Source organism: Ruegeria marisflavi, assembly GCF_025673445.1.
GTDB classification, from domain to species: Bacteria; Pseudomonadota; Alphaproteobacteria; order Rhodobacterales; family Rhodobacteraceae; genus Ruegeria_B; species Ruegeria_B marisflavi.
Map to the genome: position 1 here is coordinate 1 of NZ_JAOVQN010000001.1, position 54,495 is coordinate 54,495.

The following is a 54,495-nucleotide window of genomic DNA, read 5'->3' on the forward strand; positions in this document are numbered from 1 at the left end:
GGGCAGCGTGTTCACATGGGTCAAATCTCGGTGGAAAATTATGGGGCTACCGGGTCACTTCTCAGCAAAAATCAACAGCGTAAGGCGATCCGGTGCTTCGAGTTCCCACCAGTGGACGTGCTGCGTCGCGCGGTAGTGGACCGCTATGATCTAAATGGGACTGGCGATGTCGAATAGTATCGACATCGACGCCCTAGGCGCGGGGGGCTTTGCCCCCCAGCCCCTTCCCAAGCTCATGACAGTGGAAGAGGCCGCCATGAGTATTCATGAGACGGTGCGGCCCAGCGCCATACGTGCCGCAATACGACGCAAAGACCTGAGCGCCACTAAGATTGGTCGGCGCTTCTACATCGAACAAGGCGAACTCAAAAGGTACATATCATGCCACGTAAAAGAAAACCGGCAAGGCTCTTTCAACGAAAGGACGACGGAGCTTGGGTCATCATCGATGGCGGCAAACACATCCGGACAGGATTTGGTGAAGGGCTTCGTGAGCAGGCAGAAGAAGCACTAGCCCAATACATTCGGGAGAAAACGACCAAAGAGATCGTCACGGTCGGGCTCGACAAGATCACGATCGGTGAAATTCTCGTTCGCTACGGCGAAGAGAGAATGGATGACGTGAAAGACCCAGAACGCCTTCTCAATGCTATAAAAGCCCTCGCCCCGTACTGGGCGGATAAGAGCGTTGCCGAAGTCAATGTCGCGACCTGCAAGGGCTATCTTCGTTGGCGCGGTATGTCTACGTGGACGATGCGGCGAGAAATGGGAACTCTGAATGCAGCACTTAGACTAGCGGCAGAACGTAGACGTATTCCATATGCACCGCCGGTAAAACTGCCGCCCAAAGGCGCCGCCAAGGATCTCTGGCTGAGAGATCAGGAGCTTTCGGAACTCCTCTCCCACTCCGCTCCCCACGTTCAACGCTTCATCCGCATCGCAGTCGCGACTGGTCGCCGAAAAGGCGCCATACTGGGCTTAAGATGGATGCCATCTCTAACGCATGGCTGGATCGATCTAGAACGTGGCGTGATCCACTTCTTGGGCAAGGCAGAGGAAGAGACGAAAAAGAAGAAGGGTGTGGTGAGAGTCCCGGAGAAACTTCTCGAGGAGATGAAGACTTGGGATCAGGACTCCCCCGCTGTCATAAGCTATGAAGGTAATCCAGTTGCAGATATCAAGAAGGCTTTCGCCGCTGCGGCGCGGCGTGCAGGCCTTACTGAGGTGACGCCCCACACGCTTAAACATACCGCAGTCACATGGGCGTTCATGGCGGGTATGACACTGGAGCAGGCTACGGACTACTTCGCCACCTCAAGGGATACTCTGGAGGATGTGTACCGATCCTACAGCCCGCATGCGCAGAAAGAGGCAGCGGCAATCATGGATCGGGTCCTCTAGACGCTTGAGTGATACCGCCTCCGCGCCGAAACGAAGCCCATCTGTCTCCGTGGCGTTGAGAACAAAGAACGGACAGAACCGCCCTGAAACGTTGCGGATATCATTGCGCCATATAGCATAGAAAACAAAAGGCCCCGTCAGGGGCCTTGTTTTATTGGTCGGAGTGAGAGGATTCGAACCTCCGGCCCCTGCCTCCCGAAGACAGTGCTCTACCAGGCTGAGCTACACTCCGACCGTGGCGGGTGATCTATACCCGACATTTCGCACATGCAAGAGGTATTCTGTTCGATTGCGAGGAATCAGAGCCGCTTGCCCGCCACGGGGAGTTGCGGGAAACTGGCCTTAAGCGAGCGGTGAAAAATGGACGGAAACTTCTTCTTACTGGTTGGCGGAATAGGCATGTTTCTCCTGGGGATGGAGATCATGACAGCCGCATTGCGCGATGCAGCCGGCAGCAACCTGCGAACGATCTTGACCCGATTTACGACCACGCCGATGCGGGGCGTCTTGACCGGTGCCGCGACGACGGCGGTGGTACAATCCTCTAGCGCGACAACCGTGATGACGGTCGGGTTTGTCGGCGCTGGGCTGTTGTCCATGCCTCAGGCGTTGGGTGTGTTGTTCGGGGCCAACATCGGAACAACAGCCACGGGCTGGCTGGTCTCCATCCTGGGCTTCAAACTCAAGCTCGGCAATATCGCCATGGCGCTGCTTTTGCCGGCGGCGCTGGCCGATCTTCTAGGCAGGGGCGCAATCGCACGGGCTGGACGTGTGCTCGCGGGGCTGTGTCTGTTGCTGATCGGCCTAGACCTTATGCAGTCCGGGGCAGGTGACCTGACCACCCATGTCACTCCGGACGTATTGCCCAGCGGGGGGCCGCTGGGGCTCTTGGCCATTGTTGGGCTTGGCGCGGGCATCACGATTGTGATGCAATCCTCCAGTGCGGCCATGGCTTTGTCACTGGTCATGCTGTCGGCGGGAGCGATTTCGCTGTTGCAGGCGGCGGCGATTGTCATAGGAATGAACATCGGCACGACATTTACCGCGGTGCTTGCCTCGACCGGCGGATCGGTCCCGATGCGGCAGACGGCCCTGGCCAATCTCTTGTTCAACATTGTGACATCCGTCATCGCCTTTCCCACTCTGCTGCTGATACGTCCGTTTCTGGAGCATATGGCCGATAACAGAGACGCAATGACCGCGCTGTTGGTGTTTCATACCGGGTTCAACCTGATGGGAACCGCGTTGTTCCTCCCCTGGACCGCCCTGTTCGCCGATTGGGTTGCGCGTATCATGCCGGACAAGAAACCCGACCGCCTGTTCATTCTGGACCGAGGAATACTGAGCGATGCAAACACTGCCCTGCTGACGGCGCAATCGGCGACGGCCCTGGTCGCCGCGCGGCTGTTTTCAGCGCTCGCCTCTGCAATGGCAGAACGACCGGATTATCGGCCACTGTCTGCGGTCGGACTATGTAGAGACGCCCTGGAGGATCTGCGCGGTTTCCTGTCTGAGGTCAGCCTTTCCAAGGAGCGCCGCACCGAGATGCAGGTCTATTCCGACCTGTTGCACCAGATCGACCATCTGTCACGATTGCTGGAGCGGACGACCCAGACCGAGAACATCGACAAGCTGTTGAACGACCGGCTGTTGCGCAGGCCAACCCTTGCCACTGGTGCCGCGCTTGGGCAAGCCAGTGGAGCTTTGGCTGCCAGTGGGACGGTCAAGAGGCTGGAACGCCTAGGCGGGATCGTTCACGCCCGGCGCAATCGTCACCGGCGCGCGATGCTGCTCGGGGAACATGCCGGATTATTCAAGTTGACCGAGGTCTTTTCGCACACCGATGCAATGCGCTGGCTGGATCGAGTGCTGCACCATGCCGAGCGCGTCGCGCATTATCATCGGTCGGCGGCCGGTGGATTGCCTGCGGCGGACGGGTCCACCGCAGGCTGAAAGGTTTTACAGGCTGGCGTCGAGCGCGGCCACCACGGCATCGCCCATCTGGGTAGTCGAGACGGGCGTTACCCCTTCTTCACCCAACAGGTCCGCTGTGCGTACGCCATCGGCCAACACCTTCTCGACTGCGGCTTCCAGGCGGTCCGCCTCGGCGCCCTGGTCAAAGCTGTAACGCAGCGCCATGGCAAAGCTGAGGATACAGGCGATCGGGTTCGCCTTGCCCTGGCCCGCGATGTCGGGGGCAGAGCCGTGTACCGGTTCATACAACGCCTTGGGGCGGCCATTGGCCATCGGGGCGCCCAGCGACGCCGACGGCAGCATGCCCAGAGACCCGGTCAGCATGGCCGCACAGTCAGACAGGATGTCGCCGAACAGGTTGTCGGTCACGATCACGTCGAACTGCTTGGGTGCGCGAACTAGCTGCATGGCGCCGTTGTCGGCGTACATGTGGCTCAGTTCCACTTCGGGATAGTCCTTGCCCACCCGGGTCACCACCTCGCGCCAGAGCACGCCGGATTCCATCACGTTGGCCTTTTCCATCGAGCAGAGCTTCTTGTTCCGGCGCATTGCCAGTTCAAAGGCGGAACGCGCGGCGCGTTCGATCTCGCTTTCGGTATAGCGCTGGGTGTTGATACCCACACGTTCGTTGCCTTCTTCGAAGATGCCGCGCGGTTCGCCGAAATAGACGCCCGAAGTCAGTTCGCGCACGATCATGATATCGAGCCCGGCCACCACGTCCTTTTTTAGCGACGAGAAGTCCGCCAGGGCATCGAAGCACTGGGCCGGACGCAGGTTCGAGAAAAGGTCCATCTCCTTGCGCAGGCGCAACAGGCCGCGTTCGGGCTTCAGGCTGAAATCGAGGTCGTCGTATTTCGGGCCACCAACGGCGCCCAACAGGACCGCGTCTACCTCTTGGGCCTTGGCCATGGTTTCATCGGCCAGCGGCACACCGTGCACGTCATAGGCCGCACCGCCGACCAGGTCTTCGCTCACGTCGAATTTCAGGCCTCGATTGGCACCGAACCAGTCGATGATCTTGCGCACTTCGGCCATGACTTCCGGGCCGATACCGTCACCGGGAAGGATGAGGAGCGAAGGGTTGGGCATGGGGCGTCTCCTAGCGTTACGTCGCACTCGCCCTAGCGTGGCGCGCGCATCCGGTCAATGCGGCGCAGGACCCAAAATCAACGGAAAACACCAGAAAACGGGCGGTTTGGGGCCTGGGAGGCTTTGTCTTATATCCGGGCTGTGCGCAATCCGTCGGCCAGCAGGTCCCAGACCCGTCGGATGCGTGGCGTTTGACGCATCGCCTGGGGTGCGGCCAGCCAGACTTCGAGCCGCGGGATCTGCAAGTCGAACGGAAGGATTTCGACCAGCGGGTCGTGTTCAGCGATGGCGCGCTGCGAAAATCCGATGCCGCAACCGGCGCGGATCAACTGCCAATAGGCGCTTTGATTGTCGCAGCGCACGGCGAAGTCATGCCGGGTGGCGGGCCAGTCCAGGGATTGCATTGTATTGATAATCAACGGGTTTTCATCGAACCCAACAAGGTCGTGGCTCAGAAGGTCCTGTGCGGTGGCGGGGCGGCCGGCGCGGTCCAAGTAAGAGGTCGCGGCGCAGGCGCACATTTCGATGTCGCGGATGTGGCGTGCGACGATGTCCACCTGCCGTGGCCGATACATGCGCACGGCGATGTCAGCGGCGCGGAACAGCAGGTTTTCCGAGGCGTCCGTGGGCACGAGTTCCAGCTTGATCGAAGGCTCAAGTGCCCGTATTTGCGAGATAATTTCCGGCAGAATGTAATGGGACGCAAACACCGAGGCGGTGAGGCGAACAGTGCCCGCGAGGGTTTGGGACTGGCCCTCGGCCGCCAGTGCAATAGCGCTCAACGCTTCTTGGGCCTGTTGCGCCAGCGGCAGGATACGCGTGCCCGCCTCGCTAAGCTTCAAACCCCTTGGGTGCCGTTCGAACAGGGAGAGATTCAGGGCTTTTTCAAAGGCTTGGATGTGACGACCCAGGGTTGGTTGGCTGAGCGCAAGGCGCCGTGCGGCAGCGGAAAGAGAGCCGGTTTCGGCCACCGCAAGAAAGCTTTGAACATACGACCAATCTGTATGGGCGGGAAGTCTATCCATTCACAGATGAATACACGAAATACGAATTTGTGCAATTTATACATGCCGGACAGACGACTATGTCCATTTTGTACCATGATGTACACGACAGGAGACCAGCCATGACCCAGACAGTTCTGATCCTCGGCGCCTCGGGTCGGTTCGGCCGCAATGCGGCAATCGCCTTCCGCCGGGCGGGTTGGGCCGTGGTAGCGTTCGATCGCAAGCGCGACGATCTGCACAGCGCCGCGCGCGGGGCGGATGTGATCGTGAATGCCTGGAACCCGCCATACCCGGACTGGGCGCGGCAGGTGCCCGGGCTGCACGCGCATGTGATCGAGGCCGCGAAAGCCGCAGGGGCGACCGTCATCGTGCCCGGCAATGTCTATGTGTTCGGCGCACAGACGCCAGAGCCCTGGGGGCCCGATACGCCGCACCGCGCGACCAACCCGCTGGGCCGGATACGGATCGAGATGGAAGCCGCCTATCGCGCCTCGGGTGTACGCACAATCATTCTAAGGGCGGGCGATTATCTGGATACCGAAGCCTCGGGCAATTGGTTCGACCAGATCATGATCAAGCCTCTGGAGCGGGGGCGGTTCACCTATCCCGGCAATCCCGACATTGCCCATGCCTGGGCGTTCCTGCCCGACCTGACCCGCGCCACTGTCGAACTGGCGGAACGGCGGGAGGCGCTGCCGATATTCTGCGATGTGACATATGCTGGATACACGGCGAGCGGGCGGGACATCGCGCAGGCCCTGACAGAGGTGACAGGCCGTCCGGTGACGCTGAAACAGATGAGCTGGCTGCCATTGCATTTGGCGCGGCCATTCTGGCCGTTGGCGGGGTGCCTGCTGGAAATGCGGTACCTGTGGAACACGCCGCATCGGCTGGATGGTGCGGTGTTTGATGCGCTGCTGCCGGAGTTCCGGCAAACGTCGCTGATACAGGCGGTGGCACAGGCGATACCACCCGGGTTACGGCAGGGCGATATCCACCCAGACCAGCCGGTGGCGGCTGGCGTCTGAGGTTTCTCGTGCACCGGGTTCCCCGGCTGCGGGCCAGAACACGCCGGTGTCGATGACCTGCCAGTGGGCCGAGGGCAGGACATAATCCACCCGGTAGCGGCCTATGCCGGGCCAGTCGACCGTGTCCTGCGTATCCGGCCCCCGGTGTCCCTGCGCGCCCACCGTGGCGGCACCAGTGCTGGTGGGGGCGGGGTCTTGCAGGCGGGGGTCTGCCAGCAAATCGCGTAGGGTCTGGTTGAACCCCTCGCCATCCCATGGGTCGAGATTGCTGCCGCCGAGCAGCACGAAGGGGGCGCCGGGCAACGGCCCGAGCCCACCGTCCAACAGCACTTGCCAGATCCGGTTTTCGTCGCGGTTTCGCAGGCCATTGCGGTCTTCGGGACCGTCGAACACGGGCGGACCTGCCTGATAGGTCAGGAGCGAGACCTGCCCCGCGGGCGTGTCGATCGGTACCAGCCAATGGCCGGTCGATGACAGGCGCTGCGCGGCCTGTGCCGCGACCGAGGGAAAGGGTTTGCCGTTCCGGGTGGGCAGGGTCGCGCCCGGCAGGTCGCGCCACAAGAGCGCGGAGAAATCGCGCGCCTGCTCCGCCAGGATGGGAAAGCGCGACAGGATGGCGATGCCGTTCTGGCCGGTGAACCGACCATAGCCCTGCGAATCTGCGGCGTCGCCGGTGTACCCGTCGCCGTCGAGATCCAGATCGCTGGCAAGACCGCTATTGGGGCGGTTAGCAAAGAGATGCGGCATGAACCAGCCCGCTTCGGCCAAACGGGCCGAAAATGCCGCCAGCGCGCGCGCCTCCAGGTCCCAATCGACACCCTGCAAGGCGAGGATGTCGGGCTTGTTTCTGGCGATGACAGCAACGACGGCGGCAACCTGTTTGTCCCGCCCGCTTTGGATATCGCGCAGCATCAGGCCGGGGCCATCGCGACCCAGCTCGGCGTTGAATGTAGCGATACGTAGCGGTTCGGCGTCGGCGCACGTGGTTAACAGCGCCCAGAGCAGTACCGCCCGGCGGATCATGTCGTTGGTATTGCCTCGGCGTTCAGATAGGCGCGGCGACGCTTTTCCTCGATCATCTCGGAAATCCGCATCATGGCCAATCCGCGCATGATCATCGACGCCGGAAGGAAGGCCCAGGCGCTCATCGTCCAGATCAGGGTTTGGGGGCTCTGCAAGCTGACCGGGTTGATCAAGTCGGCGGCCATCTTGACGATAGCGGGAATGAAGAACGGCAGCAGGACACCAAGGATCATGTTGAACCGGCCGTCCCGTTGCATCCGAGCGACGACATCGCCGCCGGTCGTCGGGTCAAACAGCGGTAGATTGATCCAGACGTTGAAAGCCCCATTGCCGGTTGGCCATCCGCGGACCCGCACAGCGAACCAGAAGGCCAGAACGGTAACAAGCGCGATAATATAGGTCACGGCGGCCGCGATGCGGACGTTCTGTATCAGTTCGGGTGCGGCACCTGCCGGTAGCATCAGAACAACCAGACGGACCGGCGAATATGGAAAATCCGCGAGACGTGCGATCGTCAGCCCAAGACCGGAGAAAAGAGCGGTGATGTTGGTCGGCTCATAACTGTGTTTCACGATCAGTGTCAGGCAGGTGATCATGGTCATCAGTGCGATGAACCGCATCCGGTTCAGCGGCGGCGCATCCCGGAATTCGATAAAGCTGGGAAAGGCCGAGCTATATTCGGAGAATGTCATTACAAAGCCGAGGATCGCCAAAAGAACGACGATCTCGGTCGATGTAGCAGCGGTGCTGGGCAGATACAGTGCAGGAATGACGACGACCAGCGCCACCAATATTCCACGCAGAGCTGCGCCCGTGATGCGTCCTATCACTGTCCGATCCCTTCAAACTGGACAGGCCGATGCGTTGCCGAGCCTTTGTTCCAACTTGATCCCGCCTGCGGCGAGTGCCTCATTTTGGCCTCATTTGTGCCGCCATTTGGTCACGCGCTCAAGCTGTTGAGTCACGAGACCCGCCATTTGGGGCGAAATCATGGCGAAACTGGTGCCTTCTTGCATCAGAAAGGGTGAATTTTTGGGTCGGGTGGACGAATAAAACCACATTTAGTGGTTGTGACGTTGCCCGTGCATATTCCACTTATGATTGCGTGTTTGAACCGCGTAAAAAAAGCAACGCCGCACCTTAAGGGTGCAGCATTGCCAGGTATCTTGATCCGGTCAGGTCAGACCCAGGGGCGCGACTGGGCGGACTGAGATTCGAACGTGTCGATGGCGGCGGCCTTTTCCATGGTCAGGCCGATATCGTCGAGTCCGTTGAGCAGGCAGTGCTTCTTGAAGGCGTCGACCTCGAACGGGATAGTTTCGCCGTCAGAAGTGGTGATCTCCTGCGCTTCGAGATCGATGGTCATCCGGGCGTTTGCGCCCTTCTCGGCGTCTTTCATCAGGGTGTCGATCTGTTCCTGCGGCAAAACGATGGGCAGGATGCCGTTCTTGAAGCAGTTGTTGAAGAAGATGTCGGCGAACGAGGTCGAGATCACGCATTTGATGCCAAAATCCTTGATCGCCCATGGCGCGTGCTCGCGCGACGAGCCGCAGCCGAAGTTGTCGCCGGCCACCAGGATCTCGGCGTCGCGGTACTGAGGCTTGTTCAGCACGAAATCGGGGTTCTCGGACCCGTCGTCGTTGTACCGCATCTCGTCGAACAGGTTCACGCCAAGGCCAGACCGCTTGATGGTCTTGAGAAACACCTTGGGGATGATCATGTCGGTGTCGATGTTGATAAGCGGCATCGGCGCGGCGATACCCTGCAATTTTTCGAACTTGTCCATATCCAGGCTCCTGGTTCGGGCCCGCGTTTCATGCGGGCGCTAATCTCTGATAGGGATCGGGTTTGCGCATTCAGGCAACCCGATCCAGTTTCAAAGAGTCACAGGCGCGGACGGACTGTCCCCGGTCCCGTGACCCGGTTACGCGTGTTTTCCCGCGCTGCGCACGAAGAGCGCGGCGAAGATCAGGCCGAAGCCGTTGAAGAGCATCTCGATACCCATGAGGATACCCAGAAGGCTGAACGCCAGGCCAACCCCCGCATTCGCCATGACATAGGCGGCAAGGCCCAGCGACAGGATGCCGGAAATGAGTGTCGGCAAGAACAGACCGGTGCCGCGCATCTGGAACGACAGGATGATCCGGGCGATGCCACCAGCGGCAAACAGGATCATCACCACCGTGGCGAGCGTCAGCGTGCCTTCGAGCGGGTTCTTCAGGAACGACCAGCCGAGGAACACCATGATCAGACCCATGATGATCGACAGAATCTTGTTGCCCGCCCCTTCGACGGTGAACCCGCCCACAACCTGAAGTCCGCCGCCGATCAGCAGCATGATTCCTGTCAGGGTGGTAATTGCCACCGATGCCACCACCGGTGCTCCGAGGACGATAACCCCGAATACGACCGATAGCAGGCCCAGCAGCATCAATTTCAGCCAGTCACTCATTTCCGTATCCCTCAAAAAGTTAATTTGTGAGGGTAGTTTACATCAGTTCGCGCACATCTGTCAGCTTTCCCGTGATTGCCGCAGCGGCAGCCATCGCGGGGCTGAGCAGGTGGGTGCGTCCGCCGCGGCCCTGACGGCCCTCGAAGTTGCGGTTCGAGGTCGCGGCACAGCGCTCGCCCGGCTGCAACTGGTCGGGGTTCATAGCCAGGCACATCGAGCAACCGGCAAGGCGCCATTCGAAACCGGCCTCCTTGAAGATGTCGGCGATGCCTTCTTCCTCGGCCTGGGCGCGGACAAGGCCCGAGCCGGGCACGACCATGGCGCGAATGCCGTCCTTGATCTTTTTGCCTTTCAGGATCGCGGCGGCGGCGCGCAGATCCTCGATCCGGCCGTTGGTGCAGGAGCCGATAAAGACGGTGTCGATCTCGATATCCGACAGTTTCTGGCCGGGAGTCAGACCCATGTATTCGATCGAGCGGCGCGCGGCCTCGACCTTGCCACCCGTGAAATCCTCGGGGTTGGGGACGGTCGCGGTGATCGGCAGCACGTCCTCGGGCGAGGTGCCCCAGGTCACGACGGGGGCGATATCCTCGCCCTTGATCGTCACCACCTTGTCCCAATGGGCGTCGTCATCGGAATAGAGCGTTTTCCACCAGGCCAGCGCGGCTTCCCACTGGGCGCCCTTGGGCGCGTGCGGGCGGCCCTGGACGTAATCGAACGTCTTCTGGTCGGGCGCGATCAGGCCAGCGCGGGCGCCGCCTTCGATGGCCATGTTGCAGACGGTCATGCGGCCTTCCATCGAGAGATCGCGGATCGCCTCGCCACAGTATTCGATGACATAGCCGGTGCCGCCGGCGGTGCCGGTCTTGCCGATCACGGCCAGCGTGATGTCCTTGGCGGTGACGCCCGGGTTCAGCTTGCCGGTGATCTCCACCTTCATGTTCTTGGATTTCTTCTGGATCAGCGTCTGGGTGGCCAGAACATGTTCGACCTCGGAGGTGCCGATGCCATGGGCGAGCGCGCCAAAGGCGCCATGGGTGGCGGTGTGGCTGTCACCGCAGACCACGGTCATGCCCGGCAGGGTCCAACCCTGTTCGGGGCCGACGATATGCACGATACCCTGACGGATGTCCGAGACTGGGTAATAGTGGATGCCGAAATCGCGCGCGTTCTTGTCGAGCGCCTGCACCTGGATGCGGCTTTCCTCGGTCATCTGCGCGGGATCTTCGCGGCCCTCGGTCGTGGGCACGTTGTGGTCCGGCACGGCGATGGTCTTTTCCGGCGCGCGCACCTTGCGACCCGCCATGCGCAGCCCTTCGAAGGCCTGCGGGCTGGTCACCTCGTGTACGAGGTGGCGGTCGATGTAAAGCAGGCAGGTGCCGTCTTCGGCCTGGTGCGCGACATGCGCATCCCAGATCTTGTCATAGAGTGTCTTGGGGGACATCTGTCCTCTCCCGTGTTTTGATGGAATTAGCTGTGATCATGGCTTGGACCACCTTATAGGCGGGCCAGCACCGACCGGGTCGCGCCGAAGAACCGCTCGCGCAGGCGGGCGCGGTCCTGAAGGTTCATGTTCGGTGCGTTATAGGGTTTCATGAATGTCCAGATACAGGTGTCCCCTGAGTCTCGCAAGGTCTTGCGAAACAGGGTGTGGGACTGTCAAGCTGGGGGCGGGAGCGACCGAATGAACAATGACATCCTGCCCGCCACGCTGGAAGAGCTGTTGGCGGCGATCCTGACCACCGGCCAGAAACTGCTGGAGCTGTTCACGACACCGGGTTGGCGGCAATACCAGATGCTGGTCATCGTGGCGCTGGTCGCCGTGTCGATGCTGTTGTCGCTGATCACCCGGCGGTACTGGGAAGACTGGGCGCGGACGCGCGAGGGCTGGCCGAAATGGAAGCTACGCACGCTGGTGCTGCTGATGCGGCGGCTGTCGCTGTTGTATTTCGTGGTGCTGAGCTGGATCGTCTACCTGGTGATGCAGCAGGCCACATGGCCGTCGCGCAGCTATCTCATCGGGGTGGTGGCAACGCTGGCGACCGCGCTTTTGGTGATTGCGCTGGTCGCGCGGGCGGTGCGCAACCGCACGCTGCGGCTGATCTTTCGCTGGTCGATGTGGGTCTATGCCACGCTTGTCGCGCTGAACCTGACCGATACGGTTGCCTCGTTCCTCGACGGTGTTGCCATCGAGGTGGGGGCGCTGCATATCTCGGTGCTGGGGATCCTCAAGGCGGCGTTGCTGATCGGGGCGCTGATCACGCTGGCGCGGCTGGCCTCGCACGGGGCGTCGAATGCGCTGAAGCGCAACGACGATATCTCGCCCTCGATGCAGGTGCTGCTGGGCAAGGCGGTGCAGGTGTTGCTGTATGGCTGGGTGCTGATCGTGTCGATCCGCACGCTGGGGTTCGACCTGACCGGGCTGGCGTTCCTGTCCGGTGCTATTGGTGTCGGCATCGGCTTTGGCCTGCAAAAGGTGGTGTCGAACCTGATTTCGGGCGTGATCATCCTGATGGACCGGTCGATCAAGCCCGGTGACGTGATCTCGCTGGGCGAGACCTTCGGCTGGATCAACGCGCTGGGCGCGCGATATGTGTCGGTGGTGACCCGCGACGGGCGCGAGTACCTGATCCCGAACGAGGATCTGATCACCGGGCAGGTGGTCAACTGGTCCCATTCGGACCAGTTCGTGCGGCTGGACCTGACATTCGGCACCAGCTATGCCGACGACCCGCATGTGGTGCGTGCGGTGGCGATCGGGGCGGCCAAATCGGTCAAGCGGGTACTGAGCGGGCCGGGCCACGACCCGGTGTGCCATATCACCGGTTTCGGCGACAGCAGCGTCGATTACATTCTGCGCATCTGGATCAGCGATCCCACCGCCGGGCTGACCAACATCCGCGGCAACGTGTTCCTGGCACTGTGGGATGCGTTCCAGGCCGAGGGAATCTCGATTCCCTTCCCGCAGCGCGAGGTGCGCCTGCTGGGAGATGCGCCCGAAACAGGGGCGGATGCGCAACAAATCGGGGCAGAGTGAACCGACGTTGCGCTCATGGCGCCAAGGTTCATTGAATTGTCGTCACCGGATTGCTAAATTTACCGAACCCCAGCGTCGGGGGAACTGTCGACGCGTTGTATAGGAGGACGATGTCCTGTTACCTCATTCCGTGGCGGCCGAGGCCGTCCAGTCCGGGGCCGCGCTGATGGCTTCAACTGACACCACCAGCGAATTGCTGCTGGAGCGAATTCTTTCTTCCCTCGATGATGACAAGGCCGAAGACGTTGTGCAGATCGATCTGCGCGGCAGGTCCTCGATGGGCGATTACATGGTGATCGCGTCGGGGCGTTCGACCCGTCAGGTCTCGGCCATGGCCGAAAAGCTGGCGCAGCGCATCAAGGATGAATTCGGCTTCACGGCCAAGATCGAAGGCAAGGACGCCGGCGACTGGGTGTTGATCGACACCGGTGACGTGATCGTTCACATTTTTCGTCCCGAGGTTCGCGAATTCTATCAGCTGGAAAAGATGTGGCTGCCGCAGGGCGCCAGGGCATCGGCCAACTAAGGCGGTCCGCCGGTCCCGATTGAGGGGCCGGAGAGACGAAAGAGCATGCGTGTCAGCATATGTGCGGTCGGCCGAATGCGCGCCGGACCGGAGAAAACCCTGATTGACGACTACATGACCCGGTTCGAGCGCACTGGCCGTGCGCTGGGCCTTGGTCCTGCGCGCGTGGTCGAGGTCGACGACCGCAAGGGTGGCGGCATGGGCGCCGAGGCGTTGTTGTTGCGCAAGGCGGTCCCGGCGGGTGCGGTGCTGTGCACGTTGGACGAGCGGGGCAAGGTGATCTCATCGCCCGATTTTGCCGATCGGCTAGCGGGCTGGCGCGATGCCGGGCGGCAGGATCTGGCGCTGGTGATCGGCGGGGCGGATGGCATCGACCCCGACCTGCGGGCCGAGGCTGATTTCTCGATTTCCTTTGGGGCGATGGTCTGGCCGCATATGCTGGTGCGGGTGATGCTGGCCGAGCAACTCTACCGGGCGGCCACCATTCTGGCCGGCAGCCCCTATCACCGGGTCTGACGGGCATGGCGGGCCTGCTGATCGTCTATCATTCCAGAACCGGCGGCAGCCGTCAGATGGCCGAGACCTGTGCCGACGGAGCCCGGACCGAAGGGCCGGTTCTGCTCCTCGGCGCCGAAGAGGCCGGGCCAGATCACCTGTTGGCGGCGGGCGGCTATGTGTTCTGCTGTCCCGAGAACCTGGCGGCGATCTCGGGCGCGATGAAGGAATTCTTTGATCGCTGTTATTACCCGGTCTTGGGCCGGATCGAAGGCCGGGCCTATGCGCAGATGATCTGCGCTGGGTCCGACGGGCAGAACGCCGCCCGGCAGGTGGCGCGCATCGCCACCGGCTGGCGCCTGAAAGAGGCGCAGCCGCCCCTGATCGTCTGCACCCATGCGCAGACGCCCGAGGCCATTCTGGCCCCCAAGACCATCTCTGCCCCGGATCTGGAGACCTGCCGCGATCTGGGCCAGGCGCTGGGCGCCGGGCTGGCGATGGGGATTTTCTGAGAAAGGCACGTTTTCCTTGCCGCCTTGTGCCGGGCAACGGTACCCTTCCTTTCTGTCGAAGGTGAAAGGAGACCGGGCAATGCTGGCCGATGTCTGGCTTGCTATCCGGAATTGGGCGACCGAGCGACCAGAAGGTGTGGACGACCGGTTGGCCCGTATCAACGTTCTGGCGCGGGTCGGGTTTCCGAATGCGTTGATGGTTCACGCCGCCTTTGTGTTCCTCTTCTGGTATCTGGAAATCTGGCCGCTGATGATCTTCAACATCTTCAGTGTCCTGCTTTGGGCTGGCGCGACCTGGTGGATCACGATTCACAATATCCTGCACAGACCGCTGTTCTATCTGTGCCAGTTCGTCGAGGTCCCGCTGCACGGTGTTGTGGCAACGGTCTATCTCGGGCTTGCGCCGGGGTTCTTCTTTTACCCGCTGCTGACGATGCTGATCACCTCAATCCTGACCTTTGTCAGTCGTCCGATGCGGGCCGCGCTGTGCGTTATCTTTATCGTGTCGCTGGCGGCCAGCGGCGCCTATGTCATTTCCGCCGAACCGATTGCACCGCAGTCGGCCACATTCGACGCGGTTCTTTTCGCGATAAATTCGGTCATGTTCGCCAGCATGCTGGCCATGCTGTTGGGGGTGTTCGAATGGCTGGAGGAAGTGTCCGAGACCGAACTTGTCGAGTCGCGCCGGCGTTTGGAGGCGGTCTCGGCGCATCTGGCCAAATATGTCTCGCCGCAGCTGTACCAGGCCATTCTGAGCGGGAAACAGGAAAGCCGCGTGGTGTCGCGCCGTCGCAAGCTGACCGTGTTCTTTTCCGATGTCGTGGGGTTCACCGAAACCGCCGAGCGGATGGAATCGGAAGAGCTGACGGCGCTGCTGAACGAATACCTGACCGAGATGTCGAAGATCGCGCAGGCGCATGGCGCGAATTTCGACAAGTTCATCGGTGATGCGATCGTGCTCTATTTCGGTGATCCCGACACGCTGGGTCCCGAAGGGGACGCGCTGCGATGCGTCGAGATGGCCTGTGCCATGCAGGAACGAATGGAAGAGTTGCAGCAGCGCTGGAAGGCGAAAGGGCTGGAGCATCCGTTCCGCATCCGCATCGGCATCAACACCGGCTATTGCACGGTGGGCAATTTTGGCAGTGACGAGCGGATGGATTACACCATTATCGGGCGTCAGGTGAACCTGACCGCGCGGCTTCAGGCGGCGGCCGAGCCGGGGCAGATCCTTTTGGCGCACGAGACCTGGGCGCTGGTGAGCGACCGGGTGGACGTCGAGCCCGGCGAGACGGTCACGATGAAGGGGATCGCACATCCGGTACGCACCTATCGGGTGGTGGCAGGTGTGCCGCCTCGGAACCCGGTGGTGAGGGTGGACACGCCGGGGATCAGCCTGCGGCTTGATCCGGCTGGCATGGACGAGGCCGCGCGGGCCGAGGCCGCAGCGACGCTGCGGGCGGCACTGGGCGCGTTGGAAAAACAGTAAACAGCGGGTTATTGCGCCTGCCGCAGCCGTTCGAGCACCCGCAGCGAGGCATAGCCGTCGGGCATGATCCCAAGCGACAGCTGATAGTCGCGCACCGCGTTGATGGTAAGCGGGCCGATCTTGGCGTCGATCTTTTGCGTGTCGAACCCGGCGACGGTCAGGCGCTCCTGCAACTCGATCCGTTCGTCGAATGTGAGCGCGCGGTCCTGGCGTGGCCAGTCGCCGCGGATCGGGCCGCGACCGGCGATGCGGTCACCCAGGTGACCGACCCCGATCACATAGGCATCGGCGGTGTTATAAGTCTCTAACACAGCGAAATTGTCAAAGATCATGAAGATCGGGCCGGTGCCGCCGCCCGGCAGCAGGATCGAGGCCGGACCATGGTCGGGGACTGGTTTTCCGTCTGTGTCCCGAATGCCAAGCGCCGCCCATTCGGACGGCATCCGCGTCAGTTCCCGCCGCGCAGTGGCAAGGTCGAAACCCTGCGGCAGGGTCACTTCGACCCCCCAGGGTTGGCCGGTGACCCAGCCGTTGGCCTTGAGATAGGCGGCAGTCGAGGCCAGCGCGTCGGCCGGGTTGTCCGACCAGATGTTGCGCCGTCCGTCGCCATCGAAATCGACCGCGTGATCGCGATACGAGGTGGGCATGAACTGGGTATGCCCCATTGCGCCCGCCCAGCTGCCGCGCATGTCGGCGAGCCGGACCTCGCCCGCATCGAGGATTTGCAGCGCCGTCAGGAACTGTTCGCCAAAGAATTCGGGCCGTCGCGTGTCGAAAGCCAGCGAGGCCAGCGATTTCAGCGTACTGTCATTGCCGCGCACCAGCCCATAGGCGCTTTCCAGCCCCCAGATGGCGGCGATGACATGGCGGTCGACACCCCATTGCGCCTCGATCCGGTCGAACAGGGCGGCATGGCGGGCGACCGCCTTTATCCCGGCGTCAATGCGGGCAGAGGAGACCGCGGTGTCAAGATAGTCCCAGACGGTCTTGGTGAACTCGGCCTGGTTGCGGTCGCGGCGCACCACCTCGGCGTCATAGGTGAGGCCGGGCAGGGCGGCATCGAGCGTTTTTGCGGACACGCCTTGGGCCAGGGCCTGGGTCCGGAACTCGGTCAGCCAGAGCTGGAATCTGGCTTCGATGTCGGCTGTCACGGGTGTTGTCATCGCGGGTCGGCTGACAGGGCGGGCAGAGCTGGCCACGGCCAGTACCAGAGGAGCTTCGGCCAGTGCCGGAGCGCCAAGGCAAATCGCCAGCGTGAGGGTGAGTGGTTTCATGCTCTGTCCAGTCCTGCTGCCCGTGTCTTTATTTAGCGGCAAACCGGGGCTCGACAAAGGGGTCAGGCCGGTTGCGCGCGGATCTGTGCCAGCGCATCGCGCAGCATTGGCACCCGGCGGGGGCGAAAGCTGTCACCTGTCACCACAAGGTCGCGCATCCGGTCGAGCCGGAACACCCGCACATCCGCACGCAAGAGGCACCAGGCGATCAGCACGCTGGAGCGATCCATGTAGACGATGGACAGCGGATAGACTGTGCGCTGGGTCTGCGCCCCATGCATGTCGGTATAGCCGAATGCAACGGCAAGCTCGTCCCAGGTTGCGGCGCGCAGGGTGGCGACCGGGATCGTCGGCGGTTCGGGTCGGTCGAACCGGGTTGCGGTCAGCACCGCGTGGGTCAGCCGGTGCGACTGGCGCGGCGGCAGGCGGCCCTGCAACTTGCGCAGGGCCTGGCTAGCGGCCTGGCTAAGGTCGGGGTCGCCGATCAGCTCGGCCTCGCGCAGGCCAAGCACCAGCGCCTCAAGCTCGTCATCGGTAAACCCCAGCGGCGGCAGGGTCGCGTCCTCGATCAGGGTAAAGCCGAACCCCGCCTCACCATCGATCACGGCGCCAAGGCCACGCAGGGCATCGATGTCACGGTGGATCGTGCGAGGCGAGACGCCAAGATCCTGCGCCAGCGCGGCGGAGGTATGCGGCGGCGGGCCGGAGCGCAGCGCCTGCATGAGCTGGAACAATCGGGCAGTTCTGGACATGGGTTATGTTGACCCGGATCTGATGACAGAAATTGTCATCTGACTATCCTATCCCTCTGGACATCATACAAGGATGAACCCGATGCTGACCCTCTTGACCTTTCCTTCGGCCTTTGGCCTCTATTCCGGCAGCCCGTTCTGCGTGAAGGCGGCCTATATGCTGCATCTCTCTAGGCTGGATTGGCGTCGGTCCGACCTGCTCGATGCCCGCAAAATGCCCCATGGTAAATTGCCGGTCTTACGTACGCCTGAACGGCTGTTGGCCGATAGCGACGCTATCCGCAACTGGCTTGAGGCGGAGGGGGCGGAATTCGATCAGGGTCTGAGCGATCTGCAACGGGCGCAATCGCGGTCGATGATCCGGATGGCCGAGGATCATTTGTACTTCCAACTTCTCATGGATCGTTGGAGCGAAGACGAGGTCTGGCACCTTCTGCGCGATCGCTTCTTTGGTGAGGTGCCGCGCCTGATCCGCAATCCGGTCGCCAATGGCGTGCGGCGGTCGGTGTTGCGGGGCCTGAGGGCGCAGGGCATGGGGCGGTTCAGCACGGCAGAGCGGATGGACCGGGCAGAACGGGATTTAGAGGCGATTACCGCCTGTCTGTGGCATGGGTCGTTTTTGCTGGGTGATCGGCTTAGCGCCGCCGACCTGTCGGTTGCGCCTATGCTGGCGGCGATGCGGGCGACGCCGGTATCCACGACTTTGCAAAGGCGCGTCGCGGGGGACCGGATATTGTCGGATTACATCGATCAGGTGGATGATGCCGTGGGGATTTCATAGGTTCTAGTGCAAGCTGTCGGCCGCCGGGCCAGCGGTTAGCCCACGCCGCAGAATCTGGTCGAACTCGGCGCAAAAACTGCGGCTCAAACTATCGTACTGATCGTCGCCATACATACCTGCAAGCGTCGCCTGGGACGTCGCGAAGTAGCTGATGGCACCGAGCAGGTTATAGACAAAGGCCAGTGTCTGCGCCCGGTTGGCGACCCGCCAAGCTGGGCATTTCAGGATGTCATCGGTCAGCGCGTCGAGGAAGGGCTTCAGGTACCATCGACCCGCTTGTTCGGCGCGCTGAAGGTTGTCCAGCAGCTCGCGCTGGATCAGCCGGATATCCTGTGGGGCAGCAAGGGCGTCACGCAGAAAATTGTGGAAATAGATGGCGACCCTGACCTGGGGATCGGAATGGTCCGATTCGATATCGTGCATCCGGGTCATGAACCGAACCGATAGCGCCTGAAACACCTCGCCATAAAGCTTCTCCTTAGTGCCGAAATGGTGGATTAGCGCCTGTTTGGTCAGCCCTAGTTCGGCTGTTATCTGTGCAAGGCTGACACCGTAAAAACCCCGTTCGGCAAAGAGTTGCGTCGCCGCAGAGATGAATTGTTCAGGCGTTTTGGACATGGTTTCCCCCTTCTGTCGGGGTCAGAATAACAACTCTCTTGACGACTTACCATTCGGTAAGCATTTTACCTACCAACCGGTAAGTTTGTTGGAAGGAGACACTGATGGACAGGCAAACAGAGCTTGGGCTTCTGGGTGAATTGCTGGGGCTTGAAGGTGAGACCAGTGCATTCCTTGCGCCCACAGTCACCACATTCGATGTGAGCATTTATGAGGACCCGGCGCATTTTGCACGCGAGCGGCGCGCGATCCTCAGAGCCTTTCCCCAGATTGCGCTGCATGCCAGAGAATTGCCAGAGGCAGGATCTTTTCGGGTCATGGATATTGCCTGGTTGCCCGTGCTGTTGACCCGTGATCGTGAGGGTGAGGTTCATGCCATGCTGAACGTGTGCCGGCATCGGGGAGCGCGGCTGGTCGACGCGGCAGAAGGCTGCAAACATAGCTTTTCCTGCCCCTATCATGCCTGGAGCTACGGCAGTGACGGAACCCTGCGCGGGGTGCCGCATCAAAACCTGGTCTCGACAAGTCGGCAATGGGCTTGCAGCGGTTACCGGTGACGGAGCGGTTCGGCTGGATCTGGGTCGTGCCTAGGCCCGGCGAGTACTACGATTTCGAAAGTTTTCTTGACCCGATTGCGCCAGACCTGTCATGGGTGGGGGCCGAGCATATGCAGGTCATGCAGTCGGACGAGATCCTATGCCGGGCAAACTGGAAAACCATCGTCGAAGGAGGCATTGAGGCTTATCACTTCAAGGTCGCCCATGCGGACACGATCGGCCCACATTTCCTGGACAACCTGTCGACCTACCAGATGTTCGGGCCGCATATGCGGTCGGTTCTCGCCCGGTCCAGCCTGCCGCGATTGCGGGAGTTGCCACAGGACGAATGGGACATCCGGGCGGATACCAATATCCTCTACTCTTTGTTCCCGATTGATCAGTTGCTGTTGACGGAGGACCATCTGGCCTGGGTTCACCTGGCGCCGCTATCTGCCGGTGAAACGCTTATCCGGCTATCGACGGTGGCGCCCCGCGACGGGATGCCGGGGAGAGAGGCGCATTGGGCGCGAAATCACCGGATCACCTGTACCACACTGACCGAGGATTTCGTGATCGCCGAAGGGGTTCAGGCGGGCATTTCCTCGGGCGCCAATGACGTTCTGACATTTGGGCGGTACGAGGGCGCGTTGCATAGTTTCGCGCAACAGGTCGCTGCAGCGCTGAACGCCGCTTGAGCAACAACGCGCGCCATGCCTGGAGGAACACGGCGCGCGCCTGAAGTGCGAAAACCGAGGGAGGTACGGTTTGTCGCAAGAGATCCGCCAGCCCGGTAAACCGCAGGGGCGGGCGGATCCGAGGTCAGTTAACCGCCTTGGCTTCGAAGAGATCGGACTCGTCGGTAGGTTTGACCGAGGCAATCTCGATCCGGCGGGGCTTCAGCGCTTCGGGCACTTCGCGCTTGAGGTCGATGTGCAGCATGCCGTTCTCATGGCTGGCGCCGGTGACGCGCACATGATCGGCCAGGGTGAACCGGCGTTCAAATGCGCGGGTGGCGATGCCGCGATGCAGATAGGTCCGGGCGGTGTCGTCGGCCGCTTTGCGGGCCGCTACCACCAGAGCGTTTTCCTTGACTTCGACCGACAGGTCGCTGTCGGCGAAACCGGCCACGGCGATCGAGATACGGTAGGCGTCGGGAGCGGTTTTTTCGATGTTGTACGGCGGATAGCTCGGCTGGGTCACGTCGCTGGTCATCACACGGTCCATCAGATCGGCGATCTGGTCGAAACCGATGGTGGCACGGTGCAGCGGAGCAAAGTCGAAAGTACGCATGGGTCAATCCTCTTCTTCGAGCGATTTGTGATCAGTGCCCTCCTGTGCGGACGGGCGGTTTTCCACACCGGACCCCGCCCTGCGGCGATCCGGTGCACTCGAGATGGGAAAGGCCGGTCCGGGTTTCAAGACCCGCCGGGGCGGACGAATTTGGGGCCGGTGCCAGAGCTGCCGGACAAGCCGCCGCCGACCTTGAGCCGTTTGATCTCGGCCTGCGGGGCGGGGGCGTCGCGGCGCATCTGGCGCTTGAGGGTCTCGACCGTGCCGGACAGTTCCATGCCAAAGCCTATCGGGCGGCCTTCGGCCACGGTTCCGGCCGAAACCAGCGACAGGATGCGGCCCCGGCTGCCCTCGTGCGCCAGAATGGCCGCGCCGGACGAGCCAAAGGTCACGTCGCAATCGAAGGACATCAGCCCGGCCTGCCGCCACAGCAACTGGCAGGAGCGTTGGCGCGAGATCGCCTCGGCCCGGCCGCGCCCGTAGGACGAGACGCTGATTTCGCTACCGCTGACGTCGCCGGAATGCAGGGCAAAGGGGTCGGCCAGAGCGGTGGGGATCGGATCGGCCAGTCGCATCAGCGCCACATCGGCGCGGATACGGTCGGCCGACGGGGCGGCATTGGGGATGAAGCCATCAGGCGTGGCGATCTGAACCACGTTGCGTTCGGCGACCGACTTGCCATCGCGGAACCCGGCGCGAAAAGTGATCTCGCCAGGCTGGTAATGGGCCCGTGTACGGGCGTCGAAGGCGCAGTGCGCTGCGGTCAGCACCAGGTCCGGGGCGATCAGGGTGCCGGTGCAGAACCCGGTACCGGTGATGTCGAGCCGCCCGACCGCCTCCCATCCAAAGAGGTCATCGCGCTCGGTCAGGCGGCGCAGACCCGAGTTCTGCGCCGCCGCCGGCAGGGTGAGGCAAAGGCCAAGGAGAAGGGCGAGCAGAGCCCTCATGGCTTTACGAACTTTGCCCCGGAAACGGTGCCGGTGCCGCCGGGCGTGCTGCGGTTGACGCGCGGCAGGGCGCCGGGCGCGGCGGGGGCTGGGTTATCCAGCCCCGCCTTGAGCAACACGAGCGTTTCCCCCAGGGACGAGCCCAGCGCGACGCGCGCCCCTTCGACCTCGGCCTTGGCCGAGACAACGGACACGATGCGGGGATGATCGCCGTCAAAGCTGAAGACAGGTGCGCCCGACGAGCCGAAATCGACATCGCAGGACATCACCAGCACCCCTTGCTGACGGGCCATCACCGGGCAGAGCCGTTGCAGCGACGGTGCCTCGGCCCGGTCGTGGGCATAAGACACGACGCCGACCGACTCGCCGGTCCGGGGCTGCTTGCCGGTTTCGAACGGGATCACGGTGGTGTTGCGGATCGGCTGCTGCAATTGCAGCAGGGCAACATCGTTGCGGACGCGGTCGGCCGAGACATCGCCATCAAACCGATAGTCCGGGTGTTCGACGGCGCGGCGCACCGGGCGATAGGCCGAAGCTGCACCCCGCCGCCAACCGGCCAGAAACTCGATCCGGGTCGGGTCGATCCGCTGTTTCGTGCGTTTGTCGTAAAGGCAATGCGCGGCGGTCAGAACCAGGTCGGGCGCGATCAGCGCGCCGGTACAGAACCCGGTGCCATCGACATCAAGCCGCCCGACCGCCAGCCATTCGCGGCCCGCGTGGGTGGTTTCCAGGCTTTGCAGCCTTGTCGACTGGGCCTGTGCAACAACCGGCAGCGCGGCCAGCGCAAGTGTGATGATCCATTTGTACACGTGGCCCTCCTGCAACGGCTGCTGTTCGGGGTACGGGATGCGTTGGGCGAAAATGGGGCGCAGTCGGGGCATCTTGGCGCGCCGCGTGCTCTGCCGTGGCTTGCGCCGCGTGGCCAAGCTTGGCAGGGTCGCGTCAGGCTTGCGCATGGCGCGACGCCGCAGTCAGAACGAGGGTTCCCAATTGCAATCTTGTCGAGCGGTCAGGCCATGACGCTGTCTGCATCCCGGTCGTGGCTGGTTCTGGCGGGGTTGGCGCTGGGCGTGACGGTGACCAACGGGTTTGCCCGGTTCGCCTATGGCCTGCTGCTGCCCGCGATGAAATCGGAGATGCAGTGGAACTATGCCCAGGCGGGCTGGCTGAACACCGCCAATGCGCTGGGCTATATCGCGGGTGCGGTGCTGACCATGGTGGCGATCCGGCGCGTCGGACCGGTACGCCTTTTCATCACCGGGCTGATTGCCACCACGCTGGCGCTGCTGGCCACCGGAGTGAATGCCGAACTGTGGTGGCAAACCCTTTGGCGCATTCTGGCCGGGTTTTTTGGCGCGATGTCCTTTTCCACCGCCGGAACGCTGACCGCTGGCCTGTTCCGCGACGATCCAAGGCGCAACGCGCTGGCCATCGCGATCCTGTTCGGGTCGGGCGGGGGGCTGGGCATCGTGTTGGCCGGTGCCGCGCTGCCGCTGTTTCTGGAGGCGTATGGCCCGGCGGCCTGGCCTATCGCTTGGTACCTGATCGGGGGTGCCAGCCTGACCTTCCTGCCGCTTGCCCTGTGGGCGGCGGTGCAACAACGCGCCCCTGTCCAGTCGCAGGCCGGGCATGCCCCGTTGCCGCTGCGCCGGATGCTGCCGGAACTGGCGGGCTATGCCGGGTTCGGGCTGGGATATATCGTCTATCTGACCTTTCTGTCGGCCTGGATGACCGAGCAGGCGGCCAGCGCGCCCTTCATCGCGCTGGTCTGGGTGATCCTGGGGCTGTGCATCTCGGTCTCGCCGCTGTTGTGGCGGCCGGTGCTGGCGCGCCATGCCTCGGGCCTGCCGCTGGCGATGATCCTGACCGGTATCGCCGTTGGCTCCGCGTTGCCGGTGGTGTTGCCCAATGGTCCGGCCCTGTTGGTCTCGGCGGTGGTCTTTGGCCTATCGGTCTTCATGGCGCCGGGCGCGGTGACCAATTTCGCGCGCCAGAATTTGCCGCCGGAAAGCTGGGGCCGGGCGATCAGCCTGTTCACGGTGGTGTTCGCAGTGGCCCAGACGCTGGGCCCCTATGGCGCGGGATTGGTCGGTGATCTGGTCGGCGATATCGGCATCAGCCTGCTGGTCGCCGCCGGCCTCTTGCTGGCCGGGGCGGCGATTGCATCGCGGCAGAAACCACTCTGACTGTTTGACATCGCGCATTTTCCGACGGAAAACCGGTACCCGCTTTTCCTTGAAAATGCTTCAGCGCAGTATCGGCACCTCGGGTGCGCGCTTGCCCGGGGCCGTCATCGCCGGAGGCTGCGGCCCACCCGTGGCCCAATCCAACAGTTCGACCGTGTGCATGATGGGCAGTTCGGTCCCCGAACCAATCTGCATCATGCACCCGATATTGCCTGCCGCGATCAGGTCGGGTTTCTTTGCCTCAAGCGTGCGGATCTTGCGTGCCTTGAGCTTGCCTGAGATCTCGGGCTGCATCAGGTTATAGGTTCCAGCCGAGCCGCAGCACAGATGGCTGTCGGCGGGTTCGACTACGGTGAAGCCCGCCCGTTTCAGCAGGTCCTTGGGATAGGTCTTGATCTTTTGCCCGTGTTGCAGCGAGCAGGCGGCGTGATAGGCCACGGTCAACCCCTTGTCGGCACCTTGGGGCAGGTCGAGTTGCATCAACAGCTCGCTTATGTCCATGGCGATGGCCGATACCCGGGCGGCCTCGGCCGCCGGCGGCTCGTTGCGGAACATGTGGCCGTAATCCTTGATGGTGGTGCCGCAGCCGCTGGTGTTGATCACGATGGCATCCAGCCCGTCGCCATCCATTTCGTGCACCCAGGCACGGATGTTCTTGGCCGCCGTAGCGTGACTCTCGCTCGTGCGCCCCATGTGATGGGTCAGCGCACCGCAGCAGCCCGCGCCCTCGGCCACCACCACCTCGCAGCCCAGCCGGGTCAGCAGGCGGATAGTGGCATCATTGATATCGGTGTTCAGCGCCTTTTGCGCACAGCCGGTCATCAGGGCGACCCGCTTCTTGCGCGTGCCAGCCGGTGCAAAGCTCTGCGGATCGTCGTTGCGGCTGACCGGCGGGATATGTTTCGGCGCCATGTCGAGCATCGCGCGCAGCCGCGCATCGGGCATCAACCCGCGGAACGGACGGCCGATCTTGGCCCCCAAGAGCGCCAGCCGGAACCGTGTGGGATAAGGCAGGACGCGCGCCAGAATCCAGCGCAGCGCCCGGTCGCTGAACGGGCGGCGATAGGTCTGCTCGATATACTCGCGCGCATGATCGACCAGATGCATGTAATGCACGCCCGAGGGGCAGGTGGTCATGCAGGCCAGGCAACTCAGGCAACGGTCGATATGCTTGACGGTTTTGGCATCCGGCACCCGGCTGTTTTCCAGCATGTCCTTGATCAGGTAGATGCGCCCGCGCGGGCTGTCGAGCTCGTCGCCCAGCACCTGATAGGTCGGGCAGGTGGCGGTACAGAACCCGCAATGCACACAAGAGCGCAGGATCTCGTTGGCGCGCTGGATGCCGGGATCGGTCAGCTGTTCGGCGGTGAAATTCGTCTGCATCGCTTACCCCATCATTCCCGGGTTAAAGAGCCCTTTCGGGTCGAACCGCTGCCGCAACCCGCGCGACAGGGCCGCGAGCGGAGCTGGTTCCGGCTGGAACATGGCGCGCTGGGTCCGGTCGCCCCGGACCAGTGTCGCATGGCCCGCAAACTCGCCCAGCCGACCGCGCAGGTCGGCGCCTTCGGGCATCAGCGCCCAGATCAGCCCGCCGCCCCAGTCGAACAGCAGCGCTTCGGCCTTGCAGCGCGCGGCCAACTCTGGCGCGTCGCCCGGTTTCACCGAGATCCGCCAGACATCGCCCGCACGCCCGTGATACGGCGCCACATCACGAATGCCCGGCCAGGGATCGTCCTCCAGCCGCGCCACCGTTCCGAATGGCGCAAACAGTCGGCTCAGCGCCTCTGCCCGATAGGCGACCGAGGCTTCGAACCCCTCGATCCGAACCAGAGCCTGCCCCAGGGCCGGATCATAGGCCGCGCCGGTCACCTCATAGGGAGAGCCCAGCCCGGCCGACAGCGCGCGCACCGCGGTTCCCGCATCGGGCACAGAAACCGTCAGCGTGGCTTGCGTCTCGGCTTTTGGCAGCACCTTCAGCGAGACCTCGCTCAGCACCCCCAGCGTGCCCCAGGACCCGGCCATCAGCTTGACGAGGTCATAGCCGGTGACATTCTTCATCACTCGGCCACCATTGCTGATCACCTGGCCCATGCCGTCGACATAGCGCACGCCCAGCAGGAAATCGCGCGCCGCTCCCGCCTGTATCCGGCGGGGGCCCGAGATATTGCCAGCCACCACGCCGCCGATGGTGGGCGTGCCCTCGGTCCCCATCACCCCGCGATGATCCATCGGCTCAAATGCCAGCCGCTGCCCCTTAGCCGCCAGCACCGCCTCGATCTCGGCCACGGGCGTTCCGGCCTTGGCGACCAGCGTCAGCGCGCCGGGCTCATAAAGCGTGATGCCGCTCAGCCCCGAGATATCCAACTCGGCCTCCGGCCCCGGCACGCTCCGCGTCCCGCCGCCCCGTATCCGGACCGGAGCAGTCAGCCCGGCCACGATCTGGGCCAGTTCGGCCTCGCTTTCTGGTCTGAGCATTGGCTTTCCTCTTGCTGAAAATATCCCGGGGGGAATTGGCCGCAGGCCAAGGGGGGCAGCGCCCCCGCTACTCCGCGGCCACCTGTACCGCGCGTCGGCTTTCCGAGACCGACAGCGGAAACACCTTGGCGGGGTTCAACAGCCACTGCGGGTCGAACACGTCCTTGACCGCCATCTGCGCCTCAAGATCTTCTGCTGTGTATTGGTGCAGCATCAGATCGCGTTTCTCGATTCCCACCCCGTGTTCGCCGGTCAGGCAGCCGCCCGCATCGACGCAGAGTTTCAGGATATCGGCGCCAAAGGCCTCGCATTTCTCCAGGTCACCCGGCTTGTTGGCATCGAACAGGATCAGCGGGTGCATGTTGCCATCGCCCGCGTGGAACACGTTCCCCACCTTCAGACCGTATTCGCGGCTGAGTTCGCCAATCCGGCGCAGCACCATCGGCAGGGCGGAGACGGGGATAGTGCCGTCGAGGCACATGTAGTCGTTGATCTGCCCCATGGCGCCAAAGGCCGATTTGCGGCCCAGCCAGATGCGGGCGCTTTCCTCGGCCGACTGGCTTTCGCGCAGTTCCATCGGGTTGTGGCGCCGGGCGATCTCGATGATGCGGGTCAACTGGTCGTCGATTTCGGCTTCGGACCCTTCGACCTCGACGATCAGAAGTGCCTCGCATTGCGGGTAACCGGCCTTGGCAAAGGCTTCGCAAGCCTCGATGCAGAGCCGGTCCATGAACTCGATCGCCACAGGCAGAACGCCGGCCTTGATGATGTCGCTGACGCAGGCGCCCGCCACCTCGTTGCTGTCAAAGGCCATCAGCACCGGTCGCGCACCCTCGGGCTTGCGCAGGATGCGCAGCGTGGCTTCGGTGACCACGCCCAATTGCCCCTCGGACCCGCAGATGACACCCAGCAGGTCCAGCCCGCCCGCATCCAGATGGGCGCCGCCGATCTCGACCACGGTGCCGTCCATCAGCACCATGGTGACACCCAGCAGGTTGTTGGTGGTCACCCCGTATTTCAGGCAATGCGCCCCGCCCGAGTTCATCGCGATATTGCCCGCGATGGCGCAGGCCAGCTGCGACGAGGGGTCGGGGGCGTAAAAGAAATCCTCGGCCTCGACCGCGCCGGTGACGCTCAGGTTGGTGCGACCCGATTGCACCCGGATGATGCGGTTGTCATAGTCCGTCTCCAGCACCTCGTTCATCCGCGCCACGCCCAGGATCACGCTGTCGGCTGTCGGCAAGGCGCCCCCGGCCAGCGACGTGCCCGAGCCGCGCGGCACCACCGGCACGCCCTCTTCATGGCAGATCCGCAGCACATCCGACACTTGCTGCGTGCTCGACGGCAGCACTGCCAGCAGCGGCGGGCAGCGATAGGCCGTGAGCGCGTCGCATTCATAGGCACGGGTCTCGGACAGGTCGTCGATCACCGCGTCGGCGGGCAAGACCTGCCGCAGCCGTTGCACCAAGCGCGGTTTCTTGGCCAGAACGGTCGGGTTCGGGGTGGGCATGTCCATGAACAATCCTCCATCTGGTAAATTAATATTACCAATTTTAGGTTCTGGCAAGAAAAACCGGTAAGCCGTACTGTCGCGCCATGACCTGGACTGACCGCATACTTGTTTTTTCCGCGTTCGACTATGGCGCCGTGGCCGCGCTGATCTGTTGCTGGGTTTGGATCGGCTGGCGGATCGAGCATCCGGCGCCGGGAAGGCCGTCTGTTTCGGCTCTGATGGCCGATTTCCGGCGCGACTGGATGCGCCAGATGGTGACCCGGCAACCACGGGTGTTCGACGCGCAACTGATTTCGATCATGCGGCAGGGAACCTCCTTCTTTGCCTCGACGGCAGTGATCGCGGTGGGGGGCGGGCTGGCGCTGATCGGCAATACCGACCGGCTGGCCGGGGTGGCTGACGATCTGGCGCTGGGCGTGGCGCCCGCGCTGGTCTGGGAGATCAAGATACTGATCGTGCTGCTTTTCCTGTCGAACGCGTTTCTGAAATTCGTCTGGGCGAACCGGTTGTTCGGCTATTGCGCGGTGTTGATGGCGGCAGTGCCGAACGACCCTGATGATCCGCATTGTTTCCCCCGGGCGGCGCAGGCCGCCGATATCAACATCACCGCCGCCCGCAGTTTCAACAAAGGGCTGCGGGCCACGTATTTCGCGCTGGCCTCGGTCGCCTGGTTCGCGGGGCCGGTGGCGTTGGTCGCGGCGGCCGTGGTGACGACGGTCATCCTGTATCGGCGCGAGTTCGCATCGCATTCGCGCGAGGTGCTGTTGCGGCTGCCGCCGGATATCGCGTCACACACACCATCGTGACTGCGGCGTCTCGTGTGCCGGGTTAATCTAGGGCATGCGACATCTGATCCCTCTGTTCCTGCTTGCTACTCCGGCCTTGTCCGACCCTCCGGCCATCGAAGCGATTATCGCGACCCGGGCGGCAGACGGTTGGCGATTCGATGTGACCCTGCGCCACCCGGATACCGGTTGGGACCACTATGCCGACGGCTGGCGAGTGCTGGACTTGCAGGGCAACGAAATCGGGATGCGGACTCTGTTCCACCCGCATGAAACGGAACAGCCTTTTACCCGGTCTTTGGGCAATGTGCAGGTTCCCGAAGGGGCGCGGCAGGTTCAGGTGCAGGCCCGATGTAATCTTGATGGCTGGGCACCCGTGATGCAAATCGTGGACATCAAGTAGATCGCAAAAGAAAAGGGCCGGTCACCCGGCCCCCTGGTTTTTGGTTTGCGGATCCGATCAGCCGGGCGACATGCCCCGCAGCCGTTCCGAGCGGCGGCGCAGCAATTCCACCACCGTCAACAGGGCGATCGAGATGATCACCAGGATCGTGGCCACCGACAGAATCGCCGGACTGATCTGTTCGCGGATACCGTTCCACATCTGGCGCGGGATCGTCTGTTCGTCGAGTCCGCCGACGAAGAGCACCACCACCACCTCGTCAAAAGAGGTGACAAAGGCAAAGAGCGCGCCCGAAATCACGCCGGGCAGGATCAGTGGCATCTGCACCCGCAGAAAGGTGGTGACCGGATCGGCGCCCATGTTGGCGGCGGCCCGGGTCAGCGAGTGGTCGAAACCCACCAGCGTTGCGGTCACGGTGATGATCACGAAGGGAATGCCAAGCGTGGCATGCGCCAGGATAATCCCCAGATAGGGAATGCCCCAATCCTGGATCCGGATCGACGAGTAAAAGAAGAACAGACCGGTCGCGGTAATGATGATCGGCACGATCATCGGCGAAATCAGGATTGCCATCACCGCGCGGCGGCCCGGCATCTCGGGCCGCGACAGGCCCAGGGCGGCAATTGTGCCCAGTGTGGTCGCCAGGATCGTCGAGAAGAAGCCGATGATGATCGAGTTCTTGGTCGCCTGGATCCATTGCGCGTTTGACCATGCGTCAGCCCACCAGGATCCGTCGCGCGGCGCTTCGGGGGCCTGCATGCCAAAGGTCAGCAGCAGGTCGTACCAGCGCATCGAATAGCCCTCGGGATCGAACTTCAGCATCTTGTCGCTGAAGGTGAAGTAGGGCTCGGCGTTGAAACTGAGCGGGATGATCACCAGGATCGGCGCGATCAGGAAGATGAAGATCGCGACACATATCACCAGGTAGGTGTAGTGCCAAACCCGTTCCAGCGTCGAGGCGTGTTTGGGAAGAGCCATGTGCGGTTACCCCAGCTTCAGGTTGTCGATGCCCACGAGCTTGTCGTAGAGCCAATAAAGGAGCAGCACACCGCCAAGCAGCAGCGCGGCCAGAGCGGCGGCCAGCGACCAGTTCAGCGATTTCTGCATATGGAAGGCGATCAGGTTCGAGATCAGCTGCCCGTCGGCGCCGCCGACAAGGGCGGGGGTGATGTAGTACCCGACAGCCAGGATGAACACCAGGAGCGCGCCGGCGCCAATGCCGGGCACGGTCTGCGGAAAGTAGATGCGGCGGAATGCTGTCCAGCTGGTCGCGCCCAGAGAGCGCGCGGCGCGCACATAGGACGGGTTGATCATCCGCATTACCGAATAGAGCGGCAGCACCATGAAGGGCAGCAGGATATGTGTCATCGCAATGACGGTGCCGGTGCGGTTGTACATCATCTGCAACCGGTTATCGTCACCCAGCAGACCCATGCCGACCAGCGCGTCGTTCACCACGCCCTGACTTTGCAGCAAGACCATCCAGCTGGTGGTCCGCACCAGAAGCGAGGTCCAGAAGGGTAAAAGAACCAGGATCATCAGCAGGTTCGAATGGCGCAGCGGCAGGGTCGCCAGCAGATGCGCGATCGGGTAGGCCAGCACGAAGGTGAGGAAGGTGATCAGCAGCGACAGGGTCAGCGTGCGGGTGAACAGCTTGACATAGACCTGCCGGTTTTCCGGCACCATCACGATAGAGCCGTCGGCATCACGTTCGCGGTCGATCGCGGCCAGATAGAAGTTCAAGGTGTAGGACGACGAAGCACCGCGCATCGCCTGCCACAGGTCCGGGTTGCCCCAATCCTTGTCGAGGTCCAGCAGCGCCTCTTTGTAAGGCGGTTCCAGCTTGTTGGCACTGCGGGCGGCCTTGGTGAACATCGAGCGCGAGCCCGACAGTTCATAGTTGATGCGCGTCCCGGCCTGGCCAGGTGCCTTTAGCTCGCGCAGCACAACCAGGTCGGCGGCCAGCGCGGTATAGGCCTCTTCGTTTGGCTCGGTGCCGGGCGGGTTGGCGTCGAACCAAGCGGCGAGATTGGTCATGATCGGCGTACGGTCGCCGGTCGTGACGTCTTCCTGCCAGGTGAACCCTTCGTTGTAGACCGATTTGTACAGCATTTGACCGATCGGAAAGACGAAGGTGATCAGGATAAAGGCCAGTAGTGGCAGCACGAGCAGGAAAGCCCGGCGGCGGGCGCGGGCCTGAGCTCGCATCAGCGCCCCTTTGAGCGGTTTGCCGTCAGCGGTCGTTAGCGGCTGAGCGATATCGGTCATCTGGCGTTGTCCTGGATATTCGGGAAAGGCTGGGCCGCCCCCCGGTGGGGAACGGCCCGGTTTTCAGATCAGTTCGCCAGCCAGGCGTTGAAGCGCTCGTTCAGTTCGGCGTCCTTGTCGACCCAGAACTCGAAGTTGTTGACCAGCGCGTTCTTCAGGGCTGCTTCCGAGGTCGGCATGTGCGGCGCCATCTCGGTCTTGCCGTCCTGATAGAGGCCGACCAGAGCGCCCGAAGATTTGCGTGCCGGGCCATAGCTGATCCACTTGGCCTGGTCCGCCAGCGCCTGGGTGCTGGTCGAGAAGGCGATGAACTGCATCGCGGCTTCTTTGTTAGGCGCGCCTTTCGGGACCACGAACAGGTCGAAGTCGAGGATCTGGCCGTCCCACATGATCTCGAAGGGCTGGCCTTCGGCAACGGCTGCGTTGAAGATACGGCCGTTATAGGCGGTCGACATCACAACTTCGCCGTCTGCCAGCAGCTGCGGCGGCTGTGCGCCGGCTTCCCACCAGACGATATCGCCCTTGATCCGGTCGAGCACGGCGAATGCGCGGTCGACGCCTTCGTCGGTGTCGAGCACTTCATAGACTTCGTTCGCCGGAACGCCATCGCCCATCAGAGCCATTTCCAGGGTCGCCTTGGCCGACTTGCGCAGGCCGCGCTTGCCCGGGATCTTGCCGGTGTCGAAGAAATCGGCGATCGAGGCCGGTGCCATCGAAACGTTGGCGGTGTTATAGGCAACCGCGGTCGACCACACGATGTTGGCGACTGCGCAATCCTGGATAGCACCGTCGATGAAGTCGTCGGTGGCTGCGGTGCCATCGGGTGCGGCAGCCAGCATGCCCGGATCGATTTCTTCCAGCAGGCCTTCGTCGCAGAGGCGCACGGCGTCCGAGAACTCGACATCGGCGACGTCGACCGACACGTTACCGGCTTCGACCTGTGCCTTGATCGGGGTTGCCGGGTTGTCGGCGTCGACCGAGTTCACCTTGATGCCGGTCGCCGCAGTGAAGGGCTTGTGATAGGCCTCAACCTGGCTCTTGGCATAGGCGCCGCCCCAGGACATGACGGTGACTTCTTGCGCCGAGACGGCAAAGGCCGCCGACGTCAGAGCTGTTGCCAGCAATGCGGTCTTGAGTTTCATGTAGTTCTCCCATGTTGACCATTTTGGTTCGGTTTTTTGGATCGGTCGAAGCACGCCCCGGCCGTTTCCGAATTCAGCGCCCGTGAAAACGGGCGCGTGTTTGCGGCACCGGATCAGGCGTCCAGCGCGCGGCAATCTTCGGGCAGCCAGCCGATCTCGATCTGGGCGCCGGGCTCGAGGCGGACCTGGTCGGGTGCGTTCCGGGTCTTGATGATGAATTCATCATTGCCGGCCACCTTCAGGCGGGTGCGGAAAATGTCACCCATATAGATGAACTCCATCACCTCGGCCTTGAGCGTATGCGCGCCAGGTTTGAGCCGCGATTTGTTGAATTCGACCCGTTCCGGGCGGATCGACACCCGCGTGCGTTCGCCGGGCTTGCTGACGTTGACCGGTTTGCAGTCGATCAACTCGCCATCGTCCAGCCGCACCACCGCGATACCATCGCGGACTTCCATGACCTCGCCTTCGAGCGTGTTGTTCTCGCCGATGAACTGGGCGACGAAGCTGTTGGCCGGTTGTTCGTACAACTCGTCGGGCGGCGCCAGCTGTTGGATCACGCCGTCGTTGAACACGGCCACCCGGTCCGACATGGTCAGCGCTTCGGTCTGATCGTGGGTCACGTAGACAACGGTGATACCCAGGTCATGTGCCAGGCGGGTAATTTCGAACTGCATCTTCTCGCGCAGCTGCTTGTCGAGCGCGCCCAGGGGTTCGTCCATCAACACCAGTTCGGGTTCGAACACCAGCGCACGCGCCAGTGCGACCCGCTGTTGCTGACCACCAGACAATTGTGCCGGCCGGCGTCCGCCGAAACGACCCATTTCCACCATATCGAGCGCGCGCTTGATCTTCTCTTCGCGGTCGGACTTGCCGATCTTGCGTACCTCAAGCGGGAAGGCGAGATTTTCGGCGATCGTCATGTGGGGGAACAGGGCATAGTTCTGGAACACCATGCCGATGCCGCGCTTGTGCGGCGGGATGTTGTTGATCGGGCGCCCGTCCAGCTTGATCTCGCCATGTGTGGCTGTTTCGAACCCGGCCAGCATCATCAGGCAGGTCGTCTTTCCCGAACCCGACGGCCCAAGCATGGTCAGGAACTGGCCCTTAGGCATGGTGAGATTAAGGTCTTTGACGACTAGAGTTTCGCCATCATAACTCTTCTGAACGCGTTCGAATTCAACGAACGCGTCATTGCTGGCGCGTGTGGTCAATGCCACCTCCCCGTAATGAACGTACTGGCGATCTGCGTCGCGATTGACCCGAAGTTAAGCGCGCATGGCGGGTCGTTGCAACCGAATTGCGACAGTTTCAATACAGTTGCGACGCTTTCTGAGGGCATTCGACCAAGAGGGGCGAAAAAAACAGGCCGCTGAAAAACAGCGGCCTGTCGATTCTCTGCGGGTGCCTAACGGGTCAGGCGGCGCTTTTCAGAAGTCCGCGTTCGTTGATCTCGGCATGCGCTTCGTCCAGCGACTTGCGGATACGCACAAACATCTCGTCAATCTCGTCCGGGGTGATGACCAGCGGCGGGGAAATGATCATCCGGTCACCGACGTGGCGCATGATGACGTTGTTCTTGAAGCAGCGTTCGCGGCAGATATAGCCGATCGTGCCCGGTTCCGACGCGAACTTCGCGCGGCTTTCCTTGTTCGGGGTCAGGGCGATGGAGCCCATCATGCCCACGATCTTTGCCTCGCCCACCAGCGGATGATCCAGCAGGGCCTCCCATTTCTGCTTGAGATAGGGGGCGGTCACGTCGCGGACCCGGTCGACAATCTTCTCTTCTTCGAGAATGCGCAGGTTTTCGAGCGCCACGGCCGCGGCCACCGGGTGACCGGAATAGGTGTAGCCATGGTTGAACTCATCCTGGCCGATGACTTCGGCCACCTCGTCGCAGATGATCGAGGCGCCGATCGGCACATAGCCCGAGCTCATGCCCTTGGCGACGGTCATGATGTGCGGGCGGATGCCCAGGGTTTCGCAGCCAAACCAGTTGCCGGTACGGCCGAACCCGCAGATCACCTCGTCCGCGATCAGCAGGATGCCATACTTGTCGCAAATGCGCTGGATCTCGGGCCAATAGGTGTCGGGCGCCACAATGACGCCGCCGGCGCCCTGCACCGGTTCGGCGATAAAGGCCGCGACGCGGTCCTGACCCAGTTCCAGGATCGCCTCTTCCAGCTCGCGGGCGCGGGCCAGGCCGAATTCGGCCGGGGCCATGTCGCCGCCCTCGGCCCACCAGTTGGGCTGGTTGATGTGGTGGATGTTCGGAATCATGCCGCTTTGCGCATGCATTCCGGCCATGCCACCCAGCGCGGACGAGGCGACCGAGGAACCGTGATAGGCATTCTTGCGGCTGATGATGATGTTCTTGTCCGACTGGCCCTTGTTTTGCCAGTAGGTGCGCACAAGGCGGATATTGGTGTCGTTGGCGTCGGACCCGCCCGAGGAGAAGAACACGTGGTTCAGATCGCCGGGTGCCAGTTCCGCCAGTTTCTGGGCCAGTGCGATGACCGGCACATGGGTGGTCTTGAAGAAGGTGTTGTAATAGGGCAGCTCGCGCATCTGGCGGGCGGCGACCTCGGCCAGTTCGTCACGGCCATAGCCGATGTTGACGCACCACAGGCCGGCCATCCCGTCGAGGATCTCTTCGCCTTCGCTGTCGGTCAGCCACACACCCTTGGCACGGGTGATGACACGGGCGCCTTCGCGGCCAAGTTCGGTATTGGCCGAAAACGGGTGAACATGATGTGCGGCATCCAGCGCCTGCAACTCGGCCGTGGGCATGTGGTTGGTAATTGTCACCATCGGGTGAGTCTCCTGCGAAATTCGGTTTGGGGACAGAATATGATCAAATTTTTCGGTGTCAAATCGAATCGTGTCACGCCTCGTTTTCGGACAGCACGCCAAGCATCTGTTCCATGCCTTGTTCGACGTCCTGCTCCATTGCGCGCGCAACGCCTTCGGCATCCCCGGCGCGCAGGGCATCCAGCATTTCCTTGTGCCGGTCGGGCAGGTTCTGGGTGCCGAATCGGCCGCATACAACCCGCAGCGACGGACCGAAGCGAAGCCACAGCCGATCCGCCATCTCGGTAAGAATCGGCGCATCCGCGATTGCGTAGAGTAAAGCGTGGAAATCGTAGTTGGACCTCAGATAGCCGCTGACATCACCGGTCTCGATGGCGAGGTCCAGGGCGATATCCAAATGGTCCAAAGCTTCGACCGCCGCCGGGGTCATCTTCTGTGCGGCGCGGCGTGCAAGCTCGGCCTCGATTGATTTCCTTACGAAAATGACCTGGCGCAGATCCTCTTGCGTCAGCACCGGCACACTGATGCGGCGATTGCCCTGGAACATCAGCGCGCCCTCGGACATCAGGCGGCGGATCGCTTCGCGCACAGGGGTCATGCCAACACCGAGCGAATCAGTCAGTCCCTGGATGGTTACAGCCTGTCCCGGAGCCAGCTCTCCGAACAGAATCATGGCCCTCAAGGTCTGGTACACCTGTTCGTGAACAGGTTGTTTCGTGTCCGGTTGGACGGGTTTCGACGCCTGTTTTTTGATCATATTCAAAGGACTTGCCCCTATTTCGACATCACGGCTTGTCAGGTGTTCTACTTGATGAAAACATAAACACTGTTGCCGTAGAAGGCAAAACTTGATCAAATCTAGGCAGGCGGGAAAATACCCTCCAGCTCGCAGGGAGACATTCAATGACTTTTAAATCGCTGACACTCACGGCGGTGATGGCGCTGGCCACATCGGCGGCCTTCGCCGAAGAGGTGCGCGTCTACAACTGGTCGGACTACATCGACGAAGAGTTGCTGACCAAGTTCGAAGAAGAAACCGGCATCAAGTTGATCTACGACGTGTTCGACAGCAACGAGGTTCTGGAGACCAAGATGCTGGCCGGCGGGTCCGGCTATGACGTTGTGGTGCCCACCGGGACTTTCCTTCAGCGTCAGATCCAGGCCGGCGCGTTCCAGAAACTGGACATGTCGAAACTGCCGAACCACGCCAACATGTGGGACCTGATCGAATCGCGCACTGCGCAATACGACCCCGGCAACGAATATTCGATCAACTACATGTGGGGCACAACCGGTCTGGGTGTGAACGTCGGCAAGGTCAAGGAAGTGCTGGGCGAAGACGCGCCGATGAACAGCATGGATCTGGTGTTCAAGCCCGAGAACATGGAAAAGCTGGCCGCCTGTGGCGTGCATTTCCTGGATGCACCGACCGAGATCATCCCGGCAGCTCTCAAGTATCTGGGCGAGAACCCGGACAGCCACGAAGCCGACGTGATCGAAAAGGTAGAACCGCTGCTGATGGGCGTGCGGCCTTACATTCAGAAGTTCCACAGCTCGGAATACATCAACGCGCTGGCCAATGGCGATATCTGCGTCGCGGTCGGCTGGTCGGGTGACATTCTTCAGGCCCGTGATCGCGCCGCCGAAGCGGACAACGGTGTCGAGATCGAATACCACGCCTTCAAGCAAGGGTCGCTGATGTGGTTTGACCAGATGGCGATCCCTGTCGACGCGCCGAATCCCGACGCCGCGCACAAGTTCCTGAACTTTATCATGGACGCGCAGAACATGGCGGCGGCCTCGAACTATGTCTACTACGCCAACGGCAACAAGGCCTCGCAAGAGTTCCTGGTCGAGGATGTGATCGGCGATACCGCCATCTATCCGGACGAGGAAACCATGCAGAACCTCTATACCACCTCGCCCTATCCGGCGAAGACGCAGCGGACCGTGACCCGCCTGTGGACCAAGATCAAGTCGGGCACCTGATCGCCGACATCAATTGCGGGGCGGGCCGAGTGGCCTGCCCCGTTGCGTCTACCCCACTTTAACGAGACAGACGGGGGCTTACCTTGCAATCTTCGAAATTTGCGCCTTGGGACGATCCTGACGCGAAACCGTTGATCCGTTTCAAGAACGTGACCAAGCGGTTTGGTGAATTCACTGCAATCGACAACCTGACACTGGATATTTATGAGCGTGAGTTCTTTGCTCTGCTCGGTCCCTCGGGTTGTGGCAAGACGACCATGATGCGCATGCTGGCCGGGTTCGAAAGCCCGACCGAAGGCGTGATCGAACTGGCCGGGCAGGATATCGCCCCGGTGCCGCCGAACAAGCGGGCGGTGAACATGATGTTCCAGTCCTACGCCCTGTTCCCGCATCTGTCGGTCTGGGATAACATCGCCTTTGGCCTGCGCCGTGACCGCATGCCCAAGCGGGATGTCGAAGATCGCGTCGAAGAGATGCTGCGGTTGGTCCGGCTGGAGAAATTCGCAAAGCGCAAGCCGCACCAAATCTCGGGCGGGCAGCGGCAGCGGGTTGCACTGGCACGGTCGCTGGCCAAGGCGCCAAAGCTGTTGCTGCTGGACGAACCGCTGGGGGCGCTGGACAAGAAGCTGCGTCAGGATACGCAGTTTGAACTGATGGACATCCAGGAAAAGACCGGCACCACCTTTGTCATCGTGACCCACGACCAGGAAGAGGCGATGACCGTCGCCAGCCGGGTGGCGGTGATGGATCAGGGGCAGTTGATGCAGGTGTCGACCCCGGACCGCATCTATGAAACGCCCAATTCTGTCTATGTTGCCGATTTCATCGGCGACGTGAACATCATCCAGGGTCGTGCCACGCCCGAAGGCGAAGAGACCTATCGGATTGACTGGGCCGAGGGGGTGCAACCCCTGACGGCCAAATCGTCGAACGAGTTCGCGGCCGGTCAGACCTGTCATCTGGCCATTCGACCCGAAAAGGTGGCGATCACGGCCGAACGCCCCGAGGATGCCGCCAATGCGGTGCAGGGCCGGGTGCATGACATTGCCTATCTGGGCAACCTGTCGACCTATTACGTGGAACTGCCCAACGGTACGATCATCAAGGCGCAGACCTCGAACACGCGCCGGATCTCGCGCCGGACCTTTACATGGGAAGACACTGTCTGGCTGTCCTGGACGGCCACGGCGGGCGTTCTGCTGGCCAACTGATGCGCAGATTTCTTCTGATCGCCATTCCCTATGCCTGGCTTACGGTGCTGTTCCTGGTGCCGTTCGCCATCGTGTTCAAAATCTCGCTGTCGGACTATGCCGTCTCGATCCCGCCCTATGTGCCCCAGTTCGACTGGGCCGAGGGGATCATGGCGTTCATCCGCGAACTGGATTTCGAGAACTTCGTCTTTCTGACCGAGGACGACCTGTATTGGAAAGCCTATCTGAGCAGTCTCAAGATCGCCATCTCGGCGACCTTTCTAACGCTCTGCGTGGGTTACCCAATCGCCTATGGCATGGCCCGCGCGCCCGAGGAATGGCGCCCGACGCTGATGATGCTGGTCATCCTGCCGTTCTGGACCTCTTTCCTGATCCGGGTCTATGCCTGGATGGGGATCCTGTCGAACGAGGGATATCTGAACCAGGTCCTGCTGTGGACCGGGATCATCAACGAGCCGCTGACCATCCTGAATACAAATACCGCAGTCTATATCGGTATCGTTTACACCTATCTGCCCTTCATGATCCTGCCTGTTTACTCGGCCCTCGACCGTCTTGACGGATCATTGATCGAGGCGGCCGAGGATCTGGGCTGTTCACGGGCAAAGGCATTCTGGCTGGTGACCATTCCGCTGTCGCGGCCCGGCATCATCGCGGGCTGTTTCCTGGTCTTCATCCCGACATTGGGTGAATTCGTCATCCCGTCGCTGCTGGGTGGATCGGGCACGCTGATGATCGGCAAGGTGTTGTGGGAAGAGTTCTTCTCCAACCGCGACTGGCCGGTAGCCTCGGCTGTGGCAGTCATCCTGCTGCTGATCCTGGTGATCCCGATCGTGCTGTTCCAGCGCAACCAACAGAAACAGGCGGAGGCGGAGCAATGAACAGGCTGAGCTGGTTCAATACCGTATCCCTGACCCTGGGATTCGCCTTTCTCTACATCCCGATGGTCATCCTGATCGTCTACAGCTTCAACGAAAGCAAGCTGGTGACGGTCTGGGCCGGGTTCTCGACCAAGTGGTATGGCGAGTTGCTGGGCAACGACGCCTTCCTGAGCGCGGCCTGGGTGACCGTGAAGGTCGCGGTGCTGTCTTCGACTTTCGCCACCGTCCTGGGCACCATGGGCGCCTATGTGCTGGTGCGCGGCGGGCGCTTCATGGGTCGGACCCTGTTTTCCGGCATGATCTATGCGCCGCTCGTCATGCCCGAGGTGATCACCGGCCTGTCGCTCTTGCTGCTGTTCATCGGCATCGGGATCGAACGCGGTGTGATGACCATCGTTCTGGCTCATACGACCTTTTCGATGTGCTACGTGTCGGTGGTGGTGTCATCGCGACTGGTGACATTCGACCGCTCGCTGGAAGAGGCCGCGCTGGACCTCGGCTGTTCGCCGGCAGAGGCGTTCCGTCTGGTGACCCTGCCCATCATCGCGCCTGCGGTGATCTCGGGCTGGCTGTTGGCCTTTACCCTGTCGCTTGACGATCTGGTCATCGCCTCGTTCACCTCGGGCCCGTCGGCAACCACCCTGCCGATCAAGATCTTCTCGGCCGTGCGTCTGGGCGTCAGTCCGGAAATCAACGCGCTGAGTACGATCATGATCGGAATCGTCACGGTTGGGGTCATATCTGCCTCGCTGATCTCGAAACAGGCACTGGTTCGCCAGAAACGGGACGAGCAGGCGGCAGCACGCGCGCAATGAAGCGGATATTCTCTGACTTCGCCTATGGCGCCGGGCCGCGCCAGGCTTGCTGGTGGGACGAGACCATCGACGCGCCGGACTGGCCGGTCGCCTCTGGCGACATCCGGACGGATGTCGCCATTGTCGGCGGCGGATTCACGGGCATGTCGGCCGCCCTGCATCTGTCCGAATGCGGCGTGGCGGTGACCCTGCTGGAAGCAGAGGCGCCCGGTTGGGGCGCCTCGGGGCGCAATGGCGGGTTCTGCTGCCTGGGTGGCACCAAGCTGAGCGATGCGCAAAAGCGCAGACGTTTTGGCGACGATGGCGCCCGGGCGTTCGACCAGGCCGAGGTGGACGCGGTCGACCTGGTCGCGGAGCTGATCGCGCGCCACGGGATCAATGCCGATACGCATTCCAAAGGGGAAACGCGGCTGGCGCATTCCGCGCGCGCCATGGAGTCCCTTCGGCGCGAGGCGGACGCGGGTCATGGCAGGCTGCACGAGAAACATGATCTGGAGGCTGATGGGCTGAACGGTCAGTTCTTCGGTGGGCTAACCAGCGATGTCGGATTTGCGCTGAACCCGCGCATGTATCTGTTCGGGATGGCTTCTGCGGCGGCCGCGCGGGGTGTACGCCAGTTCCGCAACAGCCCCGTGACCCGGATAGAGCCGGGTAGACGGGGTCATGTTCTGCATACGCCTGCGGCCCGGATCGAGGCAGAAACCGTGCTGATCTGCACCAATGGCTATTCCAGCGAGGACATGCCGCCCTGGCTGGCGGGCCGCTATATGCCCGCGCAATCCAGTGTGATGGTAACCCGTCCGATGACCGATGCGGAGCTGCGGGCACAGGGCTGGACGTCGGATCAGATGGCCTATGACACCCGCAACCTCTTGCACTACTTCCGACTGATGCCGGATCGGAGGTTTCTGTTCGGGATGCGGGGTGGCTTGTTTTCCTCGCCCAGAGTCGAAGCGGCGATCCACGCCCGGATGCGTCGTCATTTCGATGCAATGTTCCCGGCCTGGGCGGGGGTCGAGGCGACAAACCTGTGGTCCGGCATGGTGTGCCTTGCGCGGGATCTGATGCCTTATGTCGGGCCAGTTCCCGGGTCGCCGGGCATGTTCGCGGGGCTTGCCTATCACGGCAACGGGGTTGCGATGGGCACCTATTCGGGCCGCGCCTTGGCGCGGTTGGCGCTGGGCGAACCGGCGGATCTGCCGCTGGCCATGCAGGGTCCGCTCAGGCGGTTTCCCCTTGGTCGCTTCCGTCGCGCGGTAATGCCGCCGGCCTACCTGGCCTTTGGACTGGCCGACCACCTTTGAGCCTTGCTTATTCGGTCAGCGCGGCGACCTCCAACCGGTAGGCGGGCGCATAATCAGGCGCGCCATTCTGCGCCCGCCACAGGCAATAAGCCGCCATGCGCCAGTGGAAAAAGGGTTTCAGCGCCTGATACCGACCGGTGACCTCCGGTTCCGCGTAGGCGGCAAGGAAGGAGCGTTCTTCGGCGATGGTCAAAGCCTTGCCGCGATAGACATGCTGCATGGCGGGGGACAGGAAGATTGCGATATCCTCGGCCGGATCGCCGATCGCCGGACATTGCCAGTCGATCAGCACCACCCCGTCTGCATCCATCAGCAAATTGCCCGGCACCGGATCGCCATGGATCAAAGATGTGCGTCCGGGAGCAATCATGCCTCCGGTCGGGCGCAATCTTTGCAGCTCAACGCACGCCTCGGCGGCGCACAAAGCCAGTATGTCTTCGGCATGGTCAAGCAGTTCGCAACTGCCGTTGCGGCCGCTGGGCAGGTCTATACCCGGCTCAAGGCTGTGCAGCCTGGCCAATGCTTCTGCCGCGCGGCGCGTATTGTCTTGCCAGGGCGCGCCCGGCGCATGATCGTAAAGCGCCCAGGCCTGGTCAGCATATTTCCCGGTTGCGCGCAATCGCGGCGCAAGGCCGGTATCGGCCAGCCGTTCAAGGCAAGCCCTTTCGGACATGGGATCGTTCCGGAACAGGGGATTGTGGAAATCCGTCCTGTAGAGTTTCAACACCAGATCTCCGGCATGACCATGCAGACGCCAGACCCGGTTGGTGCGGCCACCGTACAGAATCTCGAACCGGTCGCCGACGCTGGACAGGCCGCGCGCGCGCAAGTCCGCGACAAGGTCTGCTGGCGGTTTTTGGTCTTTCTGGTGCAGGGTGGGCCTCGGTCATTTGGTCGGGCCGGATTGCCCTGGGCGACGGTACCGCGCCCATCTTACCCATTGGCACGCACCGCCGTCACCGTCGAGGCCAAGATTGCCTGACCGCCATCAAGGATCAAGATCACTTCGCCATCTTCGATCTGTGCTTCGGTCACAGGGTGATAAACGGCGCTTGCTTCTTCCAGCAACAGCTCATCGCCCTGATAGCTTTGGATCGAAAAGCTGTACAAACCTTCGGGCCGGGCTGCGCCACTGTCCTCCTGGCCGGTCCAATCGACAGGCTCGGCCGAGACCGGAACCTGGAACCGGTCGACAACCTCGCCGTCATCGTTACGCACGACGATGAAAGCCTTGTCTGCCGCCGCCAGTGGCGCGGGTGAAACCGTTACCGGCTGACCCGAGAAATGCGCCGGGGCAATGGCGCGCGCTTCTTTGCCAATCCAGCTGGACAGACGGGCCATGTCCGTTGCGCCTAACTGCTGAACCAGCGCAATAAGAGTGTCGTTGGTCTTTGTTTGCTGCTCGACCATCGAGAATTGGGCAAGTTGTGACGCGTATTCAGAGGAATCCAACGGCTCCAGCGGGTCTTGGTACCGAGCCTGTGTCGTCAACATGCGGATGAACGTGTCGAAATCCGAAACGCCGGTTTTGTTGGTTTCGGGTTGTCCCGAACGCTGTGTTTGCGTGGTGCTCTGGGTTGCTGAATGTATCGGTGCGGTCATTGTCAAAGCCTTATATCCAAACCGTTTGCCGCAATGCGTGGGCGGGTGGGTTCCTGAACTCCAGATCGGGTTTCAAAGGTTTCCGGGGCAGTGTGGCGTTGTCCCTCGGTTCGGCCCCGGTCAGTGCCATTTCCATTCTGCGACCCGCCAAAACTAAAAGTCACGTCGCCGTACCCCATGGCTCGAAACTCGGCGGACAACTGCTCAATATGGCGTTTCAAAAGATCCAGGGTTTCGGGTCGATCGGCGACTATTGCCATCGTCAAACTGCCGTCGCGTATCTTAAGTGACATCTGGACCGAGCCGAGTTCTTCGGGATCCAGCCTGATGTCAACCGTTCCGGCCTCGGTTGAGGCGGCAATGGCGCTCGCCATCTGGTTGGCAATTTGTCGCGCAGTTTCAGTCGTGGTCGTCGTTGGGGTTACGGATGTTGTTGTCGTATAGGCGGAGTACAGGGTTTCCCTGCCGCCGAAGGTAAAATCTGCGCCATAGTAGACCTTCCCTTCCAGCCAGCCGTCTTCCGTTGCGGGCGCCAAGGCGTTTCTGGCTTCGCCTGTTGACCACACCCCGAAGGAGGGAGTGCCCGTTCTGGATAGAGACAAGGCTGCAGGGGCCATTAGGATTGGATCAGTGCCTTGGCCAGGTGCGGCCGGTTGGGTCACAGTGGCTTTGGCTCTGCTGCCATGTGGCGCCGACTGGAGAGGCATAGGCGCGGAAAGCAGATGACCTGAAGCAGGCCATGGATGACTTTCACGGGCATTGATCAAATGGACAGTCGATTTTGGCGAGCCGTTTTCTGCATGACTTGATTCGTCTGGCAAGGAATGTTCGGGTCTGGCTCGGCGTGGATCACCGGGAACAGTAGCAGTCTCGATATCCGGGGGCATCCGCGACACGATGGAAAAAGCCGAGGTTTCCCGTGAGCCGCCTGAATGTTGCCTAGGTACGGAAGCGGTTGCACTGGCAGTACCACCTGCGCGTCCCGCCCTAACTTCCGTCTGCAAGGCGCCGGACGCTTCGGAAACCAAGCCTTGCTCGGTGAACAGACCCTGTTGCGCTTGGCTGCTGGGTGATGATCCTGATAATGTCGCCCGGAAGTGGAAGGACTTTCCTTGCGTGGCTGTCGTTGATGGATTGTGGCCAGTGACAAGCGGGTTCTCAGATCGCCCTGCCTGGTCACCAATGGCTGAGCCCCCCGTAATCTGATGAGATGTCAGGCCGACCTGAGCTTGTTCAACTGTCGGTTTGCGAACATTCGGTTCCCCGGGCGACAGTTCGGGATGATCTCCGACTGGCGATTCGGCTGGGGCATGGTCCGGTTCACGCCCGTCGTCGTATTCCTTCTCCGGCTCTGCATCGGCCAACGATTGGAGGGTGTTTCCTTCATCTCCGGTATTCTTGTCTTGTCTGGTTGGGATTGCGCCTTGCAATGAGTACATCCCCAAAAAATCTTCGGTCCGAGCCTTGGTTTCGGAGCGGGCCGGACCCACGCTCTTACCGGTTGTCTGGCCGACACCGGAAGACGAAGAAAGCTGGGAAAAAATCGAAAATGCCATGCGAAACCCGTTTGCTGCTTTGTGGATCTTTGCGGCATTTCGGTTACGTTTTTTTTAACTGCTTTTCGGTCTGATCGGGAAAGTTCGAAACAATTTCGAGGTTCCCCATGGAAGTTTCCCACACATCACGGTTGCCGGTCGTGGTTTCTCAGCACACTGCAACATCTCCCTTGCGCGCCGCGGCTGTTCGGCTGGAGGCGGCCTTTCTTGCCGAAATGCTCAAAGCCGCTGGTCTTGGGCAGGCACGCGATGAATTTGGTGGTGGTCCGGGTGAGGACCAGTTCGCCACCTTCCTGGTCCAACAACAGGCCGAACACATAGCCCAAGCTGGCGGGATTGGTCTGGCAGAAACCTTTTTCAATGCCCTGAAGGAAACCCAAAATGGAACATGACACCCTGAACGAGCTGCTTGCGTCGCTCGACAATCTGCTCGATTTGGAGCGGACCGCGCTTGTCAGTGGCGAGTTGGATCAGCTTGGCTCCATGACGGACGAGAAGGAAAGGCTGGTTGCGCAGATTAATGCATCCGTCGACCTGACGCCCGAGCAACTTGAGCCGCTGCACAGGAAGGTGACCCGCAACCAGGCGCTGTTGAACAGCGCTTTGGATGGGATTCGTTCGGTTGCAAACCGTATGGCCGAGTTGCGCCGGGTGCGTCAGGGGCTCGAAACTTATGACAGCGCCGGACAAAAGCACCGGTTTAGCGCCACGCACAGTTCGCAGATGGAAAAACGCGCCTGAGTTGGAATTGAGTCAAATTCGCTGAATGGGGCGGCGGCGTTTTAGCGATCCATTAGGAGATCAAGGGCAATGGTGGCCTCGCACCTCGGAATGAGTGTGGCGCGAGACCGGATCCCGGACTTTCGCACTCGTCAGAAAGACGTTTCCGAACGCCTGAACGGGCGGATGCAAACCCGGGCCAAAGGCCCACAAGATCAAAGGATGATGCTATGTCCAGCATTCTGACGAACAATGGCGCCATGGTTGCGCTGCAGACCCTCAAGTCGGTCAACATGAACTTGGGTCAGACCCAAAACGCCATCTCTACCGGCAAGAACGTGGCTACCGCCAAAGACAACTCGGCCGTTTGGGCCATTTCGAAAGTGATGGAATCCGACGTCAAGGGTTTCAAGGCGATCAAGGACAGCCTGAGCCTGGGTGAATCGACCGTCGCCGTAGCCCGAAACGCGGCCGAAACGGTGACCGATCTGCTGACCCAGATGAAGGGCAAGATCGTCGCCGCACAAGAGGACAACGTCGATCGCAATAAGATCAACGCCGACGTCACCGCACTCAAGGATCAGATTGCGGCCGTCGTGGGCGCGGCCCAGTTCAACGGGCTGAACCTTGTTGACGGAACAGCCGCCTCGGCTTCGATCCTGGCCTCACTCGACCGTGACAATGCGGGGAACGTGACCGCCTCATCGATTACTGTGGCCGGTCAGAACCTCTCTACAGGGGGTTACGCCGCCAAAGCAGTGTTCGATGCGACGAACACCGATGGTGTGTCGGCGGATGGACAGGATAGCTTTGGTTTCTCACTGGATGCTAATGGCGGTACCGACGATAACGGTCAGATTGAGTTCGAGCCGCACGGTACCGCCGCCTATGCTGCAGGCGACAGCTTCACGCTCCGTCTGGGCGATACCGAGGTGAGTTATACTGTCACCGCCGAAGATATCGCGTCGACCTCGGCGGCGGATGTGATCGCGGTTGGGATGAAGGCGGCTATCGAAGCCTCTGGCGCGAATGTTACGGTCGACTATAACGCTGCAAACTCGGGCCGGCTGGTGATCACCAATGGCGGTACTGACAGTCTGCACGTGTCAGGCCAGTTCACCAATGCAAACTCGGGTGGTTTGGGCGCGCTGGCTGCAATCGACGTATCGAACTCGGCAGGTGCGGCAGCGGCTCTGGGCTCGATCGAAACCCTGATCGGTACGTCAATCGACGCAGCTGCGGCCTTTGGTTCGGTCCAGGGGCGGATCGAGACGCAAAAGACCTTCATCTCGAACCTGACCGACTCGCTCAAATCGGGCATCGGTTCGATGGTGGATGCAGATATGGAAGAGGTCTCGGCGCGCTTGCAGGCGCTTCAGGTCCAGCAGCAGCTGGCGGTTCAGTCGCTGTCTATCGCCAACCAGGCGCCGCAGTCGATCCTGTCGCTGTTCCGCTAAGCGTTCAGGCCGGGGCAGTTTTGCCCCGGCCTCCCCTGCAGACATCTCCCAACAGTAAGGACATCACGTGAACGCGCTTCTTCAGGCACGCCAGGCCTATTCGGCCGCTTCCGCACCGATCCGGACGCCGCGGAACATGGAATATGAGGTTCTGTCCAGAATCACTCACCGCATGCACAACGCGGCCAAGCGCGGCAATGCCGGGTTTAGTACCCTGGTCGAGGCTCTGCACGAAAACAACCGTCTGTGGGGTATTCTTGCCGTCGACGTTGCCGACAGTGCCAACAGCCTACCTGCCGATCTGCGTGGACGGTTGTTCTACTTGGCCGAATTCACCCAGGTGCATACCAGCAAGGTTCTTCGCCGCGAAGCGTCCGTCCGACCGCTTTTGGAAATCAACACGGCCGTGTTGCGCGGCCTTCGCAACGGAGGGTCGGCAGCATGAGCGGCCTTGTCCTGAAACTCGCTCCCAAGGAACGGGTGCTGATCAACGGAGCGGTGATTGAAAACGGAGATCGTCGTGGCAGGTTGTCGATCATGACACCCGACGCGAACATCCTGCGCCTGCGCGATGCCATCCACCCCGAGGAAGCGACGACCCCGGTGCGCCGCGTGTGTTACGCGGCGCAGTTGATCCTGTCGGGCGACAGTGATCCATCCGCCGCCAAACTGTCGCTGCTGCGGCGCATAGAAGAGCTGAGCCAGGTTTTCACAGATCGGGACAGCCGCAAGATTCTGTCCGAGGCGACCGAAGCTTTGGTGGCAGAACACTACTACAAGTGCCTCAAGGCGCTGCGTGGCCTGTTGCCGCGAGAGGAGCGCATCCTGGCGCTGCGCCCGCAATGAGCTTTCAACCCGTCCTTGTTTCGAACGGGATCGCGGGCTGGCGGTTCCTGCAACGGACATATGACAGTCAGTTACAGAGCTTCTCGAAATCCGCCGCGAGAAACCGTGAGGTCGACTATTTCACGGAAAAGATCAGTACCGTCAAAAGCGCCGAGGATCTCGTGTCTGACAGGCGCCTTTTGCAAGTGGCGCTCGGGGCGTTCGGGCTTCAGGACGACATCAACAATACCTATTTCGTCCGCAAGATCCTGGAGGATGGAACCACCTCGCCGGATGCGCTTGCCAACAAGCTGTCGGACAAGCGGTACCGCGAATTTTCCAAGGCGTTCGGTCTGGGTCCGGGTGAGATCCGCACGACTGGGCTGGCGACCTTCATGGAAGATATCGTTGCCCGCCACGAAGCGGCCAGTTTCGAGGCAGCGATCGGCACCCAGGACGAAAGCCTGCGCATCGCGCTTTATGCGCAGCATGAACTAAAGGCTCTGGCCGAAGATCGCTCGGGCGAGAACGCGAAATGGTTCTCCCTGATGGGTGTTCCACCGCTCAGGCAGATGATGGAGACCGCGCTGGGCCTGCCGTCGGGGCTGGGGCGGATCGACATCGACCAGCAGCTCGAGATATTCAAGGAAAAGCTGCAAGCACTGACCGGATCGGATTCGATCTCTCAGTTCACCGACCCCGAAACGGTGGAAAAGGTCACGATCGCCTATCTGGCGCGGGCACAGATCAACAGCCAGGTCATCGGAACCTCGGCCGCGCAAAATGCGCTGACCCTTCTGGGTGCCGCGTTCCGCTGAGGCATGCCGGTCGCTCCGGCAGGCGCCGGGCTCGGTTTCCCGAACATGTTCAGGCGGCAATCGCGTAACAGCTGACCGGATCGGTCACGTTATGAAGCGTCACGGCGCCCAGGGACAGGCAATCGCCGCAGACCGGGCGAATGTCCTCTGACACCACGATCCGATGCTGTGCCGATTTTCCGTAGTCACCCAGACGGGCGGCCACATTGGCCGCCTGGCCGATCACAGTGAAATCCAGCCGTTCGCGAGATCCGACATTGCCATAGGTCACCCGGCCATAGGCAATCCCGATGGCGCAGTCGAGCGTCGGCGCCCCGTCGGTGCCTTGGGCCAGGGTCGACACGATGCGGGTCGCGGCGTCCAGAGCGTTTCGTTGCGCGGTCTCGGCCGTCGTGGCATTTGGAAACACCGCCAGTACCGCGTCGCCGATGAATTTCAAAACCTCGCCGTCATGTGCATGCACGATGTCCGACACGGTTTCGAAAAAGCGGTTCAGCAGAGCGATGTACCGGGCGCGACCCATCTGCTCCTCCAGCCGGGTCGAGCCGCGCAGGTCGCAGAACATGATGGCGGCGTCGATATCGTCGCCGTCGCCGCGCCGGATATCGCCGCCCAGCACCCGCGCGCCGGTGCGCTTGCCGACATAGGTTTCCAGCAGCGCGCGGGCATTCTCGGCTTGGGTGAAGACCTCGTAATAGCGCCCGATCACCGCCGTGCATTCGAACACCAGGCCGAGGTTCGCGGTGGTGAACCCGTCGGGGTGATCGCAGGTCAGGGTCAGGACATTTGTGCGGCCATCCGAAAACGGCATCGGCATGGCGACGTAATCTGTCGCCCCCTGTGCCCTCAGGTCTTCCATGATTGGAAAGCTGTTTTCGGGAGTGTCGACGTTCAACCGTTGACGCACGCCGCCCAACCCGTTCGAGACATGCCGCAGCGGGCTGTTCTGATATGCAGGATTGTCGTGCAGCTCGTATGTCGGGGCAAAGGTCGAAATCTCGGTCTTGCCCTTTTCCCAGATGTAATGTTTGCCGGCGATCAACGGATGCAAGGACCAGACCATCACGCCCAGGCGGGACACGGCAATGCCGTGTTCCAGCATCTTTTCGGCCAGCGCCAGGGTGAATGCCTCGGGGCTGCGGATTTGCGACGCCCGGCGCATCAGCCAATCCACCAGCGGTCCGCTGATATGGCCGGGATCGTCCTCGCTCAGCTCGTTCTCGCCCAGGTCCATCCGCGTGTAGGCACCGGGCATGAAACCGACATGGCCGCGAATGCCCTCGCTTTCCGGCAGGGGGTTTTCATAGGCCCAGACCGCGTTTTCCACGCGCTCGTCCTCCAGCAGCAGATCCTGGTAACTGGCGGTGCCCTTGAAGGGACAAAAGGTCTGCAACTCGGATCGCTCGCCAAGGCGCACCAGGACATCTTCGCGTGGCACGTAGACAGTTGGCGAAAGCCGGGTTTCGTACATCACCCTTGCACGGGATGTCACGGCCAGCAGGGTGCTGCCGCGGTATATCTCGACACGGCCCTTGAGCGGTTCGGTCCGGATGCCGTAACATTGGCCCAGCGACGTGGCATGGACGTTCATGAGCGGACTCCTTTTTGCCCATCCTATCAAAGGATGGGCGGGCAGGATCCCGAATCCAAGGGCACGCGCGGGGATTTTACCGGTGGTTGGCGGATGCGGCTTGTTCTGATGACACTTCTTGGCACGGCTCTGACCGGGCCGCTGGCTGCGCAACACAAGAAACAGTGGCAGCCGACACGCGACCAGTGCATCTGCATCGCCGTATGTCAGGCACGTGAAAACCCGGGTCGGATGACCAGCCAGCCGGGCTATGGCTGTCCGCATATCCGCGACGAGCTGATCATGGACAACATGGCGCGCTGCAAATGCCCGGCCTGGACACCGAATAAACCGGCAAAAGCCGAGCCGGGGCGACCATCGCCCAATCACTGAGCCTCAGACCATCTGGATGACGGATTTCTCGATCGCGAGCATATAGCCACGCTTGGCGATGTTCTTGACCAAAAGCGCACTGATCATCTGGTTACCCAGCGTGTCGCGCAATCGCTTGATCCGGGTCGCGCCCGCCGCCTCTTCGCAATCGGCGGCCTCGCGGCCGGAAATCACCGCTTCGATCTGGGCACCTGACAGCACCTCGTCATCCATCCGGGCCTCGGCCAGGACGGCAAGGGTTTCGATGGCGGCCGGAGTCAGCTGGAACTCCATGTTGTTGAGATACACGGTGTTCTCTTCGCGGCTGATCAGAAGCGAGGTGACCTGAATGCCCGTACGCTCGATCTGGGCCATGCGACGGTTGATCAGCACCAGCATTGCCAAAAACACCAGCGCCGCGATCATCATCGCGCTGGCAAAGACCAGCAGGACGAAGATCACCATGCGATAGCTCGACAGGGTATCGGCAAAGGCGGTGCCCGATTGGGCGAGAATTTCCAAGAGCCGGATCTCGGCCTGGGTGGTCAGATCGTTTTCGATAAACACCCGCTCGACCCGCGCGTTGAACGCGTTGGCGTCGGGAAGGGTAAGGAACAGGAAGGTGGCGGTCGTGGCCAGGATGACCACGATCGCCGCGATCCCCATCCCGATCAGCCGCGTGCCCGAGCGGCGCGCCTCAGAAACGGAGAAAATAGGGTCCGGCATCGGCCTTCCTTTTGTCCAGGCCTTCGGGACCGAAGACAGAGATCACGTTCAGCAGGGTCCAGCCAGCAGTCTGAAGGCGCGTGGCGACTTCCGGAGCGGCCTGACCGGCGGAACAGGTGGCGACCTGCATGACCCCGTAGTGAAGACGCAGGGGTTGTTCTTGCTTGGCCTTGTATTCGGCATAGCAATCGGCGGCGCGGGCCGGAACCGGAAGCAGGGACAGGGCCAGAATGGCCAATATCGGGACGGTGTGTTTCATGCCGCTCATCCTGCGTCCGAAACCCGGGATATTCAATAACAACAGGGCGATGCGGGCTTTGATATCGGATAACAGGGGGGCGATATTGCTTGTCCGACGGGGCCGGTCCCAGGTTGGTGGCATCCCGAACTCGCCCTTTGATGGGGTGCCCAATCACCACTGAACAGGAGTTCACCATGCACCGTAAGTTCATTGCCCTCGTCGTATCCACCGCCATTGCCGTCACCGGTGTTTCTGCCAGCCAGGCCCGTGCTGCCGACGCGCATGATATTCTGGGTGGTCTTGCCGCGGTCGCCATTCTGGGTGCCGCGATCCACCACTATGACAAGAAGAAAGAGCGGCGCAGACAGCAAGAAGAGCATGTCTCGCGCAATCCGATCCACCCCTACCCAATCCCACAGCCCGAACCCAACAGGCATGGCTACCCTAAGCCGCGCCCGCTGCCCCAGGACATCGCGCGCTATAACCTGCCGTCGCAGTGCCTGCGCGAGGCAGAGGGGTATCGCGGCGCCGGACCGGTTCTTGGGGCGCGCTGCCTGTCGCGCTACTACAAGTATTCGGAAAGCCTGCCGGAACAGTGCAAGGTCGCCTATTGGAATGGCGAACGTACCCGGTCGGCCTATGAGCCCAACTGCCTGCGCAAGTACGGCTACAAGGTCGCCTACAACTATTGAATCGAGCAGCCCGACGCGAAACGCGTCCACGGGCAGGGGGTGCCTCCTGCCCATTTTCTCTTGTCTTGAGGATGGATTTGCGGTTTGCCAAAGAGATGATCTATCCGGATTTCGAATTTGAAAAGGCGCTTGCCGCGCGTGGGTTTCTCCGCATCGCGGGGGTTGACGAGGTGGGGCGCGGTCCACTGGCTGGCCCGGTTGTGGCCGCCGCCGTGGTGCTGAACGCCGAAGCTATTCCCGAAGGACTGAACGATTCCAAGAAGCTGACCGGCAAGCGGCGCGGCTTGTTGAACGACCTTCTCAGGCAAGCCGCCGAAGTTGCCGTCGGAGAGGCTTCGGTCGATGAGATCGAACAGTACAACATTCTGCGCGCCTCGCACATGGCGATGCGGCGCGCGGTCGAGGCATTGGACCCACCGCCCGATTTTCTGTTGATCGACGGGAACATGATCCCACAGGGGATCGACATTCCGGCGCAGCCGGTGGTCAAGGGCGACACAAGGTCGGTGTCGATTGCAGCGGCCTCAATTGTGGCAAAAACATGGCGCGACAGGGTTATGGTGGATTTGGCGCAACAGCATCCCGGTTATGGCTGGGAGCGGAACGCCGGATATCCGACACCCGAGCATCGCGCGGCGCTCCAACATCTTGGCCTAACCCCACACCATAGGCGTTCGTTCAAGCCGGTGCACAAGATATTGTATCAAGAGTAATTTGTAACCTCCTGATTCAAAAAAGAATTTGACCGGGAATCCGGTTTGACTCATCCTGTCTTCAACCAAATGAGCGCAAAAGCGCCGTGGAACTTGAGGCAGTATATGACGACCACAAAGACTCTGGGCGCGACAGCGCTCCCGTTAAACACGATTCTTTCCGGCGATTGCGTCGAGGTGATGAATTCATTGCCTGCGGCCTCTGTCGATCTGATCTTTGCGGACCCGCCGTATAACCTGCAACTCAAGGGCCAGTTGCACCGACCGGACAACAGTCAGGTCGACGCGGTCGACGACCATTGGGATCAGTTTTCCAGCTTTGCCGTCTATGACCGGTTCACCCGCGATTGGCTGAAAGCCGCGCGACGATTGCTGAAACCGAATGGCGCGATCTGGGTGATCGGATCTTATCACAACATCTTCCGGGTCGGCTCGGCGCTTCAGGATGCGGGGTACTGGATCCTCAACGACGTGGTCTGGCGCAAATCGAACCCGATGCCGAATTTCCGTGGCAAGCGGTTCACCAACGCGCATGAGACGATGATCTGGGCCTCGAAATCCGAAGGCGGCAAGTACACGTTCAACTACGAGGCGCTCAAGGCGCTGAACGAAGGTGTGCAGATGCGCAGCGACTGGGTCATGCCGATCTGCACCGGGCATGAGCGGCTCAAGGATGAAAACGGCGACAAAGCGCACCCGACACAAAAGCCCGAGGCGCTGCTGCACCGGGTTCTGGTCAGTTCGACCAATCCGGGCGACGTGGTGCTGGACCCGTTCTTTGGCACCGGCACCACCGGCGCGGTGGCCAAGATGCTGGGTCGCGAGTTCATCGGCATCGAGCGCGAGGAAGCCTATCGCAAGGTTGCTGAAAAACGCATCGCCAAGGTGCGCAAATTCGACCGCGAGGCGCTGGAAGTCAGCGCCAGCAAGCGGGCAGAGCCGCGCATTCCATTTGGCCAGCTGGTCGAGCGCGGTATGCTGCGCCCGGGCGAAGAGCTCTACAGCATGAACCAGCGGCACAAGGCCAAGGTGCGGGCCGATGGCACCCTGATCGGCCAGAACATCAAGGGCTCGATCCACCAAGTCGGTGCGTTTCTGGAAAACGCGCCCTCGTGCAACGGCTGGACCTATTGGTGCTTCAAGCGCGACGGCAAGGTGGTGCCGATCGACGTGCTGCGCCAGCAGA

Annotated in this window: 58 protein-coding genes and 1 tRNA gene (1 of these 59 only partly in view); 29 read left to right on the top strand and 30 right to left on the bottom strand. The window is 61.7% G+C overall.

Features of this window, described 5'->3' with window-relative positions:
• Nucleotides 1-381 precede the first annotated feature (381 nt).
• The gene (locus OEZ49_RS00005; RefSeq protein ID WP_263386407.1) at nt 382-1,401 is read left to right on the top strand and encodes a tyrosine-type recombinase/integrase; all 1,020 of its coding nucleotides are present in this window, start codon (nt 382-384) and stop codon (nt 1,399-1,401) included.
• 155 nt (nt 1,402-1,556) lie between these two features.
• Here the strand turns inward: OEZ49_RS00005 and OEZ49_RS00010 are convergent.
• Nucleotides 1,557-1,633: transfer RNA gene (locus OEZ49_RS00010), tRNA-Pro, on the bottom strand.
• A 191-nt stretch (nt 1,634-1,824) separates the two neighbouring features.
• Between OEZ49_RS00010 and OEZ49_RS00015 the strand changes: the two genes are divergently transcribed.
• Nucleotides 1,825-3,354, top strand: coding sequence for a Na/Pi cotransporter family protein (locus tag OEZ49_RS00015; protein WP_397545638.1), 1,530 nt, complete (start codon nt 1,825-1,827; stop codon nt 3,352-3,354).
• Nucleotides 3,355-3,360: 6 nt separating this feature from the next.
• On the opposite strand, the gene leuB is transcribed toward OEZ49_RS00015, so the two are convergent.
• Complete coding sequence (gene leuB, locus OEZ49_RS00020) at nt 3,361-4,464, bottom strand: 3-isopropylmalate dehydrogenase (RefSeq protein WP_263386409.1); 1,104 nt, start codon at nt 4,462-4,464, stop codon at nt 3,361-3,363.
• Between the two features lie 128 nt (nt 4,465-4,592).
• Nucleotides 4,593-5,489 carry a LysR family transcriptional regulator gene (locus tag OEZ49_RS00025; RefSeq protein ID WP_263386410.1) on the bottom strand — a complete coding sequence of 299 codons (897 nt, stop codon included), beginning with the start codon at nt 5,487-5,489 and terminating at the stop codon, nt 4,593-4,595.
• A 101-nt stretch (nt 5,490-5,590) separates the two neighbouring features.
• On the opposite strand from OEZ49_RS00025, the gene OEZ49_RS00030 reads away from it, so the two are divergent.
• Nucleotides 5,591-6,499: a Rossmann-fold NAD(P)-binding domain-containing protein gene (locus OEZ49_RS00030; RefSeq protein ID WP_263386411.1), complete on the top strand. Its 909-nt coding sequence runs from the start codon at nt 5,591-5,593 to the stop codon at nt 6,497-6,499.
• Here the strand turns inward: OEZ49_RS00030 and OEZ49_RS00035 are convergent.
• The 6 genes from OEZ49_RS00035 to OEZ49_RS00060 all read right to left on the bottom strand — a co-directional run bounded on the left by OEZ49_RS00035 (nt 6,449) and on the right by OEZ49_RS00060 (nt 11,570).
• Nucleotides 6,449-7,522, bottom strand: a complete 1,074-nt coding sequence (locus OEZ49_RS00035; RefSeq protein WP_263386412.1) for an endonuclease/exonuclease/phosphatase family protein — start codon at nt 7,520-7,522, stop codon at nt 6,449-6,451. The genes OEZ49_RS00030 and OEZ49_RS00035 overlap by 51 nt on opposite strands.
• Nucleotides 7,519-8,352, bottom strand: a complete 834-nt coding sequence (locus OEZ49_RS00040) for a hypothetical protein (RefSeq protein WP_263386413.1) — start codon at nt 8,350-8,352, stop codon at nt 7,519-7,521. Before OEZ49_RS00040 ends, OEZ49_RS00035 begins: the two co-directional genes overlap by 4 nt.
• Before the next feature lie 350 nt (nt 8,353-8,702).
• Nucleotides 8,703-9,308 (bottom strand): 3-isopropylmalate dehydratase small subunit, encoded by a 606-nt coding sequence (gene leuD, locus OEZ49_RS00045; protein ID WP_263386414.1) that lies wholly within the window; start codon nt 9,306-9,308, stop codon nt 8,703-8,705.
• A gap of 138 nt (nt 9,309-9,446) precedes the next feature.
• On the bottom strand, nt 9,447-9,974 hold the full coding sequence (locus OEZ49_RS00050) for an HdeD family acid-resistance protein (protein ID WP_263386415.1): 528 nt from the start codon (nt 9,972-9,974) through the stop codon (nt 9,447-9,449).
• Between the two features lie 37 nt (nt 9,975-10,011).
• Nucleotides 10,012-11,418: a 3-isopropylmalate dehydratase large subunit gene (gene leuC / locus OEZ49_RS00055; RefSeq protein ID WP_164130296.1), complete on the bottom strand. Its 1,407-nt coding sequence runs from the start codon at nt 11,416-11,418 to the stop codon at nt 10,012-10,014.
• Nucleotides 11,419-11,471: 53 nt separating this feature from the next.
• Entirely contained in the window at nt 11,472-11,570 is a 99-nt protein-coding gene (locus OEZ49_RS00060; RefSeq protein WP_164130297.1) for an isopropylmalate isomerase, read from the bottom strand.
• Nucleotides 11,571-11,658: 88 nt separating this feature from the next.
• Here OEZ49_RS00060 and OEZ49_RS00065 point away from each other — a divergent pair, with 88 nt between their 5' ends.
• The 5 genes from OEZ49_RS00065 to OEZ49_RS00085 all read left to right on the top strand — a co-directional run bounded on the left by OEZ49_RS00065 (nt 11,659) and on the right by OEZ49_RS00085 (nt 16,033).
• Nucleotides 11,659-13,011 (top strand): mechanosensitive ion channel family protein, encoded by a 1,353-nt coding sequence (locus OEZ49_RS00065; RefSeq protein WP_263386416.1) that lies wholly within the window; start codon nt 11,659-11,661, stop codon nt 13,009-13,011.
• 166 nt (nt 13,012-13,177) lie between these two features.
• Nucleotides 13,178-13,537 carry a ribosome silencing factor gene (rsfS, locus tag OEZ49_RS00070; RefSeq protein WP_164130301.1) on the top strand — a complete coding sequence of 120 codons (360 nt, stop codon included), beginning with the start codon at nt 13,178-13,180 and terminating at the stop codon, nt 13,535-13,537.
• Between the two features lie 45 nt (nt 13,538-13,582).
• On the top strand, nt 13,583-14,053 hold the full coding sequence (rlmH, locus tag OEZ49_RS00075) for a 23S rRNA (pseudouridine(1915)-N(3))-methyltransferase RlmH (RefSeq protein WP_164130303.1): 471 nt from the start codon (nt 13,583-13,585) through the stop codon (nt 14,051-14,053).
• Nucleotides 14,054-14,058: 5 nt separating this feature from the next.
• Entirely contained in the window at nt 14,059-14,544 is a 486-nt protein-coding gene (locus OEZ49_RS00080; protein ID WP_263386417.1) for a flavodoxin family protein, read from the top strand.
• Between the two features lie 79 nt (nt 14,545-14,623).
• Complete coding sequence (locus OEZ49_RS00085; RefSeq protein WP_263386418.1) at nt 14,624-16,033, top strand: adenylate/guanylate cyclase domain-containing protein; 1,410 nt, start codon at nt 14,624-14,626, stop codon at nt 16,031-16,033.
• An 8-nt stretch (nt 16,034-16,041) separates the two neighbouring features.
• Here OEZ49_RS00085 and OEZ49_RS00090 read toward each other — a convergent pair whose 3' ends face one another.
• Nucleotides 16,042-17,307 (bottom strand): lytic murein transglycosylase, encoded by a 1,266-nt coding sequence (locus OEZ49_RS00090; RefSeq protein WP_263386419.1) that lies wholly within the window; start codon nt 17,305-17,307, stop codon nt 16,042-16,044.
• A gap of 62 nt (nt 17,308-17,369) precedes the next feature.
• Nucleotides 17,370-18,059, bottom strand: a complete 690-nt coding sequence (locus OEZ49_RS00095) for a helix-turn-helix transcriptional regulator (protein ID WP_263386420.1) — start codon at nt 18,057-18,059, stop codon at nt 17,370-17,372.
• 82 nt (nt 18,060-18,141) lie between these two features.
• On the opposite strand from OEZ49_RS00095, the gene OEZ49_RS00100 reads away from it, so the two are divergent.
• Nucleotides 18,142-18,840 (top strand): glutathione S-transferase family protein, encoded by a 699-nt coding sequence (locus tag OEZ49_RS00100; protein WP_263386421.1) that lies wholly within the window; start codon nt 18,142-18,144, stop codon nt 18,838-18,840.
• 3 nt (nt 18,841-18,843) lie between these two features.
• On the opposite strand, the gene OEZ49_RS00105 is transcribed toward OEZ49_RS00100, so the two are convergent.
• Nucleotides 18,844-19,458: a TetR/AcrR family transcriptional regulator gene (locus tag OEZ49_RS00105; RefSeq protein ID WP_263386422.1), complete on the bottom strand. Its 615-nt coding sequence runs from the start codon at nt 19,456-19,458 to the stop codon at nt 18,844-18,846.
• A 104-nt stretch (nt 19,459-19,562) separates the two neighbouring features.
• On the opposite strand from OEZ49_RS00105, the gene OEZ49_RS00110 reads away from it, so the two are divergent.
• Nucleotides 19,563-20,015 carry an aromatic ring-hydroxylating oxygenase subunit alpha gene (locus OEZ49_RS00110; RefSeq protein WP_263386423.1) on the top strand — a complete coding sequence of 151 codons (453 nt, stop codon included), beginning with the start codon at nt 19,563-19,565 and terminating at the stop codon, nt 20,013-20,015.
• Complete coding sequence (locus OEZ49_RS00115; RefSeq protein ID WP_263386424.1) at nt 20,012-20,692, top strand: SRPBCC family protein; 681 nt, start codon at nt 20,012-20,014, stop codon at nt 20,690-20,692. The genes OEZ49_RS00110 and OEZ49_RS00115 overlap by 4 nt, the downstream gene beginning before the upstream one ends.
• 124 nt (nt 20,693-20,816) lie before the next feature.
• Here the strand turns inward: OEZ49_RS00115 and OEZ49_RS00120 are convergent, their stop codons facing one another.
• From OEZ49_RS00120 to OEZ49_RS00130, 3 genes are all read right to left on the bottom strand, one after another.
• Nucleotides 20,817-21,287 carry an Hsp20 family protein gene (locus tag OEZ49_RS00120; protein WP_263386425.1) on the bottom strand — a complete coding sequence of 157 codons (471 nt, stop codon included), beginning with the start codon at nt 21,285-21,287 and terminating at the stop codon, nt 20,817-20,819.
• A gap of 125 nt (nt 21,288-21,412) precedes the next feature.
• Entirely contained in the window at nt 21,413-22,234 is an 822-nt protein-coding gene (locus OEZ49_RS00125; RefSeq protein WP_263386426.1) for a trypsin-like serine peptidase, read from the bottom strand.
• Nucleotides 22,231-23,043: a trypsin-like serine peptidase gene (locus OEZ49_RS00130; RefSeq protein ID WP_263386427.1), complete on the bottom strand. Its 813-nt coding sequence runs from the start codon at nt 23,041-23,043 to the stop codon at nt 22,231-22,233. The genes OEZ49_RS00125 and OEZ49_RS00130 overlap by 4 nt, the downstream gene beginning before the upstream one ends.
• Before the next feature lie 207 nt (nt 23,044-23,250).
• Here OEZ49_RS00130 and OEZ49_RS00135 point away from each other — a divergent pair, with 207 nt between their 5' ends.
• Nucleotides 23,251-24,420 (top strand): YbfB/YjiJ family MFS transporter, encoded by a 1,170-nt coding sequence (locus tag OEZ49_RS00135; RefSeq protein WP_263386428.1) that lies wholly within the window; start codon nt 23,251-23,253, stop codon nt 24,418-24,420.
• A gap of 60 nt (nt 24,421-24,480) precedes the next feature.
• Here OEZ49_RS00135 and glcF read toward each other — a convergent pair whose 3' ends face one another.
• The 3 genes from glcF to OEZ49_RS00150 form a co-directional block, all read right to left on the bottom strand.
• Nucleotides 24,481-25,803 (bottom strand): glycolate oxidase subunit GlcF, encoded by a 1,323-nt coding sequence (gene glcF / locus OEZ49_RS00140; RefSeq protein ID WP_263386429.1) that lies wholly within the window; start codon nt 25,801-25,803, stop codon nt 24,481-24,483.
• 3 nt (nt 25,804-25,806) lie between these two features.
• Nucleotides 25,807-26,895: an FAD-binding protein gene (locus tag OEZ49_RS00145; RefSeq protein ID WP_263386430.1), complete on the bottom strand. Its 1,089-nt coding sequence runs from the start codon at nt 26,893-26,895 to the stop codon at nt 25,807-25,809.
• A gap of 67 nt (nt 26,896-26,962) precedes the next feature.
• Nucleotides 26,963-28,411: an FAD-linked oxidase C-terminal domain-containing protein gene (locus OEZ49_RS00150; RefSeq protein ID WP_263386431.1), complete on the bottom strand. Its 1,449-nt coding sequence runs from the start codon at nt 28,409-28,411 to the stop codon at nt 26,963-26,965.
• An 80-nt stretch (nt 28,412-28,491) separates the two neighbouring features.
• Between OEZ49_RS00150 and OEZ49_RS00155 the strand changes: the two genes are divergently transcribed.
• Both OEZ49_RS00155 and OEZ49_RS00160 read left to right on the top strand, forming a co-directional pair.
• The gene (locus OEZ49_RS00155) at nt 28,492-29,214 is read left to right on the top strand and encodes a DUF599 domain-containing protein (RefSeq protein WP_263386432.1); all 723 of its coding nucleotides are present in this window, start codon (nt 28,492-28,494) and stop codon (nt 29,212-29,214) included.
• A gap of 34 nt (nt 29,215-29,248) precedes the next feature.
• Complete coding sequence (locus OEZ49_RS00160) at nt 29,249-29,596, top strand: hypothetical protein (RefSeq protein WP_263386433.1); 348 nt, start codon at nt 29,249-29,251, stop codon at nt 29,594-29,596.
• A 57-nt stretch (nt 29,597-29,653) separates the two neighbouring features.
• Here the strand turns inward: OEZ49_RS00160 and OEZ49_RS00165 are convergent, their stop codons facing one another.
• The 6 genes from OEZ49_RS00165 to OEZ49_RS00190 all read right to left on the bottom strand — a co-directional run bounded on the left by OEZ49_RS00165 (nt 29,654) and on the right by OEZ49_RS00190 (nt 36,574).
• Nucleotides 29,654-30,574, bottom strand: a complete 921-nt coding sequence (locus OEZ49_RS00165; RefSeq protein WP_164130331.1) for an ABC transporter permease — start codon at nt 30,572-30,574, stop codon at nt 29,654-29,656.
• 6 nt (nt 30,575-30,580) lie between these two features.
• Nucleotides 30,581-31,864 (bottom strand): ABC transporter permease, encoded by a 1,284-nt coding sequence (locus OEZ49_RS00170; RefSeq protein ID WP_263386434.1) that lies wholly within the window; start codon nt 31,862-31,864, stop codon nt 30,581-30,583.
• A gap of 68 nt (nt 31,865-31,932) precedes the next feature.
• A complete protein-coding gene (locus OEZ49_RS00175) occupies nt 31,933-33,006 on the bottom strand; it encodes an ABC transporter substrate-binding protein (RefSeq protein ID WP_164130335.1) in 1,074 nt (357 codons plus the stop codon).
• 113 nt (nt 33,007-33,119) lie between these two features.
• Nucleotides 33,120-34,220 (bottom strand): ABC transporter ATP-binding protein, encoded by a 1,101-nt coding sequence (locus tag OEZ49_RS00180; protein WP_164130337.1) that lies wholly within the window; start codon nt 34,218-34,220, stop codon nt 33,120-33,122.
• 202 nt (nt 34,221-34,422) lie between these two features.
• Nucleotides 34,423-35,817, bottom strand: coding sequence for an aspartate aminotransferase family protein (locus OEZ49_RS00185; RefSeq protein WP_263386435.1), 1,395 nt, complete (start codon nt 35,815-35,817; stop codon nt 34,423-34,425).
• A gap of 73 nt (nt 35,818-35,890) precedes the next feature.
• The gene (locus OEZ49_RS00190) at nt 35,891-36,574 is read right to left on the bottom strand and encodes a GntR family transcriptional regulator (RefSeq protein WP_263386734.1); all 684 of its coding nucleotides are present in this window, start codon (nt 36,572-36,574) and stop codon (nt 35,891-35,893) included.
• A 146-nt stretch (nt 36,575-36,720) separates the two neighbouring features.
• Here OEZ49_RS00190 and OEZ49_RS00195 point away from each other — a divergent pair, with 146 nt between their 5' ends.
• The 5 genes from OEZ49_RS00195 to OEZ49_RS00215 all read left to right on the top strand — a co-directional run bounded on the left by OEZ49_RS00195 (nt 36,721) and on the right by OEZ49_RS00215 (nt 42,017).
• The gene (locus OEZ49_RS00195) at nt 36,721-37,806 is read left to right on the top strand and encodes a polyamine ABC transporter substrate-binding protein (protein WP_263386436.1); all 1,086 of its coding nucleotides are present in this window, start codon (nt 36,721-36,723) and stop codon (nt 37,804-37,806) included.
• 83 nt (nt 37,807-37,889) lie between these two features.
• The gene (locus OEZ49_RS00200) at nt 37,890-39,017 is read left to right on the top strand and encodes an ABC transporter ATP-binding protein (RefSeq protein WP_263386437.1); all 1,128 of its coding nucleotides are present in this window, start codon (nt 37,890-37,892) and stop codon (nt 39,015-39,017) included.
• A complete protein-coding gene (locus OEZ49_RS00205; RefSeq protein WP_164130345.1) occupies nt 39,017-39,898 on the top strand; it encodes an ABC transporter permease subunit in 882 nt (293 codons plus the stop codon). Before OEZ49_RS00200 ends, OEZ49_RS00205 begins: the two co-directional genes overlap by 1 nt.
• Nucleotides 39,895-40,713, top strand: a complete 819-nt coding sequence (locus OEZ49_RS00210; RefSeq protein WP_164130347.1) for an ABC transporter permease — start codon at nt 39,895-39,897, stop codon at nt 40,711-40,713. Before OEZ49_RS00205 ends, OEZ49_RS00210 begins: the two co-directional genes overlap by 4 nt.
• Complete coding sequence (locus OEZ49_RS00215; protein ID WP_263386438.1) at nt 40,710-42,017, top strand: NAD(P)/FAD-dependent oxidoreductase; 1,308 nt, start codon at nt 40,710-40,712, stop codon at nt 42,015-42,017. The genes OEZ49_RS00210 and OEZ49_RS00215 overlap by 4 nt, the downstream gene beginning before the upstream one ends.
• 7 nt (nt 42,018-42,024) lie before the next feature.
• Here OEZ49_RS00215 and OEZ49_RS00220 read toward each other — a convergent pair whose 3' ends face one another.
• The 3 genes from OEZ49_RS00220 to fliK all read right to left on the bottom strand — a co-directional run bounded on the left by OEZ49_RS00220 (nt 42,025) and on the right by fliK (nt 45,175).
• Entirely contained in the window at nt 42,025-42,846 is an 822-nt protein-coding gene (locus OEZ49_RS00220) for a phosphotransferase enzyme family protein (RefSeq protein WP_263386439.1), read from the bottom strand.
• Between the two features lie 104 nt (nt 42,847-42,950).
• The gene (locus OEZ49_RS00225) at nt 42,951-43,619 is read right to left on the bottom strand and encodes a flagellar hook capping FlgD N-terminal domain-containing protein (RefSeq protein WP_263386440.1); all 669 of its coding nucleotides are present in this window, start codon (nt 43,617-43,619) and stop codon (nt 42,951-42,953) included.
• Nucleotides 43,620-43,621: 2 nt separating this feature from the next.
• Nucleotides 43,622-45,175 (bottom strand): flagellar hook-length control protein FliK, encoded by a 1,554-nt coding sequence (fliK, locus tag OEZ49_RS00230; protein ID WP_263386441.1) that lies wholly within the window; start codon nt 45,173-45,175, stop codon nt 43,622-43,624.
• A 107-nt stretch (nt 45,176-45,282) separates the two neighbouring features.
• On the opposite strand from fliK, the gene OEZ49_RS00235 reads away from it, so the two are divergent.
• The 6 genes from OEZ49_RS00235 to OEZ49_RS00260 all read left to right on the top strand — a co-directional run bounded on the left by OEZ49_RS00235 (nt 45,283) and on the right by OEZ49_RS00260 (nt 48,995).
• Nucleotides 45,283-45,567: a rod-binding protein gene (locus tag OEZ49_RS00235; protein WP_263386442.1), complete on the top strand. Its 285-nt coding sequence runs from the start codon at nt 45,283-45,285 to the stop codon at nt 45,565-45,567.
• Nucleotides 45,557-45,916, top strand: a complete 360-nt coding sequence (locus tag OEZ49_RS00240; RefSeq protein WP_263386443.1) for a flagellar biosynthesis protein FlgN — start codon at nt 45,557-45,559, stop codon at nt 45,914-45,916. The genes OEZ49_RS00235 and OEZ49_RS00240 overlap by 11 nt, the downstream gene beginning before the upstream one ends.
• A gap of 209 nt (nt 45,917-46,125) precedes the next feature.
• Nucleotides 46,126-47,352: a flagellin N-terminal helical domain-containing protein gene (locus OEZ49_RS00245; protein WP_263386444.1), complete on the top strand. Its 1,227-nt coding sequence runs from the start codon at nt 46,126-46,128 to the stop codon at nt 47,350-47,352.
• 67 nt (nt 47,353-47,419) lie between these two features.
• The gene (gene flaF, locus OEZ49_RS00250; protein WP_263386445.1) at nt 47,420-47,797 is read left to right on the top strand and encodes a flagellar biosynthesis regulator FlaF; all 378 of its coding nucleotides are present in this window, start codon (nt 47,420-47,422) and stop codon (nt 47,795-47,797) included.
• Nucleotides 47,794-48,198 (top strand): flagellar biosynthesis repressor FlbT, encoded by a 405-nt coding sequence (flbT, locus tag OEZ49_RS00255; RefSeq protein ID WP_263386446.1) that lies wholly within the window; start codon nt 47,794-47,796, stop codon nt 48,196-48,198. Before flaF ends, flbT begins: the two co-directional genes overlap by 4 nt.
• Nucleotides 48,195-48,995 (top strand): DUF1217 domain-containing protein, encoded by an 801-nt coding sequence (locus OEZ49_RS00260; protein ID WP_263386447.1) that lies wholly within the window; start codon nt 48,195-48,197, stop codon nt 48,993-48,995. Before flbT ends, OEZ49_RS00260 begins: the two co-directional genes overlap by 4 nt.
• A 49-nt stretch (nt 48,996-49,044) precedes the next feature.
• Here the strand turns inward: OEZ49_RS00260 and OEZ49_RS00265 are convergent, their stop codons facing one another.
• A complete protein-coding gene (locus tag OEZ49_RS00265; RefSeq protein WP_263386448.1) occupies nt 49,045-50,586 on the bottom strand; it encodes a DUF427 domain-containing protein in 1,542 nt (513 codons plus the stop codon).
• A 93-nt stretch (nt 50,587-50,679) separates the two neighbouring features.
• On the opposite strand from OEZ49_RS00265, the gene OEZ49_RS00270 reads away from it, so the two are divergent.
• Entirely contained in the window at nt 50,680-50,958 is a 279-nt protein-coding gene (locus OEZ49_RS00270; protein ID WP_263386449.1) for a hypothetical protein, read from the top strand.
• Between the two features lie 3 nt (nt 50,959-50,961).
• Here OEZ49_RS00270 and OEZ49_RS00275 read toward each other — a convergent pair whose 3' ends face one another.
• Nucleotides 50,962-51,663 carry a winged helix-turn-helix domain-containing protein gene (locus OEZ49_RS00275; protein WP_263386450.1) on the bottom strand — a complete coding sequence of 234 codons (702 nt, stop codon included), beginning with the start codon at nt 51,661-51,663 and terminating at the stop codon, nt 50,962-50,964.
• The gene (locus tag OEZ49_RS00280) at nt 51,635-51,922 is read right to left on the bottom strand and encodes a hypothetical protein (RefSeq protein ID WP_263386451.1); all 288 of its coding nucleotides are present in this window, start codon (nt 51,920-51,922) and stop codon (nt 51,635-51,637) included. Before OEZ49_RS00280 ends, OEZ49_RS00275 begins: the two co-directional genes overlap by 29 nt.
• Nucleotides 51,923-52,098: 176 nt before the next feature.
• Here OEZ49_RS00280 and OEZ49_RS00285 point away from each other — a divergent pair, with 176 nt between their 5' ends.
• The 3 genes from OEZ49_RS00285 to OEZ49_RS00295 all read left to right on the top strand — a co-directional run.
• Nucleotides 52,099-52,596 carry a hypothetical protein gene (locus OEZ49_RS00285; RefSeq protein WP_263386452.1) on the top strand — a complete coding sequence of 166 codons (498 nt, stop codon included), beginning with the start codon at nt 52,099-52,101 and terminating at the stop codon, nt 52,594-52,596.
• A gap of 95 nt (nt 52,597-52,691) precedes the next feature.
• Nucleotides 52,692-53,309 (top strand): ribonuclease HII, encoded by a 618-nt coding sequence (locus OEZ49_RS00290; RefSeq protein WP_263386735.1) that lies wholly within the window; start codon nt 52,692-52,694, stop codon nt 53,307-53,309.
• Between the two features lie 105 nt (nt 53,310-53,414).
• Nucleotides 53,415-54,495 carry the 5' portion of a site-specific DNA-methyltransferase gene (locus tag OEZ49_RS00295; protein WP_263386453.1) on the top strand. 23 nt of this gene lie beyond the right edge of the window, so only the first 1,081 of its 1,104 coding nucleotides appear in the window; its start codon is at nt 53,415-53,417; its stop codon lies off the right edge, out of view.

Coding starts and splice junctions, on each gene's coding strand:
- OEZ49_RS00095 (WP_263386420.1), bottom strand. CDS start 18,059: ATGTCCAGAACTGCCCGATTGTTCCAGCTCATGCAGGCGCTGCGCTCC.
- OEZ49_RS00035 (WP_263386412.1), bottom strand. CDS start 7,522: ATGATCCGCCGGGCGGTACTGCTCTGGGCGCTGTTAACCACGTGCGCC.
- OEZ49_RS00190 (WP_263386734.1), bottom strand. CDS start 36,574: ATGATCAAAAAACAGGCGTCGAAACCCGTCCAACCGGACACGAAACAA.
- OEZ49_RS00155 (WP_263386432.1), top strand. CDS start 28,492: ATGACCTGGACTGACCGCATACTTGTTTTTTCCGCGTTCGACTATGGC.
- OEZ49_RS00225 (WP_263386440.1), bottom strand. CDS start 43,619: ATGACCGCACCGATACATTCAGCAACCCAGAGCACCACGCAAACACAG.
- OEZ49_RS00065 (WP_263386416.1), top strand. CDS start 11,659: ATGAACAATGACATCCTGCCCGCCACGCTGGAAGAGCTGTTGGCGGCG.
- OEZ49_RS00085 (WP_263386418.1), top strand. CDS start 14,624: ATGCTGGCCGATGTCTGGCTTGCTATCCGGAATTGGGCGACCGAGCGA.
- leuC (WP_164130296.1), bottom strand. CDS start 11,418: ATGTCCCCCAAGACACTCTATGACAAGATCTGGGATGCGCATGTCGCG.
- OEZ49_RS00150 (WP_263386431.1), bottom strand. CDS start 28,411: ATGGACATGCCCACCCCGAACCCGACCGTTCTGGCCAAGAAACCGCGC.
- OEZ49_RS00110 (WP_263386423.1), top strand. CDS start 19,563: ATGGACAGGCAAACAGAGCTTGGGCTTCTGGGTGAATTGCTGGGGCTT.
- OEZ49_RS00165 (WP_164130331.1), bottom strand. CDS start 30,574: ATGGCTCTTCCCAAACACGCCTCGACGCTGGAACGGGTTTGGCACTAC.
- OEZ49_RS00285 (WP_263386452.1), top strand. CDS start 52,099: ATGCACCGTAAGTTCATTGCCCTCGTCGTATCCACCGCCATTGCCGTC.
- OEZ49_RS00005 (WP_263386407.1), top strand. CDS start 382: ATGCCACGTAAAAGAAAACCGGCAAGGCTCTTTCAACGAAAGGACGAC.
- OEZ49_RS00030 (WP_263386411.1), top strand. CDS start 5,591: ATGACCCAGACAGTTCTGATCCTCGGCGCCTCGGGTCGGTTCGGCCGC.
- OEZ49_RS00215 (WP_263386438.1), top strand. CDS start 40,710: ATGAAGCGGATATTCTCTGACTTCGCCTATGGCGCCGGGCCGCGCCAG.
- OEZ49_RS00240 (WP_263386443.1), top strand. CDS start 45,557: ATGGAACATGACACCCTGAACGAGCTGCTTGCGTCGCTCGACAATCTG.
- OEZ49_RS00235 (WP_263386442.1), top strand. CDS start 45,283: ATGGAAGTTTCCCACACATCACGGTTGCCGGTCGTGGTTTCTCAGCAC.
- OEZ49_RS00270 (WP_263386449.1), top strand. CDS start 50,680: ATGCGGCTTGTTCTGATGACACTTCTTGGCACGGCTCTGACCGGGCCG.
- glcF (WP_263386429.1), bottom strand. CDS start 25,803: ATGCAGACGAATTTCACCGCCGAACAGCTGACCGATCCCGGCATCCAG.
- OEZ49_RS00185 (WP_263386435.1), bottom strand. CDS start 35,817: ATGGTGACAATTACCAACCACATGCCCACGGCCGAGTTGCAGGCGCTG.
- OEZ49_RS00100 (WP_263386421.1), top strand. CDS start 18,142: ATGCTGACCCTCTTGACCTTTCCTTCGGCCTTTGGCCTCTATTCCGGC.
- OEZ49_RS00175 (WP_164130335.1), bottom strand. CDS start 33,006: ATGAAACTCAAGACCGCATTGCTGGCAACAGCTCTGACGTCGGCGGCC.
- flbT (WP_263386446.1), top strand. CDS start 47,794: ATGAGCGGCCTTGTCCTGAAACTCGCTCCCAAGGAACGGGTGCTGATC.
- leuD (WP_263386414.1), bottom strand. CDS start 9,308: ATGGACAAGTTCGAAAAATTGCAGGGTATCGCCGCGCCGATGCCGCTT.
- OEZ49_RS00160 (WP_263386433.1), top strand. CDS start 29,249: ATGCGACATCTGATCCCTCTGTTCCTGCTTGCTACTCCGGCCTTGTCC.
- OEZ49_RS00265 (WP_263386448.1), bottom strand. CDS start 50,586: ATGAACGTCCATGCCACGTCGCTGGGCCAATGTTACGGCATCCGGACC.
- OEZ49_RS00290 (WP_263386735.1), top strand. CDS start 52,692: ATGATCTATCCGGATTTCGAATTTGAAAAGGCGCTTGCCGCGCGTGGG.
- OEZ49_RS00210 (WP_164130347.1), top strand. CDS start 39,895: ATGAACAGGCTGAGCTGGTTCAATACCGTATCCCTGACCCTGGGATTC.
- OEZ49_RS00080 (WP_263386417.1), top strand. CDS start 14,059: ATGGCGGGCCTGCTGATCGTCTATCATTCCAGAACCGGCGGCAGCCGT.
- OEZ49_RS00105 (WP_263386422.1), bottom strand. CDS start 19,458: ATGTCCAAAACGCCTGAACAATTCATCTCTGCGGCGACGCAACTCTTT.
- OEZ49_RS00135 (WP_263386428.1), top strand. CDS start 23,251: ATGACGCTGTCTGCATCCCGGTCGTGGCTGGTTCTGGCGGGGTTGGCG.
- OEZ49_RS00125 (WP_263386426.1), bottom strand. CDS start 22,234: ATGAGGGCTCTGCTCGCCCTTCTCCTTGGCCTTTGCCTCACCCTGCCG.
- OEZ49_RS00120 (WP_263386425.1), bottom strand. CDS start 21,287: ATGCGTACTTTCGACTTTGCTCCGCTGCACCGTGCCACCATCGGTTTC.
- OEZ49_RS00090 (WP_263386419.1), bottom strand. CDS start 17,307: ATGAAACCACTCACCCTCACGCTGGCGATTTGCCTTGGCGCTCCGGCA.
- OEZ49_RS00170 (WP_263386434.1), bottom strand. CDS start 31,864: ATGACCGATATCGCTCAGCCGCTAACGACCGCTGACGGCAAACCGCTC.
- OEZ49_RS00050 (WP_263386415.1), bottom strand. CDS start 9,974: ATGAGTGACTGGCTGAAATTGATGCTGCTGGGCCTGCTATCGGTCGTA.
- OEZ49_RS00060 (WP_164130297.1), bottom strand. CDS start 11,570: ATGAAACCCTATAACGCACCGAACATGAACCTTCAGGACCGCGCCCGC.
- OEZ49_RS00280 (WP_263386451.1), bottom strand. CDS start 51,922: ATGAAACACACCGTCCCGATATTGGCCATTCTGGCCCTGTCCCTGCTT.
- OEZ49_RS00245 (WP_263386444.1), top strand. CDS start 46,126: ATGTCCAGCATTCTGACGAACAATGGCGCCATGGTTGCGCTGCAGACC.
- rlmH (WP_164130303.1), top strand. CDS start 13,583: ATGCGTGTCAGCATATGTGCGGTCGGCCGAATGCGCGCCGGACCGGAG.
- OEZ49_RS00205 (WP_164130345.1), top strand. CDS start 39,017: ATGCGCAGATTTCTTCTGATCGCCATTCCCTATGCCTGGCTTACGGTG.
- OEZ49_RS00145 (WP_263386430.1), bottom strand. CDS start 26,895: ATGCTCAGACCAGAAAGCGAGGCCGAACTGGCCCAGATCGTGGCCGGG.
- fliK (WP_263386441.1), bottom strand. CDS start 45,175: ATGGCATTTTCGATTTTTTCCCAGCTTTCTTCGTCTTCCGGTGTCGGC.
- rsfS (WP_164130301.1), top strand. CDS start 13,178: ATGGCTTCAACTGACACCACCAGCGAATTGCTGCTGGAGCGAATTCTT.
- OEZ49_RS00025 (WP_263386410.1), bottom strand. CDS start 5,489: ATGGATAGACTTCCCGCCCATACAGATTGGTCGTATGTTCAAAGCTTT.
- OEZ49_RS00015 (WP_397545638.1), top strand. CDS start 1,825: ATGACAGCCGCATTGCGCGATGCAGCCGGCAGCAACCTGCGAACGATC.
- leuB (WP_263386409.1), bottom strand. CDS start 4,464: ATGCCCAACCCTTCGCTCCTCATCCTTCCCGGTGACGGTATCGGCCCG.
- OEZ49_RS00260 (WP_263386447.1), top strand. CDS start 48,195: ATGAGCTTTCAACCCGTCCTTGTTTCGAACGGGATCGCGGGCTGGCGG.
- OEZ49_RS00275 (WP_263386450.1), bottom strand. CDS start 51,663: ATGCCGGACCCTATTTTCTCCGTTTCTGAGGCGCGCCGCTCGGGCACG.
- OEZ49_RS00195 (WP_263386436.1), top strand. CDS start 36,721: ATGACTTTTAAATCGCTGACACTCACGGCGGTGATGGCGCTGGCCACA.